Below are 55312 nucleotides of genomic sequence, written 5' to 3' on the forward strand. Positions count from 1 at the left end.
ACTGGTGAAGGTGCTGCCTTATGCAGCAATTACGAAAAATGAGCTCGGTCGAGAGCTGACTGATTTTGCCGCCTTGAAAGAGGCTGGGGCGATTGGGTTCACGGATGACGGTGTAGGCGTTCAGAGCGCTCAGATGATGAAGGATGCAATGAAAATCGCGGCTGGACTGGATATGCCGGTTATTGCTCACTGTGAGGACAATTCGCTGGTGGAAGGCTGCGCGGTCGCTGAGGGAACTTTTGCCGATAAGCACGGTTTGAAAGGAATCCCGAATGAATCGGAGGCCATTCATGTCGGACGTGATATTCTGCTCGCTGAAGCAACAGGGGTACACTACCATGTCTGCCATGTCAGTACAGAGCAATCTGTCCGCCTTATCCGGCAGGCCAAGGAGATTGGCATTAAGGTAACTGCTGAGGTATGTCCGCATCATCTGCTGCTCTCGGAAGAGGATATTCCGGGCATGGACGCCAATTGGAAAATGAACCCGCCGCTGCGCTCACGCCGTGATGTGGAAGCCTGTATCGCAGGTCTGCTAGACGGTACGCTGGATATCATCGTCACCGACCATGCACCGCACAGCGAAGAAGAAAAGGCTAAAGGCATGCAGCTTGCGCCTTTCGGCATCGTTGGCTTTGAGACAGCGTTCCCGCTGCTGTATACGGCATTTGTAGCTACAGGCAAATGGGACCTGTCGCTGCTGGTACAACGTATGACGGCTGATCCTGCCCGGGTATTCCGGTTGAATACAGGTAGCCTGACGGTAGGATTGCCGGCGGATTTGACACTGATTGATCTAACGGAAGAAAAAGAAGTGAATCCCGCTTCGTTTGCCAGCAAAGGACGTAATACTCCTTTTGCCGGTTGGAAGCTTAAAGGCTGGCCGGTTAAGACATGGGTGAACGGCAAAGCCGTATGGACTGAAGAATAACGGACGGACTGGTAGAGCGAAGCTGCCGGCTGTATGGGGTCAGGGTATAACATACGGCGGTATTTTCGCGCGCTTGCTCCGGAAATCCAGCAAGACATAAGAACCAGACTACAGAAACAAGAAGGAGTGGAAGGAAATGCAGGCGAGATTGCTGCTTCAGGACGGAACGCTGTTCACAGGTACCGCATTTGGTGCGGAAGGTGAAAAGACGGGCGAGGTTGTTTTTAACACAGGGATTACAGGTTATCAGGAGGTGCTGTCAGACCCTTCCTACTGCGGCCAGATCGTGACCATGACTTATCCGCTGATCGGAAACTACGGCATCACACGCGATGATTTTGAATCTGTGCGTCCATTCGTGCACGGCTTTGTCGTGCGCCGCCATGAGGAAGTTCCCAGCAACTGGCGCGCTGAATATAGCGTAGATGACTTGCTGAAGGAATATGGCATTCCCGGAATCAGTGAGATTGATACCCGGATGCTCACCCGCATTATCCGCCACTACGGCACCATGAAGGCGATTCTTACCACTTCCAACAAGCGTGTGGAAGAGCTGATGGAAATGATGGGTGACACCACTATTGAAGAACTGCGTAACCAGGTGGCCCGCACCTCTACCACTAAAACCTACAGCAGTCCCGGCAACAAGGAGCGGATCGTGCTTGTCGACTACGGTGCGAAGACAGGTATTCTGCGCGAGCTGAACAACCGCGGCTGTGATGTGGTTGTAGTACCACATGATGTGACTGCCGATGAGATCCGCAGATTGAATCCGGACGGAATTCAGCTGTCCAACGGCCCTGGGGACCCGAAAGACGTGCCTTACGCAGTCCAGACGATCTCTGAACTGCTCGGTGAATATCCAATCTTCGGCATCTGCCTGGGACATCAATTGTTCGCACTGGCTTGCGGCGCGGATACTGAGAAGCTTAAATTCGGCCACCGCGGCGGTAATCATCCGGTCAAAGAACTCGAAAGCGGACGGTGCTTCATCACTTCCCAGAATCATGGCTACACGGTAAATGAGGAATCTGTGCGGAATACAGATCTTGAAGTGACTCACATTAACAATAATGATAAGACCGTCGAGGGAGTCAGACATACCCGCTACCCCGCATTTTCGGTGCAATATCATCCGGAAGCGGCGCCGGGACCGCATGACAGCAGCTATTTGTTCGACCGTTTCCTCCAGATGATTGCCGATCACAAAGCTCAGACTCCGTCAAGCTCGCGCCAGGCGCAGCTTGCAGCCAATGCCAGAATCACGGCATCGAACATTACACCGCAGCTTGAAGCCGTGAAAGGAGCACTATAACATGCCAAAGAACGATAAGCTCAAAAAAATTCTCGTGATCGGCTCCGGCCCGATCGTCATCGGCCAGGCCGCTGAGTTCGACTATGCCGGAACTCAGGCCTGTCAGGCCCTCAAAGAAGAAGGCGTTGAGGTTGTACTGATCAACAGCAACCCGGCCACGATCATGACAGATACCAATATGGCTGACAAGGTCTATATCGAGCCGATTACCCTTGAATTCGTTACCGCAATTATCCGCCAGGAGCGTCCGGACGGACTGCTGCCTACGCTTGGCGGTCAGACCGGTCTGAATATGGCTGTGGAACTGGCACGCGCTGGCGTCCTGGAGAAGGAGAACGTGAAGCTGCTGGGTACACAGCTCGAATCCATCGAAAAGGCTGAAGACCGCGACTTGTTCCGTGAACTGATGCGCGAGTTGGAGCAGCCGGTACCGGAAAGCTCCATTATAACCAGTGTGGAAGAAGCTATGGACTTCGCAGCCGGTATCGGATACCCGCTGATCGTTCGTCCCGCTTATACACTGGGTGGAACTGGCGGCGGGATTTGTGACAACGAGGAAGAACTGCGTGAAACTGTAAAGGCTGGTATCCGTTACAGCCCGATCGGCCAATGTCTGGTGGAGAAGAGCATCGCCGGGATGAAGGAAGTAGAATATGAGGTCATGCGCGATGCGAACGACAACTGCATCGTGGTCTGCAACATGGAGAACTTTGATCCGGTTGGTGTGCATACAGGTGACAGTATCGTCGTAGCGCCAAGCCAGACCTTGTCCGACCGGGAATACCAGATGCTGCGCAGCGCTTCACTGAAGATTATCCGTGCCCTGAACATTGAAGGTGGCTGTAACGTTCAGTTTGCGCTGGATCCGCAGAGCTACCAGTATTATGTGATTGAAGTGAACCCGCGTGTCAGCCGTTCCTCTGCGCTGGCTTCGAAAGCGACCGGTTATCCGATTGCCAAGATGGCAGCCAAGATCGCCCTCGGCTACACGCTGGATGAAATTGTAAATCCGGTAACTGGCCAGACCTATGCCTGCTTTGAGCCGACACTTGACTATATTGTGAGCAAAATTCCACGCTGGCCGTTTGACAAGTTCATCTATGCCAACCGCAAACTGGGTACACAGATGAAGGCAACCGGCGAAGTAATGGCGATCGGCCGTACCTTTGAAGAGTCGATTCACAAAGCTATCCGTTCCCTTGAAATCGGTGTGCACCGTTTCCGCCTTCCGGGTGCAGAGCAACTGGAGGACAGCGTGCTTCGCACAAGACTCGCCAAACCAGATGATGAGCGACTGTTCCTGATCGCTGAGGCCTTCCGCCGCGGTTATGGCTTGCAGGAGATTCAGGATATCACGAGCGTAGACTGGTGGTTCCTCTCCAAGATCGAGGGTCTAGTGAACTTTGAAGATGAGATCCGCAGCGAAGAAACGCTGTCGCCGGAAACACTGTATCAAGCTAAGCGTAAAGGCTTCACTGACCGGGCGATTGCCGAGATCCGGGCGGAAGGTCGTTCAGGTCTTGAGCAGACCAAAGAATCCGAAGTCCGCGTGATGCGTATTCAGCAAGGACTGGTTCCGGTATTCAAAATGGTTGATACCTGCGCCGCTGAATTTGAAGCCTCAACGCCATATTACTACTCGACTTACGAAACAGAGAATGAGGTCATTCATTCCGACAAGCAAAAGGTCATTGTACTGGGTTCCGGTCCTATCCGGATAGGCCAGGGTATCGAATTCGATTACTCTACCGTACATGCAGTATGGGCGATTCAAAAAGCCGGCTATGAAGCAGTAATTATCAACAACAATCCAGAGACAGTGTCTACGGATTTCAATACCTCGGACCGGCTGTATTTTGAGCCGCTGTTCTTCGAGGATGTTATGAACGTTATCGCTCAGGAAAATCCAATCGGCGTCATTGTCCAGTTCGGTGGACAGACAGCTATCAACCTGGCCGCACCGCTGGCTGCTGCGGGTGTGAATATTCTGGGCACCAGCCTGGAGAGCATCGATGAAGCTGAGAACCGCAAGAAATTCGAAGCACTGCTGGCCCGTCTGGATATCGCTCAGCCGAAGGGCAAGACGGTCATCAACATTGATGAAGCTGTAGAAACCGCACAATCGCTCGGGTATCCGGTTCTGGTTCGTCCTTCCTACGTGCTGGGCGGCCGTGCGATGGAGATTGTCTACAATGATACAGAGCTGCTGAGCTACATGGTTGAAGCGGTGAAGGTCAATCCGGAGCATCCGGTGCTGATCGACCGCTATATGCTTGGTAAAGAGGTTGAAGTTGATGCCATCTGCGACGGTGAGACCGTAGTTATTCCGGGTATTATGGAGCATGTAGAGCGCGCAGGCGTTCACTCCGGTGACTCCATCGCCGTCTATCCGCCGCAGTACCTGGACGAAGGCCTGAAGCAGAAGATTGCTGAAATCACCATCAAAATTGCTAAAGAGCTGAAGACCATCGGGCTGGTCAACATCCAGTTCGTTATCTATCAAAATGAAGTGTATGTCATCGAGGTTAACCCGCGCTCCTCGCGTACGGTTCCATTCCTGAGCAAGGTGACTGGGATTCCTATGGCTCACCTCGCCACCAAAATCATCCTCGGCGGCAAGCTGAAAGAGGACGGTTATACAGAGGGTCTGTGGCCGGAGAGCGACTATGTTTCGGTAAAAGTGCCGGTGTTCTCTTTTGCCAAGCTGCGTAGAGTAGAGCCTACGCTCGGACCGGAAATGAAATCGACTGGTGAAGTTATGGGCCGCGACAAGCTCTACGCCAAAGCCCTCTATAAAGGGCTGATCGGAGCGGGCATGAAGATTCCAGCAACCGGAGCCATCATTGTTACGGTAGCGGACAAAGACAAGGCGGAAGCCGTTGAGCTGATGAAGGGCTTCCATGCCATGGGCTACAAAATCATTGCTACCGGCGGTACAGCTCTTGCGCTTGAACAAGCGGGCCTGAACGTGATGAACGTCAACAAGCTGGATGAAGGAGAGCCGACCATCCTCGATCTGATCCGCGGGGGTCAAGCCAACTTCGTCTTCAATACCCTGACCAAGGGCAAGACACCAGAGCGCGACGGCTTCCGTATCCGCCGTGAAGCTGTAGAGAACGGCGTTGTATGTATGACATCGCTGGATACAGTAACGGCGCTGCTGAGAATGCTCCAGACGATCAACTTCTCCTCGCAGTCGATGCCTGCTTTTGTTGGACAATAAGTTTGAAAATATATGAGGCAGCCTTTCGGGGTGATGTCAAAGGGACGGTTTGCGTTAGCGCAGACCGTTCCGCTGTGCCCGGAGATAAATCCCAGTAAAGTAGAGGCTGCTGCTGAGATGAATTGAAAATAGTGCATGGCAAGGAGCGTATTAACGATGACCAAGGGAGAGAATCAACAAGTGGAGCAGACGGCTACGCAGCACGGGCATGAGAATATCGGACAAATTGAGAAGCGTGAGGAAATGGCAGGCCGCCTCATGGTTGCCCTCGATTATCCGGATGTGGCCCAGGCCAAACTTTTGATTGAGAAGCTGGAAGGTATTCCATGTTATATGAAAGTGGGTATGCAGCTGTTTTATGCGGCTGGTCCAGACTTTATCAGAGAGCTGAAAACGCGTGGCTATTCCGTATTTCTGGATGTCAAAATGCATGACATCCCGAATACGGTTCGTGGTGGAGCAGAGAGCCTGACCATGCTGGGGGTAGATATGTTCAATGTGCATGCAGCCGGGGGGAAGGCAATGATGACCGCTGCGCTGGAAGGCGCTGCGAAAGCGGTAAGCCTGCATCCATCGCTGCATATTCCGCTTATTATCGCAGTAACACAGCTTACAAGCACCAGTCAGGAGATCATGAACACCGAGATTGGTATTTCCGGTTCAGTAACGGATACTGTCGTACGCTATGCCAAGCTAGCAGCCGAAGCAGGCTTGCACGGCGTTGTGGCTTCATCGCAGGAAGCAGCAGTTATCGCCGCCGCCTGCGGACCGGAGTTCCGCACAGTGACGCCGGGAATTCGTCCTGCAGGGGCCTCCCTGGACGACCAGTCTCGTGTGATGACACCCGGACAAGCAATCCTGCAGGGAAGCCACTTCCTGGTTGTCGGACGTCCGATTACGGCTTCGGCAGACCCGCGTCAGGCTGCACTTAACATTATTGAGGAGATGAGCCAAGTATGAGCCCATTATTGAATAAAAGTGAACAGATCGCCCGTTACCTGCTGAAGATCGGTGCGGTGGCGCTGCGTCCACAGGATCCTTTTACCTGGACCTCCGGTATTAAATCACCCATCTACTGTGATAATCGTCTGACATTGTCCTTTCCCGAAGTCCGGGGATACATCGCAGATGCCTTCGTGGAAACCATCGCGAGTTCATACCCGGATGCCGAAGTGATTGCAGGCACGGCTACCGCTGGTATTCCTCATGCTGCCTGGGTAGCAGACAAGCTTAACCTGCCAATGGCTTATATCCGTGACAAGGCCAAAGGCCACGGCAAACAGAATCAGATCGAAGGCCTGATCACGCCAGGCCAAAAGGTCATCGTGATCGAGGATCTGATCTCCACCGGAGGCAGCTCCATCAAGGCCGCTCAGGCTGTACAGGAAGCGGGAGGCATACCACTGGTCGTGCTGGCCATTTTCAGCTATGAGCTGGACCGTGCCACTGAAGCATTCACCGCAGCAGGCATACCGCTGCAGGCTCTGTCCAACTACACCACTCTAATTGATGTGGCTCTGGCCCAGGGCACCATCGCCGAGACCGATGTAGAACTGCTGCAATCATGGCGTAAAGATCCGGCGTCTTTTGGCGTGTAAGATCTGAATTCATAAAGAGCTTACATTCTAATCCCCACCTGACGGTGGGGATTTTTGGCATCATCCTATGAAGAAATCGTAGTGCATCTTTAAACTGCCTGTAACTTCCTGGATCGCACAAATCCTTATAATGCTAATTATAGGAAAGTTTTATTTCCGTAAGGGAGATAAGAATTCGACCAGGAGGGGATTTATTCATGAATAGTAAGGGAATCAGTACGGCAGCCAAACGCTGGCTGTCACTTGGCATCTGTGCGGCACTTGTGCTGCCGCTTACATCTGCAGGAGGGATTCGTGCCGCAGCCGAGGGTTCCAAGGGCTCTGAAGGGCAGCGGGTACTGCGTATCGGGAGCTTGTGGAGCGGGGAGGACGACAATTATTTCCGCCAGCAGTTTACCGATCTCTATGAGTTGCAGCATCCTGAGGTTAAGCTGGAGTTCGTCCCGGCCATTGATACCGAGAAGCTCCGCTTCAGTATCCCAGACTCTGTGGCGGGTCCGGATAACCTGGACAGTATGCGGGCGATTATGGGCGGTGCTAAGCCGGTGGATGTGGTTATTGTCGATAATACACTGCTAAAAAGACTGGCTGACCACAATTTGGTGGACCCACTGCAGCCTCTGATTGATCGTGACCATTACGATCTCAGTAATATAGCTCCCACCGTACTGGACGGAATACGGGAGCTGGGCAAAGGGCAACTGTATGCATTGACCCCTACCTTTTCTTCAAGTGCACTGTTTTATAACAAAAAGATATTCGATGCTGCCGGGGTAGCCTACCCAGAGAACGGGATGACTTGGGAGAAATTGTTCTCTGTCGCTGCCAAGGTTACGAAAGTGTCCAAACAGGACAAAGGCCGCATCTATGGATTAGCCTTGAACCGCTATGCGAATGATCCATTCTGGGATATGCTGAACTACCTTTCTCCGCTGCAGCTGGCGATGTACGATCATAATGGGGGGCAAATGACCGTAAACACTCCTTACTGGAGCAAGGTATGGACGGATTTCAACCTTCTGATCAAAAAACAGATCATTCCGGGCTTGCAGGAAATTAGTAACCCCGAATCTTCTCCTGTGGGTGGCGACTTGTTTCTGACAAGCAAAGCGGCTATGACAGTTGGCGAATACGGTTATATCAATGAGCTAACAGCAGCCAACAGGAACGCCTCACTCATTAAAAATTTCCAGCCTGTAGAGTGGGGCATCGTGTCCGTACCTACCTTTGCAGAAAAGCCCGGGGTAGCTATGGGAACCACGCTATACAGCTTGATGGCGGTCAATACATTGGCACAAAACAAAGAGGATGCCTGGGATCTGATCCAATTTGTCAACAGCAACGAGGTTGCCAAAATCAAAGCCCATAACCACTACGAGCTGACTTCACGAAAAGATTATAATGTACCTCCGGAAAAAGGTCTGGATCTTACTCCGTTCTGCATCCAGAAGCCACTGCCGGCGAGTGATCCGGCCATGGACAGTCTGCAGGCGCGCATTCCTGGAATTACCCAGATCAATGATGTCGGGCGGATCTTATTCACTGAGGTGTATCAAGGCAAACGAACCGTTACCAGTGCTCTTCAAGCCTGGGAGAAACAGGGCAATCTCATGCTGAAGGCTCTGCAGAAAGAGCCTGAGAAGTATTTTGATGTTGAGAATGGCTGGCCTGGGAAAAGCCCAACAACCAAATAAGACGCACCCAGAAAATTACACAGCCGCCGCCGGAAACCGGCGGCTTATTTTCTGGAAACAGGGCATGATATCTTTAGCAACAGAGCAATCATAATTTTGCGGAGAAGGAGAAGAAGGTATCATGAACTGGATATACTTCGCGAAGCTGTTCAGGACGAGATTTCAAGCCGGATGTCTGGCCAAGAGGCTGGAGCAGGACGGCTGGATATACGGCTATCATGACCCGCGTTTTGTGGAAATATACCGTTCACGCAAGGGCCGCTATGGTGTTCGTTTTCTGCCTTGAACCCATTGGTCAAAATCATGCTTGACTATTGACCCGGATATGATGTATATTATCTATTGTCGCTGTTTGAATATAATTACTGACGCGGGGTGGAGCAGCCCGGTAGCTCGTCGGGCTCATAACCCGAAGGCCGCAGGTTCAAATCCTGCCCCCGCAACCAATTTTATTTTCTCAGACAGCCATTGTATATACGGAATCCTAGATCCGGGCCCTTAGCTCAGTTGGTTAGAGCGGTCGGCTCATAACCGATNTATTTTCTCAGACAGCCATTGTATATACGGAATCCTAGATCCGGGCCCTTAGCTCAGTTGGTTAGAGCGGTCGGCTCATAACCGATTGGTCACAGGTTCGAGTCCTGTAGGGCCCACTTCTTAAAACCCCTTGCCTAGCAAGGGGTTTTTGCTATTTATAGGCTCGTAGAAGCGAATATGCTTGAGTGGGGAAGGGCCATATTTTTAAGCTTGCTAATGTATTTGATAACGGAGACTTTTATTCCACAGATTCAAGCTGCTTTTCTACAAATTTGCCAAAGTATCAATGTAGTAGGCCAGTGATAATTGTAAAAGGTAATGAATTGGTTGCTTTATTTTGTACTCATACCATTGAGTCGATAGTACAAACAATACTATGATCCGGCTCATACAATGTACTATCTTCCGGAAGAAATCTTTATATAAAGGAGAGAGTGAAATGCCAATTCAATTCCTTGATTCCAGAACTTCAACGGCCCTGGCGGGACCTACCGGTACAACTCCGGTTCCAGAAGGAACGCCAATCCTGCTTGGTGACATAGGTCTTCAGGTAGCCGCAGTAATCGGTACTCCTAATGAGGCTGACGTCCGCATAGAGCTGTGGGGCACCATAGGTCTAGTCGGTGTGGCTGCGAACCAAGTCACTATCACTGTGGAAAGAGGCGGAACAGGCGTTAGCGGTACGGGTACTGTAATCTATACCGCCATTGCAGATTTGATCACAGGGAACAATCTGATTTCTTTCACCGCAGCGGATTTCCATCCGACTGTCCCTGCTTCGGGCGAGCTGCGCTATACCATGTATGCAGTAGATACGGGCCCAGGGCCAGCAATAACAATCGCTGGACCTGTTACGTTTAATGGAATAGCTCAAGCTGGTGCATTCTAATTGCACTGTGTTAGTACCCTAACGAAAGTTTGTTAGGGTTTTTTCTTATCTATAATAGAATAGCTCTATTTCATATGTATTTAAGCTAGAAGGAATATACTAACAGCATATTCCCATAATTAAGATATTTGGACCCTGCCGGAATGCCGGCGGGGTCACTTTTTTGTGGATTGGCCAGCCTTGCGGCATAAGTGCCTAATCTTCCTGAGGCTCCTGCAGCAGAATGGAAAAAGTCTGAGTCTCATGGTTCACTTCAATGGCCTCGATACCAACAAAATCCGGGATTTCGGGATGCACCGCGTCCACGTTGTAATCCGGATGGTTCAATAATAAGTGGATTATTTCGATGGCTTCCATACCGTTCCCCCCTAAGGGTAATTTCGCTTAAATCTGATGGCTTGAGCTCATATTGCAGCAGATTCGTGTCTGCATATTATCTCCTATGCGTTTAGCGAATATGTCTGTGGATTAATTTTCGGTCCTCATTTCTCTCCATAACAGCCATTAGCTGCCCCTGGAACACACGCCGCTGAATTTGATCGATCCGCTGCAGAGCCAATTCGCTGGGAACCTGAAATGTGGCGGCAAGCTCCTGAATCGCTTCTTCGCGGAGCTCAGGCAGGGTCATCTTCGAGATTATGGAGTAAGGCATTGCTGCATACAGAATAAAGCGTTCCGATTCATCCTGTTCCGCTTGACTATATTGCTCAGGCATCAGCGTATGGCTCCCGGAATGACGGAGCAGGTGACAAAGCTCCTGCAGAAATTCCAGGCGCTGCAGTTCTTCAGAAAGCCGGTTATCGATGAACATACTGTACATACCGGCAGAGGCTTCAATCCCTTTGCTCCTCACGTCCAAATAATGAACCCAAATATTCAGGCGTTCGGCAATATACGCAATCGAAATTTGTGCCGGCTTACAGATATCCAGCCGTTCATATAAATCCTCCGTCCATTTCTCCAGAGCAGTCATTTGATAATATGAATGCATTTGATTCACCTCAGATACAAGATCGTATGTTCGTATTTATGGCCAAAAGAAAAGCCCAGAGGGCTTAATAATTACGCGAACCTGTGTTCTTATGTATCTAAGCATATAGCAATCAGATAGTAATATCAAGTGTTTTCAGCTTGGAAGGTTGGGCTTACATAATTAGATGAATCGGAATTTCTTTGCCTATTGGCCCATGCAGTACAATGGCCTGCAACATATTCTGTGCTGTAGTCATTATTTCAGAGGAGGAATTAATAATGGGAGCAGATTATGGTTGCGGTTGTGGAAATAATGTCGGTGGAGTAAATCAGGGACCCCCAGTAGTACCGGTTGTCAGTCCCTTTACTTCAACAGGTGCAATTCTGGTACTGTTCATTCTTCTGGTAATTATCACCAGAGCCTGGATGTTCTAGAATCTCCAGCCGTGATTGTTGCCCTGTCAGGCTAAAAGCCTGATAGGGCTATACGGGTTTCCACGATCAATGTGTGCGCTATCTGAACATGAATTCTACTCGCGTTCCGTCAGGCAGCTCCTCCAATTGATTGCCCACCCAGCTGCCAGCCCCGCGGTTATCTTTTGGCGTTATGTATTCGATGTCAGCTCCGCTGCCGCCCTCCTCGCACATGGCCATCGGCCATTCATCGCGGTCATAGCCTTTTTTGGTCGGAATCCCCTTCAGTGACTCTTTACGGTTCTCTTCAGCTTCCTGCCGGTCGATAGTGCAAATGGACGACTCTCCACTTCGGATAGCATCTTGAATGTGCTGAGCAGTCTCCGGATAACGGTCACTTGGAAAGTCCAGCTGGACAACATCAGTATCTTCTGTGGAGTTCTGACTGCCAGGCAGCGGACCATTCTCCTCATACCAGTATGCGGCGGCCAAAAGCACCAGGATGATGATGAGACTCGGGATGAATTTCTTGGACTTCACTGTGCTGCCCCCTATAAGTTTGTAAGCCTGCGCTTAACGCATACGCAGACTTAACCAGTATATCTTAAATATAGCCTCCTTTAGTATACTGAAAATAGTAAAAAGGGGGTACGGTTAATGGAATATGAGATTACTTCTGAGGATCAGAATTTGATTGCCTCCGCACAGGAGATCATCACGAAACGTTATGAGTGGGAACGTCATCATGTGGGAGCGGCTCTACAGACCAAGACGGGAGAAATCTTCACCGCCGTTCATGTGGAAGCCAGTTTATCCAGAGTAACGGTCTGCGCAGAAGCGATGGTGATAGGTAAGGCTATATCGGAGGGATACAAGGAGTTTGATCTGATAGTCGCGGTAAGACATCCCGATCCTGACAACCCTGAGCGGGAGATTAAAGTCGTCTCGCCCTGCGGCATGTGCAGAGAGCTGATCGCCGATTACGGCAAGGATTGCAAGGTAATTGTGCCTGTTGAGGGAAGAGTGATCAAGGTGAATGCAGCCGAACTGCTTCCGATGAGGTATTCCAGATAACCGGGGAAAGAAACATACATAATCGTATGAAAAACAGAGCAATGCGCGAACGGTTCAGATGTGGGACAGCCCCAGCCAGGTTTAAGCGTCCATCCGGGCCGGGGCGTTCTATCCTTCCTACGAGGCAGATCAGCGGTTAGATTTGTTCGCGGTAGCTGATATTGTTGGCGATTTTTTCATCGCGTACCGCTTTGCGGAGTACATCCTTAACGGTTTGGGGTTGGCGGATTCTGCGGAATAGCAGCTGCGGTGATGAAGCATCGTCCGAAAATATCGTAAGCATCCCGATGCCGAGAATACGCTGCATGATCGACTGGTCCACAGAGAAGTCATTCACTCGCAGCAGCTCGATTTCTTCAACGTCCTTGCCAATCAGTCCGGTTTTGACCATAATACGCTGGCTGGTGATCGTATATGTGGTTGTGTTCAGCCGCACAATGCCTTTGAGGCGGTCAGCAATACCGGCTGGTTTACCCTGCCACAGCTCGACTTCAGGCCCTGAGCCCGATCCGGGTGCTCTTCCAGCTGAATGTCGGCGTATCTGTGCAGCTGAGTCTCCCTCCGTACTTGCTCCACATTCTCCGCAAAATTTGGCGCCTTGCTCGTATTCTGCTCCACAGCTTGTGCAATAAGGCATGGTCAATCTTCCTTTCTGTCAGTCATAATGAAATCATTATAGTACAAACAAAGATTTCCAGACACTGCTTGTGATTCTTTTTATTAAATATTACTCACTGAATTAATGAATACGCTTCCTTTCTGTCAAATGTTCCATTCATTCTAATTTTACATAATTTTCAGTTGCACTTTACAAAACTCGCTATTATTCTGTTAATTGGAGGGATATAAATATGAGACAAGCCTTACTGGCAGCGTTATTAATGGTAGTGGTGATTCTAAGCGCCTGCAACAATAATACTTCGGCACCTGCTTCCCATGAAGAGGTACAGGAGAAGGTGCAAAGCTTTTATAATGAAATGTCAAAATTTGATGAACTGGGCAAATCCTCATTGGAGGAGTTCAACACAACCCTAACCTCGTTTTCAAGTGGAAAAGCATCGGACAAAGAAATGGAAAAGGCGATAGATCAATTTCAGGATACTGCTACTGATATAGCCGATGAAGTCAAAGATGTGAAGATTTCCAAAAGCCTGCCCGAAGATATTCAAAAGCTCCTGAAAGAATCGGTAATTGCGTTTCAGAGCGCGTACTCGATCAAAGAGAAGGCCGCAAAAGATGCCGCCTCCCCGAACGTTACAGCCGATGAGTTCAACGATATGAACCAGCAGGCGGACGTTGCGATGCTGTACGGAATCTCCAAGCTGAATGAAGCCAGAGCAGCCGCGGGGCTGATTGAGCCGGAAAGTGCGGCAGAGGGAACGTTGTCCGGTACAGACAGCGGCACTGATGCAGCAGGTAAGAAAGCTAATACAGACTCTACAGACACGAATGCAAAGTCCGGTTCTGGAACATCGGTAACTGACGTTAAGTAAAAAGGACACACTCAGGTATTACAGAGGCGCTGCACAGAAAAACTGTGGGCGCTTTTTTACTTGCTATTTACATTTTTTTCTGATTGCTTAAGAAGCAGATAAAGGCATATAATACAAACATACGTTCGGTTATAGTGGAACGCAATCGGTGAATGGAATCAAGAATAATTCTGGGAGGAGGGACATAATGGGAAAGAAGCTGGAAGGGAATGGCCTGGGGATGAGCAGCCGAATGATGCTACCGGATCATACAAGCCGGATTCGGAATGAAGAATTGGAAACTCTGCACCGCGGGAAGCCGTTTCTGGATAAACAGAAGCTGGAGGAGATTGAGTATACGCTGGCACTGTCACTACGGAGTCATGTCCGGGTAACGCTAGTGGTGTTTGATGCTTTTGAGAAGAAGCTGCTGAACGGATTTGTGACCTCCATCCACACCCACTCGCGCGAGATCAAGCTGCAGTGGGCGGAGGAATGGAAGTGGATTGATGTCGATAATATTGTGGAGGCGTATATCGTCTAAGTTGAGGGAGCCTTGTTTTTAGGTATGAAATGGGGCTCCTGTTCTCTCATAAGCGATCAGAGTTACCGGCTTGTTGCCATTGATCTGGGCAATTGCCGTTTCGGCCTGGCGGATGATCTGTAGTGCCTCGTCCCGTTTAGTCAACTCTGCAATTTTGTAGCTGTCACTGTGAATGTCCATTTTGTCATCCCACCTCTCGCTTATAGAATAGCCTGTTCGGATAGGAATCATCCCGAAAAAAATGTGCGGAAGGTGGTTACACGTACAACCCTATAGGATAGATACTCAGGCTCCGTGATGAATCGGGGTCTTCTTTTTTATAGATTTAAGGGAACAGCGTACAAGCAACAGCAGAATAAAGGGCATTTACTGTACCAGGAGGGGATTAGATGCTGACTTTAGATGAGGTGATTAATAAATCGGCAGCCCGGCTCGGCGGTCTTCATCCCGTATTGCTGGCGGCTGCAAATGTCTTGATTCAGCGATGTTATGCCAAAGGTATCCCTATTGTCATTACACAGGGCATGCGCACCATTGCCGAACAGAATGCGCTGTATGCGCAGGGAAGAACCCAAAAGGGGACTATTGTAACCAATGCCAGAGGAGGCAGCAGCTATCATAATTATGGCCTGGCCATGGACTTCGCGCTGCTGCTTCCGGGTGGGCAGAACGTATCTTGGGACATGAACCTGAATGGGGATGGAGACAAGCTGGCAGACTGGCAGGAGGTCGTACAGGAAGCGAAAAAGCTGGGATTCGAATGGGGCGGGGACTGGACTTCTTTTAAGGATTATTCCCATTTGCAGATGGCTTTTGGACTGACTGTTGCACAGCTTAAGAGAGGCCAGCGTCCGACCGCTCAGCAGGAGAAGGAAGCTTTAAGCCGGATTACCGGAGGTGAGGGTGAAGTGAATAAAGATGTGGAAATTACGGTCAATCTGAACGGAGTTAAGCTTATGGTTGGAGTGCTGGATAATGGGACCACCTATGTTCCTGTGCGGGTATTGGCTGAAGCGCTTGGCGCCAAGGTGACTTATGATCCTGCGAGCAAGACAGTGAATGTGGTAACTGTATAAAATTCTTTGCATAGATTACACGCCGCAGGGGAAAATTATCAGCGACAAACCACACAAGGGGGTATCACATTTTGAACAAGCTGATTACAAGTCTTGCCTGCGGCACTGTACTATCCATGAGCCTGCTGGGAGTAGGATATGCATCCAACGCTTCCGGTACAGCCGGTATGGGCGGAACGGCACCGATATATAACGGTTCATCTACGAATGACCGTATGGGTACCGGCACCCGGATGATGAACGAACAGGGTAACACCATGTTAAATAATACGACCGGCACCCTGCGTAACAATGATACGATCATGAGAGACAAGGTACGCACTGGAGATAACAGCACGGTCTCTCCCCTGTCTAACACCACGCAAACAGGCAGATACCGGGCTACAAGCACGACCACTAATGCAACAGACAACGACAACGGCTCCAATTGGGGCTGGCTAGGATTGGTAGGTCTGCTCGGTCTGGCTGGTATGAGAAACAGAAGCAGCGAACGCGAACGCCGCTAGTCCTGCAACGCAAGAGGTCCGTATCGGCTCCGGCTGAGCGGGCCTTTTTGATAAGTATACACTAAATAGAAATTATGATTGCGTATCCACAGAAACCATGATAATATATTTATTGTCGCGTTAACAACGCTGTTATCATGCCGGGGTGGCGGAACAGGCAGACGCACAGGACTTAAAAATTTGTGCGCATACCTACGCACTCGATTCGCATAGCATTGCGGTGTCGGTACGTATCCCCAACGGTAAACCTTACGCTAGTCCTACGAATCATATTAAACGGAAACCTGTACGCCTGCATTCGCTTTATTCGTTATTACTGACGGGTAGAACGAATGGAGGCGTTTATTTATATGGCAGCAGAACGGAGCCGGCGCGTTAACCTCGCGGCTGCCGGCCGCAATTCATCCGCAACAGAACTACCGCTAGAATCTACGGACTTTGAAGCCGCACAATCCGCGTTTCTTCGTTATTGCCGCATACGAAACCTGTCGGATACAACTCTAAGCTATTACCGCGATACAACGAAGGAATTGCGCACTCAATTATCCGCGCAAAACGTAGAGCGACCGATTGACGTTACGCGGGATCACATCCTTACCGCGCTGGACACGAAACGGAGCTCGAAGATAAAGCGGGGACGTGCGGATACACCCTCGGACGCAACGATTAATAAGTTAATCCGAGGCTGGCGCGCGTTCTTTAATTGGTTGCATACTGAAGGCTACGTCGATAGTAATCCGTTTAAAGGCGTAGGCACCGTTAAATCGGAAAAGCGTATAATCGAAACATTCAGCAACGCGCAAATAAAGGCGCTGCTCGATGCGCCTAATCGCGTAACATTTACGGGCTATCGAGATTATGTGATTATGCTGACGCTCTTGGACACGGGCATTCGCATCAGTGAACTTGAAGGTTTGGAAGTTACCTCCATTGACTGGCGTGATCGTATGTTGAAGGTTTACGGGAAGGGTCGTAAGGAGCGCTTAGTACCGTTTAGTCGTACGTTAGATAAACACCTGCGTGAGTATACGGAAATGCGTGGTTATCTAACAACTCCGCGACTGTTTGTGAACATCGATAATAATCCGTTCCAAGTGCGGGGTATCCAGCAGGCGATCCAACTTTACGGACAGGCTGCGCGGATTAAAGGGGTGAGAGTGTCGCCACATACATTCCGCCATACGTTTGCGAAGATGTATATTATGAACGGAGGCGATTCGTTCAGTCTGCAGAAAATCTTAGGCCATACCTCATTGGAGATCGTTAGAATGTACGTAAATCTGTTCAGTACGGACGTATCAACACAGCACGCGAAGTTCTCGCCATTGGAACGAATGTAAAGAAATGCGAACGCGCTCGGTCCTAAGCGGATCGGGCGCTATTTTTCGCAATACGGTAGCCGTAATACATTAGTGATTAATCGATAGTACATAATATTGCAAATATAACTCAACCTGCCAAAATACGCTATACTGGAGAGTGGCCTAATACATGCATAGAAAGGTTGTCCCGAATGGTCAATAGCTCGGATATTGAAAAATACAGACTGGTAAGGAGTGTTAAGGCGGCAGATAAGCAACTCGATTATTTGTTTGAAATATTCATCAATGCTAAGATTTCCGAAGGTAGATCCCCTCGAACAGTGGAATCCTACGGGGAGTATTATCGGTATTTCTGCGGTTATCTAGACAAATGCGGTATAGAGAAGGTATTCTCGTCAGTAACTCCAGAGTTACTACGCTCTTATATGGGGTGGATGCTTTACGGCCAATTAAAATGGAGCGGTCATCCTCATAAAAGTCAGGAAAACATGACTTTAGGATTAAGCCCGGTTACTGTCAATACAAAGATGAAAGCGATCAAAGCAATGTTTCGTTTTCTTCATGAGGAAGGCGTTATACCGCGTAATCCGGCTGCGCGTGTGGGGAAAGTGAAAGAGCCTGAGAATAAAATTCGAATACTCACAGTAGAAGAACTTCAGCAGTTGCTTGAATCCATAGATTTAACAGAATATCCGGATTTCAGAGATTTTGTAGCAATAAATGTTCTGATTGATAGTTTTGCGAGAGTTGGCGAAATACTGTCACTTAAAGGAGAAAGTATCGACTTCAAACTCGGCATGCTCCACTTTGACGCAGACATAGTAAAGACTCGCAAAGGACGGTCAGTTCCAGTATCGAATAGTACCTTACGGCTCCTAAAAATACTTATTAATATGAACGGTGAGTTTGAATCGGAATACATATTCTTAACAAAACAAGGCCGAAGATTACGCGACGATCGGCTAAGAGACCGTATCAAGAAACATGCGAGGAAAGCCGGCATCGACGCGAACGTATTCTTACACCTATTTCGCCACACGTCAGCCACGATATTCATGGAGAATGGCGGTTCGATGCGTCATCTCGCCGCTATCTTAGGGCATACGGACCCACGCTCGACCATGCGATATACAACACCGTCAGACCGTTCGTTAAAGGAGCAGCACGACGCCTTCTCGCCGATGAATGACGTCTTGAATCCGCATTAACGCAAACAAGCGGAAAGCCCACGTAGGGCCGACCGGCTTTTTCTTCGTTAATGCGTCTCATACATTGGCGGCTGTATGCGCTGGGCCTTCCGTTTGATGACGTTAATGACGAGTTTATTGCGGAGTGCTTACGGGTGGGCGCGCCATTGTCCGGAGGTACGCGGGAGAAGGCGGCGTATGAGGACCGCCGGCATTACCGAGTTCGGCGCGTCACCTACGCATAAAAAGGCGTTCTATGGCGTGAGTAAGGCGCTTATAACCGGCGAGGACAGCGACTTCGTTTACGTGGAGCCGCGTATTAGAGCCCGCGTGAAAATGCGAAACTGGACTCGCGCGGGGATGCTACGGAGTCCGGTGTTTACGGAGTTTATCGTTTAGCCCCAAATAAACTTAGTAATCGGAGCGCTAATAACTGAGATGAGTATATCTTTAAATGCTTCCTGTATGTTTGGAGTTACTTTAGTAAATGCACGTTTTATCCTTAGAGCAGCGACTTGAGAACTTGGCGAGTCTTTGACTAAATCAAGAAAATCAGTTGAAAGTCTCTCTCTTTCAATTGGGGATAATTCGTCGACTAGGTCAGCCAAATCGCCTGCAGCGTTCAGCTTCCTAGCAATCCAAGGGTAAGAATGACCGCAATGGTGGCAAAATCTCGGCAAGGTATACTTAGATGCGTAGGAGAAGGAGGCTCTTGACTTTCCTTGAATTGGAGTGTTGCATTCCGAACAACTAATCACAGTGCTCTCTCCACAGGCTGTACAAAATTTCTTAGATAGGTGGGGGCTGTCCTGAAAGTGATCATTAATCACATGACCATTTAGACAAACCTGGGCAATGTCAAAGTGCTCACTACCGCCAATGTTTTGAATGTCCATTGTAATTCCTCCCTGAGATTGTATCATACAAGATTAGATTTCTACTTTAGTCCCGTATAGTCTGCGTAACTAGCGTTAGGAAAGGCGCGCTTCCGCAATTCAAACGTTTTAGCGAGCTTGCGTTCGCCGTTCTTATGTAGGTGGAAGTTAGCGTATCCGTACTCGTCGCCGTTTCGATGGCGCGCTTTACCGGTCTTTACCGAGATTATGCGTCCCGACCGTGTGATTTCGTATATTCCTTCGTAACCTTCGATGTCCTCCCGTTCCTCTTTCATAAGAACCTTCTTTAAATACGTATAATTCGCGTATAAGCGCCAGCAATCCGCACGAACTCCGGAGTACACTTCTCGATCTCACCGCCGTAATCCGCAATCTTACCGCCTAACACGCGTATTTGAACGTGCAGGCCGCACGCATATAGTACTCGCCGCGCACCTTAACGGACACCTCCGTAATATCTTCGATTACTCCGCTGCCGGCGAGCTCATCTCCGATAAAGACAACAATCGGCAGGCGCTCCATCTGCGCGGTGTACAAGTGAACGTTAGCGGTTAGCGGCTTCATAAAACGGTTCATTCTGCGTCGTCCTTTCGTGGGGTCTTCCGTAGTATTTCGACAAAAATAGCGCCAGTTCCTTCCATGGACGGCGCTTTTCTCTTAAAGTAGGCTGCCAAGAAAAACGTAAGGATCAAGCGTAATTCTAGTAAGTTCATCTCAGCTACTTATTTCGTAATGCCGATTGACACGAACAGCCAAAAGAATCGTATAATTAGGAAACATATTCTATTTATGGGGGTGTTTAATCATGAAGAAAATAAAGTTATTAGGAGCGCTACTTCTTCTAACTGTGGTGTTAGTTGCTTGTGGAAACTCCAAAGATAAACAATTCAGTGATCTTGTTACTCAGGCAGAAAAGCACGAATCAGCAAATGATTACCAGTCGGCCGTCAACGTCTACACGAAAGCGCTGGACATAAAGGAAGATGCGGACGCTCGAACCGCGTTGAATAGGCTAACAGCAGATATAGATCAAATAAGAGAAGTCAAGCAGACAATTAACGATCTTAAGGAACAGGCCGGTACATACAAAAATGTTATGACCTCCGCAGACCTACTAGATATGTGTGACGAAATGACGGAGTTGGTTAATCGCATTGACAACTTTGATACAAGTGGAAGTAGCCCCGCTGCAGATTATATCCAAGGTATAAAAAATTCCAATGTGTACTTTGATTTTACTTCGAGCATTGAGTCTGCGCGGATCTACCGCTTAGTAGAGGGCCAAGACGGTCATGACATATTCTCGGATGCCAAAGGTATCAGCGATAGTCTAGACGCACTGTTAGCGTCGGTTCCCGTCCCAGCCGGGTTTAGCGCGATTAAATAAGATAACGTTTTAGAAGTGCCAGTCTTAGCGGAATCAATCCGTTAGGCTGGCGCTTTCTTTTTATCCTCGACGGACTCAGGGCGTTTACGTCCCTAACATACCGTTACCGCGCCGCGATTGATTGCGGAATTGAACTCGTGCCGGTCATGCGTCATCTCGCGCTAACGGACGAAGAAAAAGAAGGTCATGCGTACTTTCTCAATACGCTAGGCCGCGATATATCAAAGAAGGAGAAGCAAGAAGCCGCCGTAAACTTGCGACGGGCAGGCAAGAGTTACCGGTTGATTGGCGAATGGTTGGGCGTTAGTCATAAAACAATAATGAATTGGGTTCCGAAAGAGGAAGGAATTTCAACTGGTGAAATATACCCAGTTGAAAACGTAGAGTCAGCGGATGGTAAGTTTCGCCCGGCAACCGCGTCAACCGCGCCTGCGATAGCTGAACGGACTGAACGAGTACAAGTTGCCCGCGAATCGGGACTTACGCTGCAGGAGATCGCTCAACAAGAAGGTGTGTCTATTGGAACGGTTCATGCGGATTTGAAACGTGAGATTGTACGCGAAGAATCGGAGTCAGCAGAAGAAGAAACGCACATAAGCGCAAAACCTGCGATCGACATGCGCATCTTTGAACTAATCGAGTATGCGGCGCGGACGGCTGCGGAGGTTAAGGAATACGGGGATTTGCCACTCGGGCCAGACCGTTCGTTGCTGCGATTTTTTCACGAGAGTCTGCGTCCGTTTGTCGGGATGCTCAACCGGCAAATTATTGCTGGTTGGAAACGTTAAATAGAGTGAAAATGTTCAAACGCTGAAAAATCAGCACCTGAACAAATTCCACGTGTGGAAAATTTCCCAGTTGGAAACGTAATCCGCGTAAGGTTAGCGCGGGAATTCCAGTTGATTCAAATGAAGCAGTTGGAAACGTAGAGTTAGCGCAATATTGTTCAACTGATCAAAAATTAACAGTTGCACTCACTACGTCAGACCGCGCTGGCGCCCTACGTATATCGACCGCTCCGCCTGCGTACGCCCTTGATATAGCCGCGCTAGATCCTTCCGAGGGTAGGCGTAAGGGTCCGGGCTATAGGCGCTAATTCAACGGTAAATCAACGTAAAAAAGACCGCTACCTATTCGGCGCGGTCCGTATTCGTATCTTCTACAAACTCGACAACTTCCTCGATCTTACATTCCAAGTCCTCGCAGATTCGCGCAATCACACTGAGCGCAACAAACTCCCCATTAGACATCTTTGCGATCGTTGCAGGGGACAGCCCGAGCGTATTGCGGAGGTATGTCTTTGACTTGTCTCTTCTAATGAGTGTAATCTCCATTGGCTTATAGCTTGGCCGGAGTTTCATATGTATTCCTCCTAGAGATCTGTACGCTAATTCTATATAAAGTGAACGATAAATTCAATAACGCAAACTTTTTGTACATAAGCAGTTGACATACTGTATGTGATAACATACTATAGGTTCATGAACACGAACGTTATGTACGTATAAATTAACAGGAGGTTTCAAAAATGCCGAATTTAATTTCGATCGCATCCGCTACTATAGAAGTTCCCTCGTACCCATCCCGCACAACCGGCCGTAGCGCCATAAAGAAACGCCGTGCCGCCCTTAAAGGTGCATTGTGGCCTTTCGCCAAAGCTTCCGTAATCCTTCTCGGTTTGTTCGTAAAAGAGGTGTTTTTATGAGCGGCCGTATCACCGTAGTATCCGAACACAACGATCCACTCGATCCCATCAACGGCCATGTCCGCTATGAGTACGCCGGAGTCCTGGTCGATCCAAATTACGCGTTCTACATTGATACGGAGTACCCGACGGTCGTACTCGAACGCGTGAGACTCGCCGGCAACGGTGAATACCATTCGACAGGCGGTCCCGGTGCGGTAGGCTTCGATCTTCCGGTAGACGACGTAACGTTCTTCGATCGCATCGCGGAAATGTCCGCTATTGAACTTCTGGTCGCGCTTGTCCGGCGCAGTAAGGAGGGCGCATAGTGAAACAAATCGCCATCATTGACCATTTCGGCGGACTCGACTTCCGCATTATCCCCGGCTACCTCGCTGACCGCTGCCACGCAGTCTATACGCAGGACGGCCGCCTGTTCCTTGTCCGTGTCGAGCGTGTGTATCAGACCGGACAGGACGCGTTATACATCGAGGACCGCAGTACTGCGGTGATTACGTTGTCAAACCGTGGTACGTACCACGATTTCGACGAGATCATCGCGCGGCTGCAGGGTATGACCGCCTGGGATTGGTTGACGCAGGAGGCGCTAACCTTTCACGGCCAGCAATACGATTTCCACATGATCTAGCCGCCTGACGAGTAGCGCTGCGGGGCGCACGAAACCGGGAACGCCCGGTCGCGGTTTACCGCAATCATACAGATTAATAGGGAGGTTTCACCGTATGAACGAAATTGGATATTGCATCTGCGCCCGCAGCGGCAACTACATCGCCACTTGGATTAACCCCGCGTTACCCTCAAACACGCCAGCACGTCGGCAACAAATCGTAGTCCTTTACCGTGCCTTTCTTCGCACATTACCCGCAACCGATCGCCGTGTCACCGGCGGTACACAGTACGTAAGCAACGAACAGCTCGAAGAACTTGGTTTCCTTGTCCCGCCAGTTGAAACGGAGGTAACTTCGTATGAATACGCCGTCTCAGCCTAAGTATCCGCGCATTAATGTCCGTTGGTTCCCCGAAGCCGGCAGCGGCATGGAGCCGGAGGATAACCGGGGCATCCTCGTAGCCGATAACGCTGCACTCTACCGTTCAGAAGACGGCCGCACCGCGCTGGGCCTCGTAGAGCCTGCGGATAAAGCCGACTCGTACCGAATCAAAGGCGCTGACCTCGTTTTGTTGTCGCGCGAATCACTGCCGAAGCTGGCCGACCGTCTCAGCGGTATGACCGCGCTTCAATACTTGATTTCGCTGGTGCCGCGTTTTGACTGCCCGGAGGAGTTACACGTATGAAGTATTCTCGAAGATTAGTGCGTAAGGACCGCCGCAGACTCTACATCCGCGAGGTCAACGATACATGGGCGGAAATTCGCTTACGTCCGCAAGGTGTACGGCTTGGATAACGGACGGCATCGTTCGATTTAACTTCGATGATGGCGCGCCAACGCCGGAGAAGACGATTAACGTCATTTTAAATGAGGGTATTACCGGACCGTCTTCGCGCAAACGATAGACGGCCGTAAAGTGTAGTTTCAACCAACACTTTGACAACTCGAATTGTCATCCGCGCCTGGTAACGCCAATTGCCGGGATCGCTACGCAGATAACTGAATGATTCGTGCACCCATGTCCGCGCCTACCGGTTGCAGCCGGACGGATCGCCACGCGGATAATCTCGCTGTCCAATTTTGGGCAGTCAACTCGGGACGACGTCGTCCCTTACCCCGTACCGTGCGTAATCACTGACCCCGCAAGTGGGGCGAGTAACCACGGATCGCCCTGCGGGTTATGACCTTCTCAGCGCCGCTAAGCGCTTCAACGTAGTGCGTCAACACTACGCGTAACAACCGTATGCAGCGCCAAATGTGTGCGGGATTCACCGGACGGCCTCTCCTAATCGGGCGAGGGGCTGTCCGTTTTACTTTATACAGGTATATACGCAACTTACGAACATACGTTTCAATTTATTTATAAAAAGAAAAAGTTTACAAAAAGCGCACCATTGGGTTATTTTTATATACCGAAGGACGCTTCCGTAAATGGTGGCGTTTTTTTCATGCGGCAATGTCCCAACTTCTTATAATTTTGTCCCTTATATAAGTATAGGGTGCGGGAGGTCGAAGTCATTACGGATATTTTAATGTAATGGTGCGGGAAGCCTCGGAGACTACGTTTATATAAGTAGGCGGAATATTTCGAGGGGATTGTGCGGATTGATTGAGTACGTCGGCTTTATTTATATGGCGGGTGTATGTTCCGCGATCGGCATACGTCATATCAAACGTAAGATTAATTTCCACACATAGTGCGCACAGTGTTATCGGCCGGGTTCAATATATGTATAGGAGAGTGTGTCGTCCGGCTGATGGGCGGTAGATAATACTGTAATGGTGCGGTAGGCTGCGCAGCTTGTAAGTATAGGAGTAGGCGGATATTTATTTTCGCTAAAAGTGTGCAGATCGTCATTGGACGTTGGCTTTATTTATACGGAGACTGTGCGAAAGGCTACGCTAATCGTGTATAAAGCAGTGTGCGAAACAGTCGGACGCGGCAACAAGATAGTGTAAGGTGCGGCGCCGACGAAAAAGTTACCGCAGCAGTGCGCAAAATGACTTCGAGCATTGTTGAAGTAGATAGACGGCGGTTATCCGCTTAACTATAAAAATCCTAACGATAAGGGAGGACGCTACTATGAACGATAATCGCTGCGTTGTCGGACGTTTCGGATCGGCGACGTTCACACTCGGACAAACAGCGCTGGCACTCGGCTGGGATGAGCGTACTATGCGCGAGTTCCTTTACAGACGCAAGGTGCTGCGCAAGTTCGGACTGCCATTGCAGCGCTATATTCCGAAATACTTCGTTATCCACGAGTTCGAAGTGACGGAGACTCCGGAGCCGCCGTTCATTATGCGCTACACCGGTGTAACTGCGGAGGGTATGGCGCTGATTCGTAGGGTTCGAGAAGGGGCAGACGTTAGTGTCCGAGGGGATGACGGCGATATCCAGGTAATGGTCGATCAGCCAATACCGACACGGCTGCCTTACGCCGCTTAGTCGTTTATATAAATCCATTATCACTAGGGAGGGTACGTATGGAACAGTTAACGAAGGTGTTTACGTATGAATCTGCGGAAGTGAGAACGGTAATGGTCGAGGGTGAGCCGTGGTTCGTTGCGAAGGATATAGCGGAGGTGCTTGAGTTTTCGGAGACCTCCGCTATGACGAGGTACTTGGACGATGACGAAAAAACCAACCTGTCAATTAAGCAGGGCGGTAGTAACTTAACCACGAACATAACAGCAATTAGTGAGGCGGGCCTATACTCCGCAATTCTGCGTAGCCGCAAACCGGAAGCTCGTGCATTTAAACGTTGGATCACGCACGAAGTTACCCCGTCAATTCGCAGGACCGGAATGTACGCGACCGACTCGTTACTCGATGATCCGGACTTATTACTCAAGACGGTTACGCGGCTTGCGGAAGAACGGCGCGGTCGGCTGGAGGCTGAGGCCCAGGTCGCTGCCCAGGCGCCAAAGGTTGAAGCGTTCGATACGTTCATCGACGCAGACGGGACGATGACGATCGATCAAGTCGCGAAATTGCTCGGCATGAAACCGAAAGTGCTACGTGACACACTGAGATCCCGCAAGTTGATCCGCCAAGACGGACTCCCCTATCAGCGGTTTACGCCTCGCTATTTCGAAGTCATCCCGTATGTGTCGCCTGGTGGGACTGCGCGGCCATATTCTCGTGTGACGACCGAGGGCGTTGCGTACATTGAGCGACTGCTTGCGGGCAAGTATGAACCGGAAGCCTCTCATACGGGTAACGTAATCGCATTTGAACCACGCCGACCTTCCTCGATAACGCTAAATTTAAACCTGAATGCGTAGACATACCAAAAGAGGCGCTCTCTTAGTTGAAGGCGTCTCTTTTACAAACAAACGGAGGTGGATTACGGATGGACTTTCGCCAAGCAGTAGCCGCATACCAAACGGACGGGGACCGTGCTATTATCCAGCAAATACTCGCGTACATGCGCGATCGAGCGGAGAGTCGAGCTGTTTATCCGGGGGATGATGCCTCGGTCTACGTGGCGATTCGCGCAAATAATATCACAGCTCCCGAGCGGTCAGCGCTTGAGTACGAGCCAGCGGCCCTACCCGATTACCGAGAATCTATATATGCAGCGCTGGGTATCGATATTTTTGCGGGTACCAATCTCTCTGAGCTGCGTACGTATGCCGCCGAAGTCCGCAGGTTCTTGGGTGCAAATGAATACGAAGCACTGGCCTACGCTATTGAACGGCACCTAGCATATAAAAACCACGAGTACTACGTCGTTATCCCTGCGCTAGAACACGCACTGACCCGCGCGGATACGTCGCACAGTGAGCGGGAAGTCGTTCGGTATGTAAACCGCGCGTTTCAAACGGAGTATATCCGACTGCTTACTATACTGAACGGTACGGTCCGCTTAGGACGACGTGATGAGCACGGTCGCTACCATAACGTATATGTCACTCCGGACAAGCCGGACGCCTGGCGCATAGTATTGGGCCGTGCTGTTGCTCCGGAGGTTTTGCCTGACCTACTCCTGAAACTGACCGCCAAGCAGCGCGATTATGTGGAACGTGCGTATAGCGTGGCCGCTGCGGATATTGAAACCGGGAACCTCAGCCAGTACAAAATGAGTGAGGACGGAGCGTACCGACTAAAAATGCGGTATATGGCCGGGAGATTAGGCGTAGAGGAAAGTAATCTAGGAAAATGTTTTGCAAATATACGAGGACGTGTCGCTAATTTTATTCCGACTATTGCATATTAAGGTAATTGTAAAGCTGAGGGGCCTGGTTGGCCTACTAAAACAAAAGGGGAAATGACAAATGCATGCAGTAGCTTATAATGTCCCAGGTAACAGCTCAAACGAGAATCTATCCGGAAATCTTGGCGATGTTTGGAACGGTGGTTATTTCTGGCGAGACCTCTTTAAGAGCGGCGTAGATAATCGGCTACTCCTAGTTCATGTCGTAGATCGCCTGACGACGGTTGCGTTGCAGATGGCAGAGAGACGTACGGCACTTAACGACTTGGCCGGCTATTACGCACATATAACGGGTGATGAGATTCCGCAGGATCAGCGGCAACGATTAAACGCATGGGTATCGGCCGGCTACGACCTGCAGGATTCGTCAATCAAGTCTGAATTGGAGATGCGCCTACAGCGTGATCGTGAGCGCCCAATTGAAGATCGTCAGGATATTCCGATCGGTAACAATCCTTGTGCAATCAACGGACGACGCAAAGGATCAATGCTTATCGCTGGTGGTGCGGACTATGAGTGAGCACTACGTTGTCACTTCTCAGCGCGTAGCCGGGCATCTTATGACGCTCGGCTTCGTCCTGAAAGGGATCGGAAGCAACCGCAAATTTCCCGAACGGAACGTGTTTTTCTTCAATAATACCGAGCATTTACAACGCGCTATTACTGTTTTCAATGAAAGCAGAGCCGCAGTTGGAACAAAAACAAACGAATAGGAGTGATAAACTAATGTCATTTGAGACTAAAGACCCTTCAAAGGCCGCGCTATCCCTGTTATCGAAACTAGATGCCTACACACACCCTGTAAGTTACGCTCTTTGCTCTAATCCGAATGCGGAGATGGGGCAAGATGACATAGAATTTATGACTAAGAAGGACGTTGCAAAGCAGGTGGGACGAAGCGTCGGACATATAAGAACGCTTCTTAACGAACTGTGTAAGTCGGGCTTGATCGCTTATGTATACCTGGGTCAGTTTACACGGATATTTGTTAACCCAATTGAACATCCGGTTAGCAAGAGAGAGCCGAGTAAATTTACGGCATCTATGTTTTTAGCGAACCTAGCAGCCGCTAAGAAGGAGGCCGGCGTATGAGTGATTCCGCTAAGCCGCTGCCCAATGATAAGCGTACGCTACTAGACGGGGCGGCCGGTTATGAAACGTACAATCGCGAGCTTATTCGTAAAGTGTTCCCACGCATCATAACCGAAGCATACGACGAGGTTTTTGCGGGTTCCAAGCGTAAGCCGGAGATACGCGATATTGTTGCGCTATACTTTCTATTACAATCGTACATTGACGGGAACCATACGCGCGCAGACGGTACACATAATGACCGTTTCGGCGCGTGTTTCCTTTCGTATGAAGCGATTATGGCTGCGCTGCGTATCGACAGGCCCCGCGTGAAGCTATTGGCGGATATCCTCGATACTAACGGGATTATACGGACTACGAGTCACTACGAAGGAACACGGCGCTTTAAGTGGTACTTTCCGTCATACTGCCCGCGTATTACAGACGACGGGTACATTGTTGACGAGGATGGCGTAGTCATCAAGCCAGACTTGTCTGTATATAAACCGAGACGCCGCGCGAAAGAAGACGCCGCTTAGAGGGCATAAATTGCCTTAGTGTGCGCAGGGCGTACGACCGATAGTAGGCGCAGGGCGCATTACGGTTAGTACGTCCTATGCACACGGTAAAGATAGAAAGTAGTAAGAGAGAAAGATGTAAAAGAGAAACAAAACATTACCGCATCGGATTAATTCGCTACGCTCATGAATCCTCGCGGGACAATAGGATTAATAGATTATTCGCGCATAAAGATAGTTTCGAAGGAACGGTAGTGACTGAGATAGATTTTGCAAAGGACTGAACTCTTACCTATTCATGATGATTAATCAAAGTAGAATCTCATGTAGGCAAAGACAAGGAATAGCGCAGATCTAAATAAACGCAGTTTACTTCGCAGGTATAGCGCTATATACCGAATCTATTAAGCGCTAGTATCACGTTAAGTATCGATATACGCAACGCATATTTAAGCGCTGTTCTTACGCTTTGCCCGAGCGTATGAGTAGCGCTATTTATTTGCGCTTTCTACCGTTAAATATACGTTGATATGGGCGTTCTATACGCAGGGTAATACAAACTCTAATAAGCGTCAGTCAGGCGCTAATAATACGGGAGGAATTACGGTGGCATTGAAACGGTTAGAAGCGCACCATCTTATCGCACTGAACTATCTTGCGCTACCAAGGCGCGGAGGATTAACGATGGAACAGATTGGAGAGGCCGCAAGTGTATCGCGCCAGTCCGTGTACGATTGGTTAAAAGATCCGCTATTTGAACGCGAGCTTAAGAAGCAGATTACGCGGAACACTCTCGATCGGATGCCGGAAGTAGTGGACGCAATGGCTGACGCAGCAATACGGGACGGTAACGCTGCAGCCGCTAAGCTATTGCTAACGATGAACGAGATGTTAACGGAGAGAGTGGACGTTACGAAGACGGATGTAACCGGACTGGACCGCGAAGAACTCGACCGTAAGATTGCGGAGTATAGAGCGCGCAGAGACGTAGGGAGTGCCGATGTGTAAAGCGTAAGGGATACGTAGTGTTTGCGCGCATTAGATGAAGGAACGCGAATGGGTGCGGCTTGACTGCGGTTTACGCTAGGCATAAACATCGGCTGCGATGCTCTGGCGCGTACCCTCCGAGAATTTTCGGAATGGCGAAAAGGGTACGCATTATCTACGTAACCTCCGATCGTTACAGCTTAAACCCTTCGAGGGACTCGTCGATCTCGTCCTGGCGTATGCCTATGTAACGCTTCGTTATTGATGGCGCGGAGTGGTTGAATATCTCCTGCAGCGCGGCTACGTCCTTATTGCGCTTGTAGTGATGATAACCGAATGTCTTGCGCATTGTGTGCGTACCGATATCCGTTCGATCGATCATCTCGCCTGCCTTTACGAGCGCTCTATACGCCTGCGTTGGCGTGATATGGCCGTTGCCTTTACGGGAAGGGAACAACCAGTCTTCCGGGCTCATGCCGCGTATATACGCAGTGATTTCCGGCTGTATCGCCTTGAGATTAACGTTGCGGACCTTACTGCTCTTTTGCTCAACGATTCGTACGTGCGTCTTGTCTTTGACGTCCGCGACCTTGAGCGTGACTATATCCGATACGCGAAGGCCCGTATTTATTCCGAGGGTAAACATAAATAGATTGCGTTCGCCACACCAGCGACGGAGTGATTGCTTCATGTCTTCGATTTCCTCACGGCTTCGTAACGGCTGGACATCGTATATAGCTTTCTTTTCGTTCACTTTGGCACGTCCTTTACATACGAAATAGTACGTTGAATGTACGATTACGTTATCATGAGCCAATCATAACACGCAACCCTAGTAAAATCAACGTTTTGAATGTACGAAAAGATACAAAATCATACATTCGGAAAATTATGAGGGCGGCCCACCCCCGGCACCCCTCGAAGGGCCTACGTTTCGTGGCGTGTCGGTCCGCGAATCAAAATTAACTTTGAACTTTACGTTATTTCCGCCGGTATCGTAGTCTCGCTGGCATACGCTTGTTTTTACCGTAGAATCACCGTTAAATTAGCCCGCGTAAGCCTTGGAGGGTATAAACGGAAGGTTACACTGTACAAACGCTAATTCCACGACAATTCTACGGGCTGACATGGCGCTGCGTTTTTGCGCCAATTATATCGAAGGAGGTGGCGCGGATATCGCTTGGATAAATGACCGCTGGATTAAACGAGATGAACGCGCCGAGATGATCTCGGGACTCGACGCACTTATCGGGGCGATGACCGCGAGCCTTGATACGTTGACGTACGAAGAAGAATCGGAGCTTGCGCAATATTTAGATGAGATCGATCGATTAGCGCGGATTCATCGGGCGGAGGGAGACCTGCTGTATTTTGCTTTCGAATACTTCTCGGAGACGCGCAATCCGGGTAACGCGGGTAATTGGGACGGATTCGATATCGTGAGCCTTGATGAAGCACCCGCATTTCACCGTGAAATCTGCGAGGAAATGGACAACGTTTCGATGCGGACCATTAACGCTAAGGTAGTGCGGGCGGCGCCGCGATCTCACGCTAAATCATCGTATTTATCAAAGGCTAAGCCCTTGCGTGAGATAGCGTACCGTCATCGTAAGTACATCATTAATATTTCGGAGACACCTACTGTATCAACCGGTAACCTTGAATGGATCGCGGGGCAGCTCAAAAGTAACGAAAAGCTCCGGCGCGATTTTGGGCCGTTGCTTTCGCCGAAACAGCAAGCAAATCCAAAAGACAACTCCACGGAGTTTATCGCATGGGAACCGCAGCCTAACGGAGTACCTCATTTACTTACGAAGATGGAGGCCGCAAGTAGTAACCAAACGTTGCGTGGCCGAAATTGGGAAGGCGTACGGCCAGATCTCATTATCTGCGATGATTTGGAGGACGTAAGGACGAACGCCGCAACGCCTGAACAGAGGTTGAAACTGCGGGACTGGTTCTCTCAGACAGTTGTACCGCTAGGAGATCCGGAAGGTAAAAAGACCGCGATTATCTATATGGGAACTGTCGTACATGTTGAATCCTTGCTCCGAACTGTAATGAAGCGCCCTGACTTCAACGCGAAGCTATATAAAGCACTAATCGAGGAGCCTGAGCGGGCCGATCTATGGGACAATTGCCGCACAATTTATCTAAATACAGACGACGAGGATTCGGTAGCAAAGGCACGAGCTTATTACGAAGCGAATCGCGAAGAAATGGATCGCGGAGCCGTCGTGCTCTGGCCTACGGTTCAGCCGTTATGGACACTGATGACGTGGAAATGGGCAAACGGATCGAAGGCATTCAACACCGAGTATCAAAACACGCCGATTGACGAAGAGTCTGCGATTTTCAATCCGGAAGTATTTCACTATTACGATGAATCCGACTTATTTGACGAATCGGGGCGTCCTAGAGCGCTTGAATTATACGCGTTTTGGGATATCGCACAAGGAAAGAACAGCCGGTCGGACTATAACGCTATCGTTACGATAGGAAAAGACAGATTAACCGGCGTGATGTATGTACTGGACGCCTGGGCGCGCAAATGTCCGGCACATATTGCGTTAGATCAGTCTGTTACGGCAATCGTAGAATACGGGCATAAGGTCTTTGCGATTGAAACAGTCGGCGCGCAGCACGATATGTATCGTCAATTACAGGAACGGCTATCAAAAGAACGCATCGGGACCACTCGACTAAAGCCCGTCATATCCCGCACTAAAAAGGAAGTTCGCATAGAGTCATTGGAACCACTCATTGAGAGTGGTTTTTTACGTTTTAACCGTTCGCACCGCCTCTTGTTTGAGCAAATGGAGCAATTTCCTTCCGGGACACATGACGATTTGCCGGATGCACTGGCTGGCGCTGTAGAGGTCGCAGGTGGAACGGGGCGGCGCGGACGGACGTGGCAGAGAAAACCAAAAGGACTTTAAAAGGAGGTTAGGACTTGTTCGAGGTAGGGCATATTTATCCACCAAAAGAACACGAAGACCGAATATCCCGGTACAGAGAGAATGCAGAACTAATAAGCTGCAGCAAAGACATGATTAGGCGAATTGCTCAGTTACTCGAAACAGAAGAACATCGGTTTATTTATACGAACTATGCCGGGTTAATCTGCAAAAAGTCAGCAGACCTACTATTCGGTGAGTCTCCGATATATAGCGCTGGTGAGGACAGTTCTAAAGAGCAAAAAGCCCTTGAGCGTATTGTTAAGGACAACGCGCTAGGTACTGTCAATTACGAAATGGCCTACGGTAACGCCTATCGGGGCGACTCGTTCTATAAAGTGAAGTGGGCGCAGGAATATCGCGGGGCCTTACCCGAGACACTCGATCCTTACCGCGCCGTAATCGAAGCGCAAAACGCAGCGTATGTGTTTCCGGAAACTATCCCAGGTAACGATAAGAAAATCGCAGCTTATCATATCGCGGTTCCGGTAAAAGTTACCGAAGGGAACTCTGTAAAATGGGAACTTTTCGTAGAGACGCATAAGCCGAGCGAGATCATTACGGCTAAATATGCAATGTCTGCGCAGTCGACTAAAGATGGCGAAGTTATTTCGTGGAATATTACCGAGGAACTTGAAGCGCCGGGCGATCCAATCGAGACAGGCGTACCCCTTCCGCTAGTAGTTCACGTTCCTAACTTTGCGCTTGATACGTCTTGGCAAGGCGTCGACGACATTACTGAGAATAGGGCGCTTCTTCGCGAGATTAATCACCGTCTTACGCAGATATCTAGCATCCTGGATAAGCACGCCGATCCAATTCTCGCGGTCCCAACTGGCGTATTAGAAGACGGTCCCGACGGCGTGCCTCAGCAAAAAGCGGCTTACGCTAAAGTGTTTGAGATCGTAGGAAAAGACGACGTTATACCGCAGTACGTTACTTGGGACGGACAACTTGAGTCCGCTTTTAAAGAGCTAGACAAGCTCATTGACGCGCTGCTAACCGTCGCTGAACTTCCTCCGGTGGCTCTCGGTAAAGAGAACGCTGGAACTAGCGGTGCGACGGGGCTCGCGGTCAAATATCGGATGGGACCACTGCTTTCGAAGACGACGCGTAAACGCCAGTATTTCGATAAAGCGTTAATCGAGGTGCTTTTCATCGCGCAATTATTAGAACACGCACAGTCCCGTGAGGATCTCGGATATACTCCGACGAAGCCACACATTATTTTCAAAGACGGACTGCCTACGGACGCCCGCGAGATGGCAGAAATAGCGCAAATACGTACGGGTGGAAAAGCGACATTGGCAGTATCTGATGCGATTAAGCGGTTGGACGGAGTGAACGATGAACAGGCCGCACAAGCAATCGCGCGGATTGACGACGATGAATCGCGAACGGCTGGAACGGTCGACTCCTCAGTATTTAATGAGACCGGCGAGAGTGCTGCGTAATGGTTATACCGGACCCGCAATACGATTACGACGTCGGTCTACTCGTTCACGCATTCAAAACCGCAATACTCGATATAACTGGCGAACTCTCCCGTCTTGACTTAACCGGCCTATCCCGCGCTAATTCAAAGTTCGCACTCGCGGAAGTTTCAAAGATACTCAGCGGACTCAACGCGGAGTCTGCGGCGTGGGTAGAAAAATACGTACCAAAAGCGGCGACCGACGGAGTAATCCGCGCGATCGTCGATTTGGGCGTTGTGAACACCATGGCCGAGGCGGAGAACATTGCGAAGTTTAACCGCATCAATCGCGAGATGGTCGCGGCAGCCGTAGCAGATACACAAGCGGACGTATTGGCGGTTACGCAGAATATCGAGCGCAAGGTACGGAGCGCAGTCCGCCAGGCAACCGCAGATTCTTTGCGGAGGAATATGGCGAAAGGGGTTAACGGCAACCGTACGATTAGCCGCGATATTCTCAGCGGAATGAAGAGGACGCTGGGCGACTCCGTTAATACCGGAATAATTGATTCGGCCGGAAGGCGCTGGGACCCAAAAGTTTATACCGACATGTTGGCGCGAACAAAGTTATCGCAAGTACATCGCGAAGCTACGACAAATGAGGCGATTGGACGAGGGGCTTATTATGCGGTAGTGTCGCGCCACGGTGCCTCGGATGCCTGCCGCAATTGGGAGGGCCGGATAGTGAGGCTGATTCCGGAAGCGCCCGGCGACTTTCCGTTTGTAGGCGAAATCCCGAGGCGCGAACTGTTTCACCCGTCATGCCGGCACGTTTTATCGCCAATACGTGATCCGAAGTTATTGGAGCAATAAGGCTCCGCGTCCAGACGTGAATTGACGCGATAAACTTTACGGTTAGCCATTCGATAGCCGACGGGCTCAAAACGGACGGAGGAATACGATGGAAACCGAATTTACACGTAGCAAAGTCTCACGATATCCGTTGAATCTGCAGCTATTTGCGGAGGGCGATCCCGATCCGGACCCAACGCCGGACCCAACAGACAAGACGTTCACACAGGCGGATCTAGACCGCATTGTTGCCGACCGTCTCGCGCGTGACCGAAAAGGACGCGAAGATTACGACGATATCAAGGCAAAACTCGCTGAGGTGGAAGGTAAGCAGGCTACAATTGCAGCGGAGAAAGAGGCTGCCGAAAAACGCGCTCAGGAAGCCGAAGAAGTGCGCTCGAAAGTGTTTGAGGAGGCTAACGCGCGGTTGGTAAAGGCGGAGTTTAAGGCGCTGGCACACTCCGGAGAGCTGAAAATCCGGGCGGATGCAGTTGACGATGCGTTCAGGCTCGCGGACATGTCCGCAGTTACAGTTGATGATGCTGGCAATGTAGTCGGAATAGAAGACGTAATTAAAGTGCTAATCGAGTCTAAGCCATATCTGGCAGACACGGCCGGCGGTAGAAGCCGTCAAATTGGCGGGGATACAAACGGGGGGAGCCGTAAGCCTGGAACTGACGGGCTTAGCACTCGCGAGAAGCTTTCCGCAGGATACGCTGCAGGTAAATAAGATAGCAGAGGGCCCTAAATGGGTTCTTTTTTATTACAAAAAACTAGGGGGATTTATAAAATGGCATTGACACTATTGGAATCCGCAAAACTTTCACAAAACACGCTTCAACAAGGGGTAATTGAGACTTTCGTGCAAAATGCACCAGTGCTGCAGCTTATGCCGTTTATGGACATTCAGGGCAACGCCTACACGTACAATCGCGAGGCTACGCTGCCTGGAGTTGCATTTCGCGGCGTTAACGAAGCCTACACCGAGTCCACTGGCACGGTTAACCCGGTCACTGAGAGCCTGGTAATCCTGGGCGGGGACGCTGACGTTGATAGATTTATTCAGCAAACGCGCTCTAATATCAATGATCAACGCGCAATTCAAACGGCATTGAAAACAAAAGCGGCGGCCTTCAAGTTCCAAGACACTTTCTTCAACGGTGACACTGCTGTTGATTCTAAATCATTCGACGGCTTGAAGAAACGCCTTACCGGTAGTCAGTTAATTACGGCAGCCACCAACGGTTTGGATCTAAGCGATGCAGCAAACGCGGCCCTATTCCTCGAAGCTCTGGACGCTTTGATTTATCAGACTCGCGGTAGAGCAGACGCGCTGTTCATGGATTCTAAGACAATGATTAAGGTCAACTCAATTGCGCGTAAGCTTGGCTACTTCACTCAAAGCGAGGATGCTTTCGGTAAACCGGTCGTTACTTATAACGGCGTTCCAATGTTCGACGCAGGCGATAACGCTGCTGGAAATAAGGTAATCGGCCACGCTGAAACAGCCGGAACAGCAACCAACACAACTTCAATCTACGCCGTTAAATTTGGTGCAGACGAGTTCGTATCCGGTCTGACTAACGGTGGCGTGATGGTTGAAGACCTCGGCCTTCTGCAAGAAAAGCCGGCTTACCGTACGCGTATCGAGTTTTACACGGGCCTGGCGCTGTTCGACGGTAAATCTGCAGCTCGCCTATCCGGTATCATTGCCTAATTAAACGGGAGGTGCGCAGATGTACGTAATAAAAACGCCTAACCCTAACTATGACGGGACGACAATCGGCGTCAAGTTTAGCAACGGGATGGCCGTGGTTGAAGACGAGGATCTGCGCAAGATTCTCGTTAATGATTACGGCTATATTTCGGAAGAAGACGAAAGTAAACCGGAGGAGCCGCAAGTCAGCGCCATAAAATCGTCAAGGCCGCGTAAGACTGCCGCAAAGCCCTCCGGTAAATAAACGGAGGTGTGCGCATGTCAACATCAGTAACCGCAGCAGAGACTTATATTAGCGCGAACGTAATCGATATTGAAGGATGGGCGGACTCAGACGTAGCCAAAAAACAACGATTGTTAAACGTGGCTGAGCGTACTTTGATTCGCTATTATTCTAAGTACTCGGTTCCAGACGACGCGGTGTATGAATTTGCTGCGGCTCTGGCTACGGTCTACAGCGACGTAATGGTGCAAGGTCAGCGCGGAATACAGGCGACATCACTCAGCGGAGTTACCTCGATGACCTTCCGTGATGGTTCACGCGAGTTAATTGTACTGATACCGCAAGCCTGCCGGGATCTTATCGGAGACGCGAACGGTGTCAAGATACCAACGCGTAGAGTCGGGAGGTTGATTCCGTAATGGCGCTGATACCGCTCAAACAGACCGTTCAAATTACGCCGGCGGGCGGCTTTGATCCGGATTATAACACGCCGATACCTGGCGTCCCTTACGCGTTGAAATGTAGGTTCCAGGAGGGCGTTAAGCTCGTGCGCAATCAATACGGAGCCGAAGTCGTGAGCGTCGGCACGTTTATATTCGATAAGCTGGCGGATATCTCACTCAGCGATACATTTACGTACACAAACGAATTAGCAGCGGAGACAACGTACACGCCAATCGCAATAAGCGTAAAACGGGCGCTCAACGGGAAGCCGCTGCTAACGGAGGTGGACGTATAATGGTAGGGGCGATAGCACTCACATTAGCGGATATCAACGCAGCAGTGCGTCTGGCAATGCCGGGCATTACCGTAGTCGGCAACGATTTTATAACGGGCAATCCGGATGATTGCGCCTATGTGCGGATAACAGGCGGCGGCGCTCCTCGCGAGTGGTCGTCCGTTGCTTATCCGGCGTTCCAAGTCGTAATACGTTCGAAAGCGCCGGCGACCGCTGAGGCGAAGGGGAATGCGTTAATCGCGGCGCTGCACGGTAAGACCGAGTTTATGCTCGGGAGTACGCGCGTGGTGAAATGCCTGGCGGATCAATCTGCGCCGTGGTATCTCGGTCCGGACGAGAGTGGCCGCGCACTATACTCCGTAAATTTTACGTTAACAACGTCACTATAAACGCAGGGCTGTCCGTAATCGGGCGGCTCTTTTTTTGTTACGCACATTAAAGGGGGAAATAACGAATGGCTCAAGACTTTAGCAAGATCGAAATCGGACCGGCAATCGTTGAGTACGGGGATGGCGCGGGCATGGTCACGTTTGAGACCACAATCGGCGGCGTTGTGCTCAACACGGAGACAACTTACCGCGAGCAGAAAACGGACCAAACCGGTGAGACAGTCGTCGGAAAGCGGATTACTGGCCGTAATGTGAGCGTGACGGTCCCGTTTGGCGAGTACGAGATTGATACGATTCCGAAGATTATGGCGGGCGCTGAGGTAGTTACCGGGACCGGCGGGTCTAAGGTTCTCATTAAAACCGGAGTCGGCGCTAACTTGATCGATACCGCTAAGAAGGCCGTAATCAAGCCGCTCGCGCACAAGACCGATCCGGGCTTTTGGATTACGCTACCACTGGCGTACAGCGAAACGGACCTGTCCTACTCGTTTAATAACGAAAATGAACGGATCACTAACGTAACGCTCCGGTCCACTCCGGATACTGACGGGGTAGTCCTTATTTTGGGGGACGTTCTTATTACTCCGTAGTACCTTACCTTAACCAAAAGGGGCGCGTAACTGCGCCTCTATTTTATTTATAGGGAGCGAAAATAATGCAGCTATTTAAGCGTTCAGATAAAGCGGCCGAAACGGAAGCAACCGCGCAGGAAATTCCCGTAATTGATCCGTCCGTAGTCACACTCGGCGGCCATGCGGTTAAGGTGCGCAAGGTAACGATTAAGCAATGGCGCGAACTGTTTACGGTCGTCGGCACGTTGCCACAAATGTTAATCAGCGTAATGACTGCGCCAGAAGAAAGCCGGATATCGTACCTGCTCGCGGTCGTTGAGCACGCATTAAGTGACGTTGTCAACGTGGTAAGCGTGTTGACCGATCTTGAGGCGGAATGGATCGATGAGAACGTAGCGCCTGACGAATTGATGGCGTATTTCACCGCCGTTGCGCGCGTGAACGATTTCGGCGGTCTCCTAAAAAACGTGCAAGGCGCTCTAAAGCTGACGCAAACGCTGGACAAAGCGGCGGACGCAGCGATGAGCGCGGAATAACGATTGAACACTTTTTTATCGACGCAGCCGTACGCCTCGGCAAGACGCAGGTTGCGTTCGAGGACGGTTACTACGTGATGGACTTACTCGACGTTCTCGAAGCGGAGACACGGCGCAAGGCCGGCGAAACATTGGATGCACTCAACGTTAACGTCATGTCGCAATCGACTAACGTTGATGATTTCCGGAGTTATGCGGACGGCTTACGTAATGCCGCCGGATTTAAACAGAATAGTGCGCCGAAGTACGATGAGGCCGGATTTATACTAATGCGCGAGCAGTTGCGAAGGGAAGCGAGATGATCGGATATGAGTTTTAGCGCAGATACATCGGAGTTATTTCGTTTTCTGGCGCAGCAAGAGTCGCGGGTAGTTGCCGCAGCAATGTCCGGACTGCACGACGCTACCGACCGCCTGCTTGTGGACTCGCGGAATGAAGCGCCACTTAAGACCGGAACATTGCGGATGACGGCCGGCAAGAAAGTCGTTAACGAGAACGGTCAAATATACGGCGAGGTATTTTACTCCGCAACCGAAGAAAGCCCGAGCGGCGTCCGCTTTAACTACGCGCTTCGCGTTCACGAAATGGGCGAGTACCGCAATCCAACAACGCCCGGCACGCGTCCGAAGTTCCTATCGCGGCCGCTGCGTACGAATGAGCGGCTATATCAACGTTTTATAAATGACGCGATAAGGAGGGCGCTATCATGACGACAGGAGGCGCAGCAAGCGTCGGAGAAATACGCGCACGGATCACGCTGGAGATGACGGAGTTTCGCCGCCAGCTTGAGGAAGCTCGCCGCAGAATACGCGAACTCGAAGGCGATACGCGGCGCGGCGCTGACGGATTCCGCGATATGGGTGGAGCGATCGCGGGGCTCGCGGCTGGCGCAGGATTATCGAAGCTGGTTAACGAAATGCAGCGCGCGGTTAACGAAGCGACGAAGTTACACTCGGCATTCGCGGGGCTTGCGGCGGTTGCGAAAGGATTCGGAGTACAAACGAAAGACGCGAACGCAGCCGTACAGGACCTCGCATCACGCGGATTTCTAACGCTGACCGAAGCGGCACAGGCGTATAAAACAGCGCTATCGACCGGACTCAGTCTCGACGAGTCCACGAAGCTGATTAATTCGCTTGCTGATTCGGCGGCATACGGACGTCAGAGTTTTTACACGATGGGCGGCGCGATACAGGCGTCACTCGACGGGATCAAGAACGGTAACTCCGTACTTTCCGACGCAGTAGGTGTGACGAAGAATCTCAGTACCATGCAGAAGGAATACGCGGCATCCATCGGGACGACCGTCGGCAAATTGACGGATGCGGAAAAGATCCAAGCTGCCTATAATGGCTTCATTTCTGAGGGCAGCCTGTTTGTTGGAAACGCAGATGAGGCCATGCAAGGATTCACCGGTACGCAGGCGCGATTTACGCAGGCAACGAACGAGGCATCCGTTGCATTCGGCCAGGCATTTACGCCGCTGTTCCAAACGGTCCTCGAAACGTTGACACCTACGATCATTGCATTAGCAGATTTCGTTACTGAGAACAAAGCGATGGTATCCGCAGTCGCTGCAACTGCGGTCGGCGTCCTGGGCCTTGTTACGGTACTCGCCACGGTTCCGCCTGCGCTGAAACTTATCGCTGCGGGATTTAAGGCGGTAGAACTATCGGCCGGACCGGTTGGCTGGCTTATCCTTGCGGTCGGGGCGTTGGCGGGAGGCATCGGTTATCTGACGACAGCACACTCGGAAGCTACGGCTGCAACTAAAGCACTCGCGCAGGCTCAAACGGATCTTAACGCAGTTCTAAACAAAGCGCCGATCGACCGCACCGTTGCGGACGTAGAGGAGTTAAAGTCGAAAACGGAGGAGCTGACGCCAGTCCTCGAAGAACGCGCACGCCTGCAGGAGCGATTAAACGAGCTGAATGCCGCGCAGGACAACGGTACATGGATGCCAGAAATGTTCGCGGAGACTATGGACATTAACGAGGCAATTGGCGAACTCGACGAAAAGCTCGAAAAGCTCGGTTATACCGGCGTTGAGCAAGCGACGGAAAAGCTCGGTGAAATGAACGCGTTCGTTAAAGCCGGCACAATCGCGATTACCGACCAGGAGAAAGCGGAGGCGCAGGCGCTCGCTACGAAAAAGCAAACGCTTAAGGAGATGAGCGCATATGCTGCGGAATTTAAAAAGCTGAACGCTGCGCAAGAACTGGACGCATCGCAGAAAGGTCGTCTCGTTGATATCACGGATAAACTTATAGAACAGTATCCGGAACTCAATGCGCAGCAGGGAGAAGACGGCCGTATCCGCGCAGATAACATTGATACAATTATTTCGCAGATCGACACGGATAAGAGGTTTACAGACCAAGCGGCTGCGAATGTAACTACAAGAATCCGCAACTTTGCGAAGGAGAACGAGGCACAAGCGAAGGCAGTCCAGGCGCAGATAGATAACCTCACGCGGCTGAGTAATGCATTAGCGGTAGTATCCGGGGCCAACGCAAGCACATTCGCGGATGACATGGCAGCGCGAGTTGAGGCTAATCAGCGCAGTTCCTCCGGTAAAGTCGGGGATATCGTTACGAACGGAGTTATCGCGCAGATGGCAACCTCCGGAGCTAAATCGGAAGTCGATGCGCGGATAGCGGAGGAACTGAAAAAACAACAGAAATACGCAGACGCATCACGTGAGCTGGAGAAACTCGCGGCCGAGGTAGAAAGCGGGACACAGACATTCAACAAGGACGTTATTGCGCCTGACCCTGAAAAAGGTCCGAAGGCGAAGAAGGAGAAAGCAGGCAAGTCACCGGCGGAACTTGCGGCAGAGATGCGCAAGAAGCTGTACGATCAGGAACTCGCGACGGTACAGTATCAATCCGAGTTTTACAATCTGACCGCCGATAAGCAGATCGAGAAGTACGAAGCGCTCAAGAAGAAGCACGCGCAGTTTTTGAAGGAGTCCGTAGACGATGCGCGCACCTTATCGCTGCAGCTTAAAAACCTATCGGAAGACAGCGTAAAATCTCGCTATGACTTCTCGGCTACATGGATTGAAGCGGAATCTAAGCGCATGGAAGACAGCGGTAAAACGGAGCTCTCCATCGCGGAAATGAAACTCGCAAGCTGGACGCGGCTGCGCGACCGATACGCTAAGGATTCGGAACAGTATAAGGCAGCGGACGAACAGCGCCGCCAAGCGCGTAAGGATGTAGCGAGCGCAACCGAAGCCGCAGCCCGCGATCAATATGATGCGTCCGCTAAATGGATTGACGCGGAAGAACGCCGTATGTCTCGCGCCGGCAAGTCCGAAGCGGATATTACGCAGATGAAGATTGCCGCCTGGACTCGCGTACGTGACCGCTATTCGAAGGACAGCGAGTATTACGCGAAGGCCGACGAACAGCTCTACCAACTTCGCGAGGACCTGACGAAGCAGACGGTAGCACTCGCGGACGATCTCGTTAAGGCGCAGAAGGATGCGATTAACGATGCGAAGAAAGCGGATCTCGACGCGATCGAGGAACGTAAGCAGGCGGCGCTCGACGAGTATGATGCGCGTATCGACGCTATACAAAAGCTGCGCGACGCGAACAAAGAGCTTAACGCAGACGCCGATTACGAGACGCAGCTAACGGAAAAACGGGCGCGTGCAGCGGAGTTACAGTCCGCAGTCGGTCCGGCCGGCATCGAGGAGCGTAACGCGGTACTCAAGGAAATCGAGCGGATGCAGCTCGAGCATGACCGCGAGCTTACGGATCGGTCGTTAGAAACGCAGCAGGACGCGCTTAAGGACGAAAAGGACGCGCAGTCCGCCGCGTTTGACAAGGAAAAATCCGCAGCCGAAGCGCAGTATGATGCGCTATTAAACGCATTCGACGCTTACTCCGGTAATATCAAAACGGTTGAAGACGGAATCGCAGCGTACAGAGTCAGCGCAAGCGGAGCGGCGAACAGCGCGATCCTCACGGAACTCGACGCGTTCGTAGCGCAGTATAACGCGAAGATGGCGGATATAAGCGCACCGAAAGCAACACCGAAGACTAACGGAGCGGGTAGCGCATTAGTCGGACCAGCCGCGCCAATCGCAGCGCTCTCCGGCGGAATACCGCTTAGTTCGCAGCAGCAGGCGACGTTATGGGGAGCGCTGGCAACTCCGCGCGTTGCGTCAACGTCTCCGGCGGCACCTACGTATATTACGCAGCAGATCGATATGAGCGTAAACGACGTAGAGTTGAGCGGGAAGGCGGATATATCGACACTGTATGACGAACGAACACGCGCAGCCGCACGCCTGGCCGCGATGGGGGTGAAGACGCTATGAGTACGTACGATGTTGCGGTAAATGGCGTATGGCTATCAGCGCACGGGGCGGCGTTACATGAACGGCGGCTCCCGGTCCTTCCGGAGACTGACGATAACACGGTTAAGCTCGCGAATACGGACGGCGTAGTCGATTTCGGCGCTTCCTACGGACCGCGTACGATAGGACTGACGTTCGAAATAACCGCAAGCGCTGCGGAATACCACCGGACGCTGGCGTATCTGGCGCGGACGTTCAATAGTAAACGCGGAGAGATTACGCTAGAGTTTGCGGACATGCCCGGCAAGTATTACTTAGCGACTTATGCCGGGACGCTCACACTTGGTGCGACTGGCTCGCGGCTAATCGACGTCAACCTGCGGATGAATGATCCGTGGCCGACCGGCCCCGAAGTCATTACGGAGTTTACGATAACAGCGTCGCCTCAAGCGGTCACGATCGAGTCGGAAGCAGATGTAAGGGCTCAACCGGTTATAACGATGACAAATACGGGAGCTAACATAGTCCACGGGTTTACGATAACGAACGAATACGAGTACCAATAAAATAAACGAAGATAGCGCGTAGAGGGTTTCGCTTAACAGCGGAGCCCTTTTTGCGTTGTCCTCAAAAGGAGAACGGAAAAATGGCGATGCAAATTTCGAATTTTCTCAGCGCGGCTCTACTTAATGCGGTCTTACGCAACACGGCGTATGCAAGTCCGGCCACGGTCTATATCGCGCTATACACATCGGACCCGACAGCGGCGGATACCGGGACGGAAGTAAGCGGAGGCTCGTACGCGCGCCAGGCGGTAACCTTCGGAGCACCAACGTTAGTCAGCGGACAGCAGACCGTCGCAAACAGCGCGGAAGTCGTATTTCCCGTTGCTACTGCGGATTGGGGACTCGTAACGCATATCGGAATTCGCAGCGCGGCGACCGGCGGAAATCTCTTGTGGACGAAGGCGCTTGATAATCCGCGTACACTACTTGTCGGCGACCGCCCGAGATTCGCGGTAGCTAGTACGTCGGTTAAATTTACGCAATAATAGCGGAGGAGGACGAATAGATGGCGCAACAGACGATGTATCCTGCGGTCGCAAACAGCCCGGCAACGGAGATAGCGACCGCGTTAACGAATAGCGCAACAACAATTTCCGTACTCGATGCGTCGAAGCTACCGGCCGGCCCAAACCTCGCAACGATCGGCGTAGATGAGAGCGCAGAAACGGTCCTGTATACGGCGAAGTCTGGGAATACCTTAACGGGCGTAACGCGCGGATTTAACGGGACGACAGCGAAAGCGTGGGCGGTAGGTAACGCAGTAGCACGGTGTTTTACGGCGTACGATGTGGATGCAATGCGCGGGAATATTGAGGACCTTAATTCGCAGCTTACGAGCACGGTATCGACAGTAAACACGAAGGCAACAAAGCCTACGTACTCTGTCGGGTTTAGCGGCTGGTACAAGGATACCACAAGCGGGCTCGTAGACGAATGGGGGTATTTTGACTGGAATTCTCCCGCCGGGGGTGTGCTGGACCAGACAATAGTTCTACCTTTGGCATTAACTTCAATATTGTCGATACAGGTGACCGTGGATGATAGCGCGTCCGGTAATTGGGGTAATACAAGGTTGATTACCGCAACGTCTTCCAGCGGTGCCTCTATTCGACTACTAGCAGTGTCAACAGCGGCGGAAGCCGGCGTCCGGGTTAGATGGCTAGTGAAAGGGGTATGAGTATGCGATATATCTACAGTACTGGTGATGACTTTGGGTTCAAAGATACCAGTGTTCACGAGATTTCTGAGGGAGATGTGCAGATATCCGAGACTATGTATAGCACGTTTTTCGAAATGCAAGCAGCGGGGAAACAATTTAAGTTAAAAAACATAGAGGCGGAGTCTTTTAGGGACATGTTTGAAGAATTTATTCCGGAGGAAATTACTGCCCCGAAGACTGATACGCAACGAATCGCAGAGCTTGAACAATTAGTTGCAGATATTGCCGCGCTGCAGTTGGGGGTGTAGCGGATGGACGACCGTAAATTAAGGTTATATCAGTTTCTGCTTAAGCTAGGGCGAGTAGAGTGGGACAATATCCCGGAACCTTACCGGAGTCAGCTTACAGAGGCGGTAATATCTGATGGCGTTTAAGAGTGCATTCAATCGCGCACCATTCAATCGCCCGTACGCGATCCAGGCGTTCTTCAACGTTACAATCGAATCCACAACGCAAGCAGCCGCAAGTCTCATCGCAGACTTTGCGGTTTTTGTTTTATACGAATCGGCTACGGAATTAAACGGAGCCCCGACGCGCGACATCCCGGCATCCGCCACATTCGCGAGCGCTACGGAGTTACTTACGTCTGTGATCCGTGAACGCCTACACGCGGCGGACATCGCCTCGGCTACGGAAGTTACCGTATCGGTCCGTTACACACATGCGGACAGGGTTACGTATACAGGCGACTTTGCGCCAGGCGACCGCCTCGTTATCGACACACGCAAGCAGACGATAACGCTAAACGGTGTTAACGTAATCCACCTACTTGACGGATACTTTTTCGATCTAGTATTCGGTCCAAACGCGATCACTTACGTGGATACGGAGACTAGTCGCAATATCCTTACGCGTATTACGCATCGTGACCGCTATCTGTACTAACCCGGAGGTGAACGAATTTGACCGACGCACTACAATCGTACGACCGTTTTCGTAAGCGCATCGGTATCCTACGTGACGCCTACGATATTACACGTGTCCGCCGTACCAACGCGGATTATACGCTGACCTTTAACGTACCGATGTCCAGCGCAGACTTTACGGATAAGTTGCCGCTAAAAGGCCACGTAATGGATGAGCGCGGCCAGTACTACGTTATAAATTCCCGCCAGCGCAACCGCGACGACCGTAAGCTGACCGCGCTGATATCGTGCAGCCACGTCATGTTCAAACTCGCGGATTATAAGTTTCCGTACGCCTCGTATATCGCGGAGGGCTACGGTAAGCATATCACGGAGTTAACTGCGCTAATCGTAGCGGCTACGGGCGGTATATTCTCCATTTCCGTAGACGACACGTTTGACCTCGCGGACGTTAAAGCGTTCGGCGGCGGTAACTGTCTTGAAGCGCTGAACGCGGTCATCGATATCTACGGGGCGGAGGTCGATCCGGATAACTTTACGCTGCATCTGCGCAAGAAGATCGGCAACGCCGCGTCAGATTACCGCATCGCACTTACGCGGAACTTAATAACCGCAGCCTTCACGGACAGCGCGTCGTCATTGTGTACGCGCTTATTCGCGGAGATGAAAGACTCGCGCACATGGATCGGCCAGCCCGCGTCGATACTCACGGCCGATGAACAGGCGCGGTTACTCGCTGTTAATCCGAGCGCGATATCTGGCGGACTGCTAACCGTCAACTACCTCATATCTCCGTATGCTGCTGCGTGGGCTAGCGATACTGTTCCGTTTTACGACGATTTGCTCACGGAGCAGGACGCCACCGATCCCGTTAAGCTGCTGGCAGCCGCGAGACTGCGGTTAGCCGAACGTGAGGTCCCGGCGTTTGAGGTCAGCGTTTCGGCTGCGGATTTATTCAAGATTGATACGCAGGAAGCGCGCCCGAGTCTCGGCGATACCGTTACGCTCGTCGACCCGGCGCTCGGCCTGACGAATATTACCGCGCGAATAACGGAAATGACGGAGTATCCGTATGCGCCCGATAAGCACACGCAGCTAACCGTTGCCAACGTTATACGGCGCGACTATACGCAGATCATAGCGGACTTGGAGGCGGGGCGGCGTGCGATCGAGAACGTATTCAGTGGCGGACGTATCCGTGCGGAAGCGTTCGAGGCATTCGCAGCGGCTGCGGTAAAAGAGATTAACGATTCGAAAACGCAGGTCAAGTACGATACGCGAGGAATCGTGCTGCAGTCGACGGCTAACGCGAATAACCTCGTATTGATGACATCCGACGGAATTATCGTTTCGACTGACGGAGGCGCTACCGCAAGGACCGCGATTACAGCCGCCGGGATTGCTGCGGAGCTCATCGTAGGACAGCAGATAATCGGCGTCGGCTTAACGATAGGCAGCGGAAATAACATCACGAAGATTACTACGAACGGAATCAGCGTCGGCCATGCGGATTTTAACAGCGCTCCGTTCCGCGTGGATATGGCGGGAAATACCGTCCTCAATAAGCTGACCGCAAATAGTGCGCAGATTAGCACGTCGAATCTAAACGCGTCTACGTGGCAGAACGGATATTTCTCCGGGAACATTACCGCGCTAGGTGAAATAACGGGCGGAACGATAACCGGCGCGCTTCTCCGCACAGCGGCAGGCGGTCAGCGCATCGAAATGGATACGAATAGCTTCCGAGCGGTAGACGCAGCCGGACGTATTCGCGTGTCGATATCGCAGACCGGTAGGTACGGAATTGCAGGAACGGAGTACTTTGACGGGGCAGGTACGTATAAGGGCGGAATATACGGACTCGATGAGGGATTCTATATTGACTCGAATAATTACATGAACCTTTACGCTCCAGTAATTGCGTTTAACGGTAACATCCGCTTTCAGAACGCGACCGTCGAGGGTATAGCTATGAGTGCGATTACTGGACTTTCCCCGACAATCAGTGATATTCAGAGTAGTATCTCAGCGAAGGCTAACCGCAATGTCTCAACCGGTGCCGCAGGTCCGTATAACTGCGGAATTCCAATCGGAACCGTACTAAAGGATGCTAACGGAGTCGCGTATACCTGGTCAGGAGTTCCTGCTCATACACACGTACAAAACTAGCATATACGTATCCTTCCTATTATTGGTATAATCGCGATATATCTACAATAACGGAGGGCTCATATGAAAAAGTCTATTATTGCGCTATTAGCGGCGTGTGTACTTATTACAGGGACATCAGCGTTTGCGGCTACGTCTTCACTCGTCGGGAAGAAAGTTGCGAAGGAAGTCGTTATCGAAAAGGACGGAGTTAAGTCCGCTAAGAAAGCAATTATCATAGAGGGAGTAACCTATGCTCCAGTCCGTGATATTGCGGAGGGCACTGGATACTCCGTCTCGTATAAGGGGGATGTGATTGTGCTGGAAAGTTCGCAAATCGTATCGGAAGAACCGACAACGATAAGCAAAGACCAAGTCAATGCGCAAATCTCAACACTAAATGAAAAAATAAGTTGGTATAAATACAATATCGAGAGCAGAGAGATAAACGAGCTTAAACCTGACTTGGAGCGGCTTGAAGCGCAGAAAGCTAAAGGCGGAACAGATGATCGCGATAAGCAGGTTATTCAAACTCTCGAAAAGAAGATCAAAGACAGTGAGGACTACATTGCCGCGCAGCAAGCGCTAATTACTGCAGCAGAAGCGCAGATCACTGAGTTACAGTCGCAGCTCGGCGAATAATAAACGAATAATATAACGAAGAGTCTCGCCATCATCGGCGGGGCTCTTTTTACGTAGAGGAGACGTTAACCTATGAAAGTACGCGCACTACTCGAATGTACGATAGATACCGCCAATCCCGCCGCTGAGCTCATCGCAACGATCAGCGCAGTCCTCGGATCAATTCCGCCAGAACAACACGAAGCGGTCTTACGCAAACTAGACGAAGAGGTCGGCGTTGCCCTTGCGTCATTAACACCGGAAACGGGGGAATCCGCATAATGGACGTATTATGGGCGGAAGTCGCCAAGAACGGAATATTTGCGCTGGCCGCTGCGGTTGTTGCCTATGCGCTATGGAAGCAGATGCAGCGAATATCCGACGAGGCCAAACAGCGCGAGGAACGGATTAGCGCGGAGTCAAAGGTCGAGCGCGACCGGATGCATACGGAGGCGCTCGCGCGGGAGGACCGTTTAATGAATCTAGCGGAAGGTTTAACGCAGCGTTTCGAATCGCTGGCCGGTCAGTACGAAAGCCTGGCGCTCGATGTGCGTGATATTAAAACGGTAGTACACGGAAAGGATGCGGCATAATTGACGTTAACAATCGAACAAGTACGCGCGAAGTCCGCTGCGAAGCTCGCCGGGCTTCTTCCGTGTGTCAAAGCGGCGGCAGAGGCGCTCATCGACCGTTCATACGCGGCCGGCATTCCGATCGTGATTACGCAGGGTTTACGGACATTCGCGGAGCAAAATGCGCTATATGAGCAGGGGCGCACGAAGCCTGGTAACGTAGTCACGAATGCGCGCGGCGGCCACTCGAATCACAACTTCGGCGTAGCGATTGATTTCGCGCTGCTTACGAATGACGGGCGCACGGTATCATGGGATACGAAGTTAGACGGAGATCGCGACGGCCTAGCGGATTGGAACGAAGTGGTCGCGCTGGCGAAGGCGCTCGGCTTTGCGTGGGGCGGCGACTTCAAATCGATATATGACGCGCCACATTTCGAGATGACATTCGGACTATCTACCGCAGATTTTCGCGCGGGGAAATGTCCGACACAGGCGCAGACAGACGCAGTCTTAACGTTGATTAATCCGAAACAGGAGGCGGTAGACGTGATCGTAAATAAAGCGAGCGTAATCATTGACGGATGCAAGGCGAATGACGGCGTACTTATCGACGGAGCCGTATACGTTCCATTGCGCGAGGTATCCGATAAGCTTGGCGCGGCCATCACGTGGGATAACGAAAGTAAGACCGCAAGCATCAAAACTAAAACGAATAGGGGAGCGTAATATAATGAAAAAGCGTTTATTGAATCCGGTATTTATCGCAGCGGTCGCAGGGCTCGCGTATCAACTACTCGTTAAGTACGGTGTGGCCCCGGAAGCCGGCGTATACCAGGCGGCCGTTGATATCGTAAGCTATGCGATTATCGGCGTCGGTATTTACAAAACGTTCCCGGCGGACGAGAAGTAACGTAGTGAGGAGGCGCAGTCTTTACGGAGTAACATCCGTGAGGGCTGCGCTTATTTTGCGTTATACCTCAGCGTTCTCAAACGCCAATAATCTCCGCATGAAGCCGGCTGCCTCCTCCGCAATTTCTGCGTCCTCAAGCGCCATATCTCCGAAGTAGCCCCGGCACTGATAGCGAACTAACAGCGTACCATTTACGCGTTGCTGTTCCGTTATTTTTACGCCGCGACGATGGGCCTGCGCCCTAACCGCCTTCGCTTCGTTCGATAACCGTTCTCGGGCCGCGTTAAGCCAGTCAACGTAGGGGTCCGGTGTCCGTAGCGTGAGGAATACGCGTGAATCCCGTTCAAATGCCGCTTGCACCAGCGGCAGGATTACGTAGGGTTTTATTAGGCTGCGGTCATCTTCTGTGATTTCTGCGGGTACTGCGTTCATTGAGAGGCCTCCGTTCTAATACGAATATATGTTCGTATTATAGCGCAGGAAACACGTTCATACAAGCGTATTTATTTGCGCATTGACATGGCGGCTGGCCGCGTGGTATGATCAGATTCGTTCGGTAAACGAATAAAGCGCGCTTGCTAACGTGTAGCATTCCGTTTGTCGGTTCGTATCCCATGCGTAGGGACGAATAAAACGCGTAGGGAAAACGTAAGAAAACGCGTTAACAACGCTGTTATCATGCCGGGGTGGCGGAACAGGCAGACGCACAGGACTTAAAATCCTGCGGTACGTGAGTACCGTACGGGTTCGACCCCCGTCCTCGGCAGTAGTAGAATAAGGGTTCCAGCTCATACGAGCTGGAACCCTTATTTGTTTTTAATCGGTTTGCTACTATTTTGCTAATACTGCCCCTTTTTCTGTAGATACAGGGTCTCCGGTATGCTCGAAATGATGCCTGTACAAATTTCGTGAGGTAATCTTCTTGTTTAATAACAGTCTAGCGAAGGTCTGAAATCCCGTGTATGAGAGGATTACCGGCATTTCGGACGAGAGCGGGAAGAGCATTGTCGGCGGATGCGACTGGATCTTTTTTTCGTGAGATTTTATAACAAATCGTGCATCGCTCTCATATGAACTTCTATTTATAATTGTTAGTATAACGGTATAGCAAGATAATACAGATTCAATTGGAGGGTTAAAGATGTTGAAATGGAAGCGTTCTCTTTCAGTATTGGCCATGACAGCCGTGCTTGGGACGATGGCAGCATGCGGTGGTGGCGGGACCAATAATAATGCGGAAAAGACTGCAGAGCCTGCTGGCACTAATTCTGCCGCAACGGCTGCACCAAGCAATGAACCGGTCAAGCTGCGGATTATGTGGTGGGGATCACAGCCGCGTCACGAGGCAACCCTGGCTGCACTGGATTTGTACACGAAGAATAATCCTAATGTTACCTTTGAGCCGGAGTATTCCGGTATGGATGGCTACTTGGACAAATTATCGACTCAGGCTGCAGCTAACAATGCACCAGATATCATTCAGCTGGATCCGGGCTGGATGCCGGACTGGATGTCCCGTAATCAATTAGCTGAGCTGGCACCTGAGGTTGATGTAAGTAAATTCGATGAGAAATTGCTGGCCGGTGGCCAGCTTGACGGCAAGCAATATGCTGTTCCTCTGGGTTCGGTAGCCTTTGGTATGGTGTATGACAAAGCCGCTATGGATAAGCTCGGGATTGCGAATCCGGCTAATGGATGGACATGGGATGACTTCTTCGCCTTGGCCAAGGAATCCAAATCCAAGCTCCCTGGAGGACAATATTTTACCCTGGACTATGCAGGCAACTATTTTATGTATTCAGCCTACCAATATGCCAGAGGTAAAGGTCAAGTTATCACTGATGATGGCCACTTCAATGTGGATCAGGCTACCTTCTTAGAATGGACCAAGAAATTTGAAGAGCTACGCAAGGATGGACTGGTTCCTCCAGCAGACGTAAATGCATCCGATAAGGAAAATGATCCGCAAATGGACTTGATGGCAGCGGGCAAAGTGTTATTCCGGTACAGCTTCTCTAATAACTTGGGGACTTGGGACAGTATAAAACCAGGTGCTTATGCCCTTGTCACTATGCCGCGTGCAGAACAAGCGGGCGGATGGCTCAAACCGTCCATGTACCTGTCCGTCTCCAAAACCTCCAAGCATGCAGAAGAGGCTAAAAAATTCATCAATTGGTTTGTGAATGATCAGGAAGCGGGAAATACTCTGAAAACCTTCCGCGGTCTGCCGGCCAATAAGGAAATTTCCGCTGCTCTCGAAGCAAGTATGAGTGATCTGGATAAGGTTGGATTAGGACTCCTCCGCGCTACTGAAAAGGATGGTCAGACCTGGTCGGCCGGAGCAGGGGGCTGGACGAACTTTGTTGACAAAGACTGGGTTCTTGTCCGGGATCAGCTTAGCTTTGGAAAGGTCACACCGGAGAAAGCCTTTGATCAGTTGAAAGAAGCAGCGCAATCTTACGAAAAATAAATCAGGAATCAAAGCCCGGAACAACCTTGTTCCGGGTCTTAATTTATATTGGTCATGGAAGGATGATATCAATGAGTAATTCTGTGTGGCATCACCCGGAGGGCGGATATCTGGCCTGGCTGCAGTACCGCCGAGTCACTACGGGGGCAAAAGCAGATCAATATGCGGTATATGATCATATTGTGGCTGTGGAGCAGGATGATGTTATTATCCGATCCGCAGTGAACGAGCTGACTCAAGGCTTAGAGGCAATCACAGGGAGGAATGTCTCCATCTCAAGGGAAATAGGGACAACTCCTTGTGTGATGCTAGGAACCTTCGGGAATGGATCGGAGATAGATAGAGTATTCAGTGGAGAAGTGAGGGGGACTATCCAAGCGGAGGGCTACGCGATACACACGGATAGCCTTACCGGTAATATAGCTATCGGAGCAGTCACCTCCGCAGGTATATTATACGGTGTATTTCACCTCCTTCGGATCATGGGGATGGGGGGCTCTGTCCAGCATTTAAATATCGTGGAGAACCCTATCAATCAGCTGCGCATGATCAATCAGTGGGACAATATGGATGGTAGTGTGGAGCGGGGATATGCCGGCAAATCCATATTTTATGAAGATAACCGGGTAACCAGTAATCGTCAGCGTATCCAGGATTATGCCCGCCTGCTGGCCTCCAGCGGAATCAACGCCATCGCGATTAACAATGTAAATGTTCATCAGGTGGAGAGCCGTCTGTTAACGGAATTCCTGCCAGATGTGGCGGAGCTGGCCGCTATCTTCCGCGCGTATGCCATCAAGCTGTTCCTGAGTATCAATTATGCCAGCACCCTTGAGATCGGCGGTCTGTCATCGGCAGATCCGCTGGACTCTAGTGTGCGTGAATGGTGGAATGCTACGGCGTCCGAAGTATATGCAGCCATTCCTGACTTCGGAGGTTTTCTGGTTAAGGCCGATTCGGAGAACCGGCCGGGGCCATTCACCTATGGAAGAGATCATGCCGATGGCGCCAATATGCTGGCTGAAGCGTTGAAGCCGCATGGCGGTATCGTCATCTGGCGCTGCTTCGTATATAACTGCAAGCAGGACTGGCGGGACCGTACAACGGACCGGGCAAGGGCAGCCTATGATCATTTTCAGCCGCTGGATGGACGTTTCATGGACAATGTCATTCTTCAGGTGAAGAATGGGCCGATTGACTTTCAGGTTAGAGAGCCTGTATCTCCTCTGCTGGGAGCCATGCCGCATACGAATCAAGTGATCGAGTTCCAGATCGCTCAGGAATATACCGGTCAGCAGCGGCATGTGTGCTATCTGGTGCCCCAGTGGAAAGAGATTTTGAACTTTGATACACATCTTCAAGGGGAAGGGACTACGATCAAACGCATTGTGGGCGGAAAGGTTCACGGCAATGCCTACAGCGGTTTTGCCGCCGTCTCCAATATCGGAAATGACATCAATTGGACGGGCCATTTGCTGGCACAGGCTAATCTGTTCGGTTATGGCCGTCTGGCCTGGAATCCGGAGATGTCTGCCGAAAAAATTGCTATAGAATGGATTACGCTCACCTTTGGCACCAATGAGCTGCTGGTTCAGACCCTACTAGACATCCTTATGAACTCCTGGGAAATCTATGAATCATATACAGCCCCGCTGGGTGTCGGGTTTATGGTCAATCCTGACCATCACTACGGCCCGAATGTGGATGGATATGAATATTCGATGTGGGGCACTTATCACTTCGCAGACTGCTATGGTATTGGGGTTGACCGCACCTCTGCAACCGGAACCGGCTATACCTCTCAATATGCCTCTATCAACATGGAACTGTATGAATCGCTTGAGCGATGTCCTGATGAACTGCTGCTGTTCTTTCACCATGTCCCCTACACTCATGTGCTACATTCTGGCAAAACGGTGATTCAGCATATTTATGATACACATTTTGAAGGTGCTGAACGGGCAGACGGGCTTGCGGCTGCATGGAAACTGATGAAGGAGCATGTGGATGAACAGGCGTATAGGCAGGTAGCAGACCGCCTGGCGGAGCAGGCTGATCATGCCAAAGAGTGGAGGGATAG

At 50.8% G+C, this 55312-nt stretch carries 69 protein-coding genes, 3 tRNA genes and 1 pseudogene (2 of these 73 cut by a window edge); 62 read left to right on the forward strand and 11 right to left on the reverse strand.

All coding sequences use genetic code 11. From position 1 onward, the window contains the following. The 10 genes from pyrC to ACAN54_RS23740 form a co-directional block, all read left to right on the forward strand. On the forward strand, positions 1-931 hold the 3' portion of the coding sequence (pyrC, locus tag ACAN54_RS23695) for a dihydroorotase (protein WP_379161616.1). The gene continues 350 nt to the left of window position 1, outside the view; only the last 931 of its 1281 coding nucleotides appear in the window; the start codon falls outside the window, past its left edge; the stop codon is at positions 929-931. Between the two features lie 136 nt (positions 932-1067). Beyond that, a complete protein-coding gene (gene carA / locus ACAN54_RS23700) occupies positions 1068-2246 on the forward strand; it encodes a glutamine-hydrolyzing carbamoyl-phosphate synthase small subunit (RefSeq protein WP_379161279.1) in 1179 nt (392 codons plus the stop codon). Position 2247: 1 nt separating this feature from the next. Then, positions 2248-5469 (forward strand): carbamoyl-phosphate synthase large subunit, encoded by a 3222-nt coding sequence (gene carB / locus ACAN54_RS23705; protein WP_379161282.1) that lies wholly within the window; start codon positions 2248-2250, stop codon positions 5467-5469. Positions 5470-5712: 243 nt separating this feature from the next. Next, positions 5713-6429 carry an orotidine-5'-phosphate decarboxylase gene (pyrF, locus tag ACAN54_RS23710; RefSeq protein WP_379161618.1) on the forward strand — a complete coding sequence of 239 codons (717 nt, stop codon included), beginning with the start codon at positions 5713-5715 and terminating at the stop codon, positions 6427-6429. After that, positions 6426-7067, forward strand: a complete 642-nt coding sequence (gene pyrE / locus ACAN54_RS23715; RefSeq protein WP_379161284.1) for an orotate phosphoribosyltransferase — start codon at positions 6426-6428, stop codon at positions 7065-7067. Before pyrF ends, pyrE begins: the two co-directional genes overlap by 4 nt. Positions 7068-7264: 197 nt before the next feature. Continuing rightward, positions 7265-8761 carry an ABC transporter substrate-binding protein gene (locus tag ACAN54_RS23720; RefSeq protein ID WP_379161286.1) on the forward strand — a complete coding sequence of 499 codons (1497 nt, stop codon included), beginning with the start codon at positions 7265-7267 and terminating at the stop codon, positions 8759-8761. Between the two features lie 121 nt (positions 8762-8882). Then, on the forward strand, positions 8883-9047 hold the full coding sequence (locus tag ACAN54_RS23725) for a hypothetical protein (protein ID WP_019909365.1): 165 nt from the start codon (positions 8883-8885) through the stop codon (positions 9045-9047). Positions 9048-9130: 83 nt separating this feature from the next. After that, positions 9131-9207 (forward strand) — tRNA-Met (locus ACAN54_RS23730). A gap of 133 nt (positions 9208-9340) precedes the next feature. Beyond that, positions 9341-9414: transfer RNA gene (locus ACAN54_RS23735), tRNA-Ile, on the forward strand. 323 nt (positions 9415-9737) lie between these two features. After that, positions 9738-10187: a hypothetical protein gene (locus ACAN54_RS23740; protein ID WP_379161288.1), complete on the forward strand. Its 450-nt coding sequence runs from the start codon at positions 9738-9740 to the stop codon at positions 10185-10187. A 195-nt stretch (positions 10188-10382) separates the two neighbouring features. Here ACAN54_RS23740 and ACAN54_RS23745 read toward each other — a convergent pair whose 3' ends face one another. Together ACAN54_RS23745 and ACAN54_RS23750 are read right to left on the reverse strand one after the other, a co-directional pair. Continuing rightward, positions 10383-10544, reverse strand: a complete 162-nt coding sequence (locus ACAN54_RS23745; protein WP_379161290.1) for a hypothetical protein — start codon at positions 10542-10544, stop codon at positions 10383-10385. 91 nt (positions 10545-10635) lie between these two features. Continuing rightward, positions 10636-11160, reverse strand: a complete 525-nt coding sequence (locus ACAN54_RS23750) for an ImmA/IrrE family metallo-endopeptidase (RefSeq protein ID WP_379161292.1) — start codon at positions 11158-11160, stop codon at positions 10636-10638. Between the two features lie 278 nt (positions 11161-11438). Here ACAN54_RS23750 and ACAN54_RS23755 point away from each other — a divergent pair, with 278 nt between their 5' ends. Beyond that, entirely contained in the window at positions 11439-11594 is a 156-nt protein-coding gene (locus ACAN54_RS23755; RefSeq protein ID WP_379161294.1) for a YjcZ family sporulation protein, read from the forward strand. A gap of 78 nt (positions 11595-11672) precedes the next feature. On the opposite strand, the gene ACAN54_RS23760 is transcribed toward ACAN54_RS23755, so the two are convergent. Next, positions 11673-12113, reverse strand: a complete 441-nt coding sequence (locus ACAN54_RS23760) for a NucA/NucB deoxyribonuclease domain-containing protein (RefSeq protein WP_379161296.1) — start codon at positions 12111-12113, stop codon at positions 11673-11675. Positions 12114-12230: 117 nt separating this feature from the next. On the opposite strand from ACAN54_RS23760, the gene ACAN54_RS23765 reads away from it, so the two are divergent. After that, positions 12231-12647, forward strand: a complete 417-nt coding sequence (locus ACAN54_RS23765) for a cytidine deaminase (protein WP_379161298.1) — start codon at positions 12231-12233, stop codon at positions 12645-12647. Between the two features lie 136 nt (positions 12648-12783). On the opposite strand, the gene ACAN54_RS23770 is transcribed toward ACAN54_RS23765, so the two are convergent. Beyond that, positions 12784-13284 carry a PH domain-containing protein gene (locus ACAN54_RS23770; RefSeq protein WP_379161300.1) on the reverse strand — a complete coding sequence of 167 codons (501 nt, stop codon included), beginning with the start codon at positions 13282-13284 and terminating at the stop codon, positions 12784-12786. Positions 13285-13498: 214 nt separating this feature from the next. On the opposite strand from ACAN54_RS23770, the gene ACAN54_RS23775 reads away from it, so the two are divergent. Both ACAN54_RS23775 and ACAN54_RS23780 read left to right on the forward strand, forming a co-directional pair. Then, entirely contained in the window at positions 13499-14140 is a 642-nt protein-coding gene (locus tag ACAN54_RS23775) for a hypothetical protein (protein WP_379161302.1), read from the forward strand. A gap of 187 nt (positions 14141-14327) precedes the next feature. Beyond that, positions 14328-14663 carry a YolD-like family protein gene (locus ACAN54_RS23780; RefSeq protein WP_379161304.1) on the forward strand — a complete coding sequence of 112 codons (336 nt, stop codon included), beginning with the start codon at positions 14328-14330 and terminating at the stop codon, positions 14661-14663. Between the two features lie 18 nt (positions 14664-14681). Here ACAN54_RS23780 and ACAN54_RS23785 read toward each other — a convergent pair whose 3' ends face one another. Further along, positions 14682-14843 carry a hypothetical protein gene (locus ACAN54_RS23785; protein WP_379161305.1) on the reverse strand — a complete coding sequence of 54 codons (162 nt, stop codon included), beginning with the start codon at positions 14841-14843 and terminating at the stop codon, positions 14682-14684. Between the two features lie 209 nt (positions 14844-15052). On the opposite strand from ACAN54_RS23785, the gene ACAN54_RS23790 reads away from it, so the two are divergent. From ACAN54_RS23790 to ACAN54_RS29920, 6 genes and pseudogenes are all read left to right on the forward strand, one after another. Continuing rightward, positions 15053-15739 carry a M15 family metallopeptidase gene (locus ACAN54_RS23790; RefSeq protein WP_379161307.1) on the forward strand — a complete coding sequence of 229 codons (687 nt, stop codon included), beginning with the start codon at positions 15053-15055 and terminating at the stop codon, positions 15737-15739. Between the two features lie 71 nt (positions 15740-15810). Further along, complete coding sequence (locus ACAN54_RS23795; protein WP_379161309.1) at positions 15811-16245, forward strand: WGxxGxxG family protein; 435 nt, start codon at positions 15811-15813, stop codon at positions 16243-16245. 350 nt (positions 16246-16595) lie between these two features. Then, on the forward strand, positions 16596-17585 hold the full coding sequence (locus ACAN54_RS23800) for a tyrosine-type recombinase/integrase (RefSeq protein ID WP_379161311.1): 990 nt from the start codon (positions 16596-16598) through the stop codon (positions 17583-17585). A 173-nt stretch (positions 17586-17758) separates the two neighbouring features. Continuing rightward, positions 17759-18775, forward strand: a complete 1017-nt coding sequence (locus ACAN54_RS23805; RefSeq protein ID WP_379161313.1) for a tyrosine-type recombinase/integrase — start codon at positions 17759-17761, stop codon at positions 18773-18775. A 50-nt stretch (positions 18776-18825) separates the two neighbouring features. Continuing rightward, positions 18826-18999: a hypothetical protein gene (locus ACAN54_RS23810; protein WP_379161315.1), complete on the forward strand. Its 174-nt coding sequence runs from the start codon at positions 18826-18828 to the stop codon at positions 18997-18999. Further along, a pseudogene (locus ACAN54_RS29920) lies at positions 18953-19153 on the forward strand (ATP-dependent DNA ligase); the annotation flags it as partial. The gene ACAN54_RS23810 and the pseudogene ACAN54_RS29920, both read left to right, overlap by 47 nt. On the opposite strand, the gene ACAN54_RS23815 reads toward ACAN54_RS29920, so the two are convergent. The 3 genes from ACAN54_RS23815 to ACAN54_RS23825 all read right to left on the reverse strand — a co-directional run bounded on the left by ACAN54_RS23815 (position 19150) and on the right by ACAN54_RS23825 (position 20226). Further along, positions 19150-19650: a DUF2321 domain-containing protein gene (locus ACAN54_RS23815; RefSeq protein ID WP_379161317.1), complete on the reverse strand. Its 501-nt coding sequence runs from the start codon at positions 19648-19650 to the stop codon at positions 19150-19152. The pseudogene ACAN54_RS29920 and the gene ACAN54_RS23815 overlap by 4 nt on opposite strands. Before the next feature lie 41 nt (positions 19651-19691). Next, positions 19692-19925: an NUMOD4 domain-containing protein gene (locus ACAN54_RS23820; RefSeq protein ID WP_379161319.1), complete on the reverse strand. Its 234-nt coding sequence runs from the start codon at positions 19923-19925 to the stop codon at positions 19692-19694. Positions 19926-20031: 106 nt separating this feature from the next. Continuing rightward, positions 20032-20226 (reverse strand): hypothetical protein, encoded by a 195-nt coding sequence (locus ACAN54_RS23825; RefSeq protein WP_379161321.1) that lies wholly within the window; start codon positions 20224-20226, stop codon positions 20032-20034. Between the two features lie 229 nt (positions 20227-20455). On the opposite strand from ACAN54_RS23825, the gene ACAN54_RS23830 reads away from it, so the two are divergent. Further along, positions 20456-21037, forward strand: a complete 582-nt coding sequence (locus ACAN54_RS23830; RefSeq protein ID WP_379161323.1) for a hypothetical protein — start codon at positions 20456-20458, stop codon at positions 21035-21037. A 146-nt stretch (positions 21038-21183) separates the two neighbouring features. Then, a complete protein-coding gene (locus ACAN54_RS23835) occupies positions 21184-21825 on the forward strand; it encodes a hypothetical protein (protein ID WP_379161325.1) in 642 nt (213 codons plus the stop codon). 342 nt (positions 21826-22167) lie between these two features. On the opposite strand, the gene ACAN54_RS23840 is transcribed toward ACAN54_RS23835, so the two are convergent. Then, the gene (locus ACAN54_RS23840; RefSeq protein ID WP_379161327.1) at positions 22168-22398 is read right to left on the reverse strand and encodes a helix-turn-helix domain-containing protein; all 231 of its coding nucleotides are present in this window, start codon (positions 22396-22398) and stop codon (positions 22168-22170) included. A 167-nt stretch (positions 22399-22565) separates the two neighbouring features. Here ACAN54_RS23840 and ACAN54_RS23845 point away from each other — a divergent pair, with 167 nt between their 5' ends. The 12 genes from ACAN54_RS23845 to ACAN54_RS23900 all read left to right on the forward strand — a co-directional run bounded on the left by ACAN54_RS23845 (position 22566) and on the right by ACAN54_RS23900 (position 30167). After that, positions 22566-22742, forward strand: a complete 177-nt coding sequence (locus tag ACAN54_RS23845) for a hypothetical protein (protein WP_379161329.1) — start codon at positions 22566-22568, stop codon at positions 22740-22742. Next, positions 22739-23050, forward strand: a complete 312-nt coding sequence (locus ACAN54_RS23850) for a hypothetical protein (RefSeq protein ID WP_379161331.1) — start codon at positions 22739-22741, stop codon at positions 23048-23050. Before ACAN54_RS23845 ends, ACAN54_RS23850 begins: the two co-directional genes overlap by 4 nt. Further along, entirely contained in the window at positions 23050-23370 is a 321-nt protein-coding gene (locus ACAN54_RS23855; RefSeq protein ID WP_379161333.1) for a hypothetical protein, read from the forward strand. The genes ACAN54_RS23850 and ACAN54_RS23855 overlap by 1 nt, the downstream gene beginning before the upstream one ends. A 94-nt stretch (positions 23371-23464) precedes the next feature. After that, positions 23465-23731 carry a hypothetical protein gene (locus ACAN54_RS23860; RefSeq protein ID WP_379161335.1) on the forward strand — a complete coding sequence of 89 codons (267 nt, stop codon included), beginning with the start codon at positions 23465-23467 and terminating at the stop codon, positions 23729-23731. Then, positions 23709-24035, forward strand: a complete 327-nt coding sequence (locus ACAN54_RS23865) for a hypothetical protein (RefSeq protein WP_379161337.1) — start codon at positions 23709-23711, stop codon at positions 24033-24035. The genes ACAN54_RS23860 and ACAN54_RS23865 overlap by 23 nt, the downstream gene beginning before the upstream one ends. Before the next feature lie 1398 nt (positions 24036-25433). Further along, a complete protein-coding gene (locus ACAN54_RS23870; RefSeq protein WP_379161339.1) occupies positions 25434-25799 on the forward strand; it encodes a hypothetical protein in 366 nt (121 codons plus the stop codon). A 38-nt stretch (positions 25800-25837) separates the two neighbouring features. Continuing rightward, positions 25838-26638 (forward strand): phage antirepressor, encoded by an 801-nt coding sequence (locus tag ACAN54_RS23875; protein WP_379161341.1) that lies wholly within the window; start codon positions 25838-25840, stop codon positions 26636-26638. Between the two features lie 68 nt (positions 26639-26706). Continuing rightward, positions 26707-27573, forward strand: coding sequence for a hypothetical protein (locus tag ACAN54_RS23880; protein ID WP_379161343.1), 867 nt, complete (start codon positions 26707-26709; stop codon positions 27571-27573). A 58-nt stretch (positions 27574-27631) separates the two neighbouring features. Then, positions 27632-28090, forward strand: a complete 459-nt coding sequence (locus ACAN54_RS23885) for a hypothetical protein (protein WP_379161345.1) — start codon at positions 27632-27634, stop codon at positions 28088-28090. After that, positions 28083-28283, forward strand: coding sequence for a DUF5659 domain-containing protein (locus tag ACAN54_RS23890; protein WP_379161346.1), 201 nt, complete (start codon positions 28083-28085; stop codon positions 28281-28283). The genes ACAN54_RS23885 and ACAN54_RS23890 overlap by 8 nt, the downstream gene beginning before the upstream one ends. Positions 28284-28658: 375 nt before the next feature. Then, entirely contained in the window at positions 28659-29180 is a 522-nt protein-coding gene (locus ACAN54_RS23895) for a hypothetical protein (RefSeq protein ID WP_379161348.1), read from the forward strand. A 585-nt stretch (positions 29181-29765) separates the two neighbouring features. Next, positions 29766-30167: a hypothetical protein gene (locus ACAN54_RS23900; RefSeq protein WP_379161350.1), complete on the forward strand. Its 402-nt coding sequence runs from the start codon at positions 29766-29768 to the stop codon at positions 30165-30167. Between the two features lie 172 nt (positions 30168-30339). Here ACAN54_RS23900 and ACAN54_RS23905 read toward each other — a convergent pair whose 3' ends face one another. After that, on the reverse strand, positions 30340-30837 hold the full coding sequence (locus ACAN54_RS23905; RefSeq protein WP_379161620.1) for a tyrosine-type recombinase/integrase: 498 nt from the start codon (positions 30835-30837) through the stop codon (positions 30340-30342). A gap of 436 nt (positions 30838-31273) precedes the next feature. Here ACAN54_RS23905 and terL point away from each other — a divergent pair, with 436 nt between their 5' ends. The 25 genes from terL to ACAN54_RS24030 all read left to right on the forward strand — a co-directional run bounded on the left by terL (position 31274) and on the right by ACAN54_RS24030 (position 50762). Then, positions 31274-33085 (forward strand): phage terminase large subunit, encoded by a 1812-nt coding sequence (gene terL, locus ACAN54_RS23910; protein ID WP_379161352.1) that lies wholly within the window; start codon positions 31274-31276, stop codon positions 33083-33085. 14 nt (positions 33086-33099) lie between these two features. Further along, complete coding sequence (locus tag ACAN54_RS23915) at positions 33100-34557, forward strand: phage portal protein (protein ID WP_379161354.1); 1458 nt, start codon at positions 33100-33102, stop codon at positions 34555-34557. Further along, on the forward strand, positions 34557-35390 hold the full coding sequence (locus ACAN54_RS23920; RefSeq protein ID WP_379161356.1) for a phage minor capsid protein: 834 nt from the start codon (positions 34557-34559) through the stop codon (positions 35388-35390). Before ACAN54_RS23915 ends, ACAN54_RS23920 begins: the two co-directional genes overlap by 1 nt. Positions 35391-35478: 88 nt before the next feature. Continuing rightward, the gene (locus ACAN54_RS23925; protein ID WP_379161358.1) at positions 35479-36099 is read left to right on the forward strand and encodes a phage scaffolding protein; all 621 of its coding nucleotides are present in this window, start codon (positions 35479-35481) and stop codon (positions 36097-36099) included. Positions 36100-36159: 60 nt separating this feature from the next. Then, positions 36160-37086, forward strand: coding sequence for a major capsid protein (locus ACAN54_RS23930; protein ID WP_379161360.1), 927 nt, complete (start codon positions 36160-36162; stop codon positions 37084-37086). Positions 37087-37105: 19 nt separating this feature from the next. Continuing rightward, on the forward strand, positions 37106-37330 hold the full coding sequence (locus tag ACAN54_RS23935; RefSeq protein WP_379161362.1) for a hypothetical protein: 225 nt from the start codon (positions 37106-37108) through the stop codon (positions 37328-37330). A gap of 14 nt (positions 37331-37344) precedes the next feature. Then, a complete protein-coding gene (locus ACAN54_RS23940) occupies positions 37345-37728 on the forward strand; it encodes a hypothetical protein (protein WP_379161364.1) in 384 nt (127 codons plus the stop codon). Between the two features lie 128 nt (positions 37729-37856). After that, positions 37857-38048, forward strand: a complete 192-nt coding sequence (locus ACAN54_RS23945) for a hypothetical protein (RefSeq protein WP_379161366.1) — start codon at positions 37857-37859, stop codon at positions 38046-38048. Then, positions 38048-38437 (forward strand): minor capsid protein, encoded by a 390-nt coding sequence (locus tag ACAN54_RS23950; RefSeq protein WP_379161368.1) that lies wholly within the window; start codon positions 38048-38050, stop codon positions 38435-38437. The genes ACAN54_RS23945 and ACAN54_RS23950 overlap by 1 nt, the downstream gene beginning before the upstream one ends. A 65-nt stretch (positions 38438-38502) precedes the next feature. Next, complete coding sequence (locus ACAN54_RS23955; RefSeq protein WP_379161370.1) at positions 38503-39027, forward strand: hypothetical protein; 525 nt, start codon at positions 38503-38505, stop codon at positions 39025-39027. Positions 39028-39092: 65 nt separating this feature from the next. Further along, positions 39093-39545: a hypothetical protein gene (locus ACAN54_RS23960; RefSeq protein WP_379161372.1), complete on the forward strand. Its 453-nt coding sequence runs from the start codon at positions 39093-39095 to the stop codon at positions 39543-39545. A gap of 77 nt (positions 39546-39622) precedes the next feature. Continuing rightward, positions 39623-39847 (forward strand): hypothetical protein, encoded by a 225-nt coding sequence (locus ACAN54_RS23965; protein WP_379161374.1) that lies wholly within the window; start codon positions 39623-39625, stop codon positions 39845-39847. A 6-nt stretch (positions 39848-39853) separates the two neighbouring features. Next, entirely contained in the window at positions 39854-40255 is a 402-nt protein-coding gene (locus tag ACAN54_RS23970; protein ID WP_379161376.1) for a hypothetical protein, read from the forward strand. Further along, positions 40252-43878, forward strand: coding sequence for a hypothetical protein (locus ACAN54_RS23975; RefSeq protein WP_379161378.1), 3627 nt, complete (start codon positions 40252-40254; stop codon positions 43876-43878). The genes ACAN54_RS23970 and ACAN54_RS23975 overlap by 4 nt, the downstream gene beginning before the upstream one ends. After that, on the forward strand, positions 43875-44423 hold the full coding sequence (locus ACAN54_RS23980) for a phage tail domain-containing protein (protein WP_379161380.1): 549 nt from the start codon (positions 43875-43877) through the stop codon (positions 44421-44423). Before ACAN54_RS23975 ends, ACAN54_RS23980 begins: the two co-directional genes overlap by 4 nt. Positions 44424-44509: 86 nt before the next feature. After that, the gene (locus tag ACAN54_RS23985; RefSeq protein ID WP_489685747.1) at positions 44510-44908 is read left to right on the forward strand and encodes a phage tail fiber protein; all 399 of its coding nucleotides are present in this window, start codon (positions 44510-44512) and stop codon (positions 44906-44908) included. A gap of 302 nt (positions 44909-45210) precedes the next feature. Then, the gene (locus ACAN54_RS23990; protein ID WP_379161384.1) at positions 45211-45600 is read left to right on the forward strand and encodes a hypothetical protein; all 390 of its coding nucleotides are present in this window, start codon (positions 45211-45213) and stop codon (positions 45598-45600) included. A gap of 2 nt (positions 45601-45602) precedes the next feature. After that, entirely contained in the window at positions 45603-45890 is a 288-nt protein-coding gene (locus ACAN54_RS23995; protein WP_379161386.1) for a hypothetical protein, read from the forward strand. Between the two features lie 340 nt (positions 45891-46230). Further along, positions 46231-46527: a phage distal tail protein gene (locus ACAN54_RS24000; protein WP_379161388.1), complete on the forward strand. Its 297-nt coding sequence runs from the start codon at positions 46231-46233 to the stop codon at positions 46525-46527. A gap of 17 nt (positions 46528-46544) precedes the next feature. Then, positions 46545-48677 (forward strand): phage tail protein, encoded by a 2133-nt coding sequence (locus ACAN54_RS24005; protein WP_379161390.1) that lies wholly within the window; start codon positions 46545-46547, stop codon positions 48675-48677. 63 nt (positions 48678-48740) lie between these two features. After that, the gene (locus ACAN54_RS24010) at positions 48741-49298 is read left to right on the forward strand and encodes a hypothetical protein (RefSeq protein ID WP_379161392.1); all 558 of its coding nucleotides are present in this window, start codon (positions 48741-48743) and stop codon (positions 49296-49298) included. A gap of 72 nt (positions 49299-49370) precedes the next feature. Continuing rightward, positions 49371-49559: a hypothetical protein gene (locus ACAN54_RS24015; protein WP_379161394.1), complete on the forward strand. Its 189-nt coding sequence runs from the start codon at positions 49371-49373 to the stop codon at positions 49557-49559. Continuing rightward, positions 49559-49870, forward strand: coding sequence for an SPFH domain-containing protein (locus tag ACAN54_RS24020; RefSeq protein WP_379161396.1), 312 nt, complete (start codon positions 49559-49561; stop codon positions 49868-49870). Before ACAN54_RS24015 ends, ACAN54_RS24020 begins: the two co-directional genes overlap by 1 nt. Continuing rightward, on the forward strand, positions 49871-50578 hold the full coding sequence (locus ACAN54_RS24025; protein WP_379161398.1) for a M15 family metallopeptidase: 708 nt from the start codon (positions 49871-49873) through the stop codon (positions 50576-50578). 4 nt (positions 50579-50582) lie between these two features. Next, a complete protein-coding gene (locus ACAN54_RS24030; protein ID WP_379161400.1) occupies positions 50583-50762 on the forward strand; it encodes a hypothetical protein in 180 nt (59 codons plus the stop codon). 60 nt (positions 50763-50822) lie between these two features. Here the strand turns inward: ACAN54_RS24030 and ACAN54_RS24035 are convergent, their stop codons facing one another. Then, positions 50823-51194: a YhjD family protein gene (locus ACAN54_RS24035; protein WP_379161402.1), complete on the reverse strand. Its 372-nt coding sequence runs from the start codon at positions 51192-51194 to the stop codon at positions 50823-50825. A gap of 248 nt (positions 51195-51442) precedes the next feature. Between ACAN54_RS24035 and ACAN54_RS24040 the strand changes: the two genes are divergently transcribed. From ACAN54_RS24040 to ACAN54_RS24050, 3 genes are all read left to right on the forward strand, one after another. After that, positions 51443-51528 (forward strand) — tRNA-Leu (locus ACAN54_RS24040). A gap of 375 nt (positions 51529-51903) precedes the next feature. Continuing rightward, on the forward strand, positions 51904-53232 hold the full coding sequence (locus ACAN54_RS24045) for an ABC transporter substrate-binding protein (protein WP_379161404.1): 1329 nt from the start codon (positions 51904-51906) through the stop codon (positions 53230-53232). A 71-nt stretch (positions 53233-53303) separates the two neighbouring features. Then, positions 53304-55312, forward strand: the 5' portion of a protein-coding gene (locus ACAN54_RS24050; protein ID WP_379161407.1) for an alpha-glucuronidase family glycosyl hydrolase. It continues 64 nt past the right edge of the window; the window shows 2009 of its 2073 coding nt (coding positions 1-2009); the start codon lies at positions 53304-53306; its stop codon lies beyond the right edge, outside the window.

Source organism: Paenibacillus diazotrophicus, from assembly GCF_042610465.1.

Bases quoted from the DNA above. Each gene is read 5' to 3' on its own strand.
- ACAN54_RS23775 (WP_379161302.1), top strand. From the start codon at position 13,499: ATGAGACAAGCCTTACTGGCAGCGTTATTAATGGTAGTGGTGATTCTA.
- ACAN54_RS23850 (WP_379161331.1), top strand. From the start codon at position 22,739: ATGAGCGGCCGTATCACCGTAGTATCCGAACACAACGATCCACTCGAT.
- pyrE (WP_379161284.1), top strand. From the start codon at position 6,426: ATGAGCCCATTATTGAATAAAAGTGAACAGATCGCCCGTTACCTGCTG.
- terL (WP_379161352.1), top strand. From the start codon at position 31,274: ATGGCGCTGCGTTTTTGCGCCAATTATATCGAAGGAGGTGGCGCGGAT.
- pyrF (WP_379161618.1), top strand. From the start codon at position 5,713: ATGGCAGGCCGCCTCATGGTTGCCCTCGATTATCCGGATGTGGCCCAG.
- ACAN54_RS23935 (WP_379161362.1), top strand. From the start codon at position 37,106: ATGTACGTAATAAAAACGCCTAACCCTAACTATGACGGGACGACAATC.
- ACAN54_RS23970 (WP_379161376.1), top strand. From the start codon at position 39,854: ATGAGTTTTAGCGCAGATACATCGGAGTTATTTCGTTTTCTGGCGCAG.
- ACAN54_RS23745 (WP_379161290.1), bottom strand. From the start codon at position 10,544: ATGGAAGCCATCGAAATAATCCACTTATTATTGAACCATCCGGATTAC.
- ACAN54_RS23985 (WP_489685747.1), top strand. From the start codon at position 44,510: ATGCAAATTTCGAATTTTCTCAGCGCGGCTCTACTTAATGCGGTCTTA.
- ACAN54_RS23825 (WP_379161321.1), bottom strand. From the start codon at position 20,226: ATGAACCGTTTTATGAAGCCGCTAACCGCTAACGTTCACTTGTACACC.
- ACAN54_RS23895 (WP_379161348.1), top strand. From the start codon at position 28,659: ATGAGTGATTCCGCTAAGCCGCTGCCCAATGATAAGCGTACGCTACTA.
- ACAN54_RS23960 (WP_379161372.1), top strand. From the start codon at position 39,093: ATGCAGCTATTTAAGCGTTCAGATAAAGCGGCCGAAACGGAAGCAACC.
- ACAN54_RS23830 (WP_379161323.1), top strand. From the start codon at position 20,456: ATGAAGAAAATAAAGTTATTAGGAGCGCTACTTCTTCTAACTGTGGTG.
- ACAN54_RS23885 (WP_379161345.1), top strand. From the start codon at position 27,632: ATGCATGCAGTAGCTTATAATGTCCCAGGTAACAGCTCAAACGAGAAT.
- ACAN54_RS23905 (WP_379161620.1), bottom strand. From the start codon at position 30,837: ATGAAGCAATCACTCCGTCGCTGGTGTGGCGAACGCAATCTATTTATG.
- ACAN54_RS23815 (WP_379161317.1), bottom strand. From the start codon at position 19,650: ATGGACATTCAAAACATTGGCGGTAGTGAGCACTTTGACATTGCCCAG.
- ACAN54_RS23980 (WP_379161380.1), top strand. From the start codon at position 43,875: ATGAGTACGTACGATGTTGCGGTAAATGGCGTATGGCTATCAGCGCAC.
- ACAN54_RS23875 (WP_379161341.1), top strand. From the start codon at position 25,838: ATGGAACAGTTAACGAAGGTGTTTACGTATGAATCTGCGGAAGTGAGA.
- ACAN54_RS24015 (WP_379161394.1), top strand. From the start codon at position 49,371: ATGAAAGTACGCGCACTACTCGAATGTACGATAGATACCGCCAATCCC.
- ACAN54_RS24010 (WP_379161392.1), top strand. From the start codon at position 48,741: ATGAAAAAGTCTATTATTGCGCTATTAGCGGCGTGTGTACTTATTACA.
- ACAN54_RS23725 (WP_019909365.1), top strand. From the start codon at position 8,883: ATGAACTGGATATACTTCGCGAAGCTGTTCAGGACGAGATTTCAAGCC.
- ACAN54_RS23720 (WP_379161286.1), top strand. From the start codon at position 7,265: ATGAATAGTAAGGGAATCAGTACGGCAGCCAAACGCTGGCTGTCACTT.
- carA (WP_379161279.1), top strand. From the start codon at position 1,068: ATGCAGGCGAGATTGCTGCTTCAGGACGGAACGCTGTTCACAGGTACC.
- ACAN54_RS23755 (WP_379161294.1), top strand. From the start codon at position 11,439: ATGGGAGCAGATTATGGTTGCGGTTGTGGAAATAATGTCGGTGGAGTA.
- ACAN54_RS23805 (WP_379161313.1), top strand. From the start codon at position 17,759: ATGGTCAATAGCTCGGATATTGAAAAATACAGACTGGTAAGGAGTGTT.
- ACAN54_RS23820 (WP_379161319.1), bottom strand. From the start codon at position 19,925: ATGAAAGAGGAACGGGAGGACATCGAAGGTTACGAAGGAATATACGAA.
- ACAN54_RS23845 (WP_379161329.1), top strand. From the start codon at position 22,566: ATGCCGAATTTAATTTCGATCGCATCCGCTACTATAGAAGTTCCCTCG.
- carB (WP_379161282.1), top strand. From the start codon at position 2,248: ATGCCAAAGAACGATAAGCTCAAAAAAATTCTCGTGATCGGCTCCGGC.
- ACAN54_RS23870 (WP_379161339.1), top strand. From the start codon at position 25,434: ATGAACGATAATCGCTGCGTTGTCGGACGTTTCGGATCGGCGACGTTC.
- ACAN54_RS23835 (WP_379161325.1), top strand. From the start codon at position 21,184: ATGCGTCATCTCGCGCTAACGGACGAAGAAAAAGAAGGTCATGCGTAC.
- ACAN54_RS23785 (WP_379161305.1), bottom strand. From the start codon at position 14,843: ATGGACATTCACAGTGACAGCTACAAAATTGCAGAGTTGACTAAACGG.
- ACAN54_RS23810 (WP_379161315.1), top strand. From the start codon at position 18,826: ATGCGTCTCATACATTGGCGGCTGTATGCGCTGGGCCTTCCGTTTGAT.
- ACAN54_RS24030 (WP_379161400.1), top strand. From the start codon at position 50,583: ATGAAAAAGCGTTTATTGAATCCGGTATTTATCGCAGCGGTCGCAGGG.
- ACAN54_RS23955 (WP_379161370.1), top strand. From the start codon at position 38,503: ATGGCTCAAGACTTTAGCAAGATCGAAATCGGACCGGCAATCGTTGAG.
- ACAN54_RS23880 (WP_379161343.1), top strand. From the start codon at position 26,707: ATGGACTTTCGCCAAGCAGTAGCCGCATACCAAACGGACGGGGACCGT.
- ACAN54_RS23765 (WP_379161298.1), top strand. From the start codon at position 12,231: ATGGAATATGAGATTACTTCTGAGGATCAGAATTTGATTGCCTCCGCA.
- ACAN54_RS23770 (WP_379161300.1), bottom strand. From the start codon at position 13,284: ATGCCTTATTGCACAAGCTGTGGAGCAGAATACGAGCAAGGCGCCAAA.
- ACAN54_RS24045 (WP_379161404.1), top strand. From the start codon at position 51,904: ATGTTGAAATGGAAGCGTTCTCTTTCAGTATTGGCCATGACAGCCGTG.
- ACAN54_RS23920 (WP_379161356.1), top strand. From the start codon at position 34,557: ATGGTTATACCGGACCCGCAATACGATTACGACGTCGGTCTACTCGTT.
- ACAN54_RS24020 (WP_379161396.1), top strand. From the start codon at position 49,559: ATGGACGTATTATGGGCGGAAGTCGCCAAGAACGGAATATTTGCGCTG.
- ACAN54_RS23780 (WP_379161304.1), top strand. From the start codon at position 14,328: ATGGGAAAGAAGCTGGAAGGGAATGGCCTGGGGATGAGCAGCCGAATG.
- ACAN54_RS23925 (WP_379161358.1), top strand. From the start codon at position 35,479: ATGGAAACCGAATTTACACGTAGCAAAGTCTCACGATATCCGTTGAAT.
- ACAN54_RS24035 (WP_379161402.1), bottom strand. From the start codon at position 51,194: ATGAACGCAGTACCCGCAGAAATCACAGAAGATGACCGCAGCCTAATA.
- ACAN54_RS23840 (WP_379161327.1), bottom strand. From the start codon at position 22,398: ATGAAACTCCGGCCAAGCTATAAGCCAATGGAGATTACACTCATTAGA.
- ACAN54_RS23940 (WP_379161364.1), top strand. From the start codon at position 37,345: ATGTCAACATCAGTAACCGCAGCAGAGACTTATATTAGCGCGAACGTA.
- ACAN54_RS23975 (WP_379161378.1), top strand. From the start codon at position 40,252: ATGACGACAGGAGGCGCAGCAAGCGTCGGAGAAATACGCGCACGGATC.
- ACAN54_RS23930 (WP_379161360.1), top strand. From the start codon at position 36,160: ATGGCATTGACACTATTGGAATCCGCAAAACTTTCACAAAACACGCTT.
- ACAN54_RS23860 (WP_379161335.1), top strand. From the start codon at position 23,465: ATGAACGAAATTGGATATTGCATCTGCGCCCGCAGCGGCAACTACATC.
- ACAN54_RS23865 (WP_379161337.1), top strand. From the start codon at position 23,709: ATGAATACGCCGTCTCAGCCTAAGTATCCGCGCATTAATGTCCGTTGG.
- ACAN54_RS23800 (WP_379161311.1), top strand. From the start codon at position 16,596: ATGGCAGCAGAACGGAGCCGGCGCGTTAACCTCGCGGCTGCCGGCCGC.
- ACAN54_RS23740 (WP_379161288.1), top strand. From the start codon at position 9,738: ATGCCAATTCAATTCCTTGATTCCAGAACTTCAACGGCCCTGGCGGGA.
- ACAN54_RS23890 (WP_379161346.1), top strand. From the start codon at position 28,083: ATGAGTGAGCACTACGTTGTCACTTCTCAGCGCGTAGCCGGGCATCTT.
- ACAN54_RS23965 (WP_379161374.1), top strand. From the start codon at position 39,623: ATGGACTTACTCGACGTTCTCGAAGCGGAGACACGGCGCAAGGCCGGC.
- ACAN54_RS23950 (WP_379161368.1), top strand. From the start codon at position 38,048: ATGGTAGGGGCGATAGCACTCACATTAGCGGATATCAACGCAGCAGTG.
- ACAN54_RS23790 (WP_379161307.1), top strand. From the start codon at position 15,053: ATGCTGACTTTAGATGAGGTGATTAATAAATCGGCAGCCCGGCTCGGC.
- ACAN54_RS23995 (WP_379161386.1), top strand. From the start codon at position 45,603: ATGCGATATATCTACAGTACTGGTGATGACTTTGGGTTCAAAGATACC.
- ACAN54_RS23750 (WP_379161292.1), bottom strand. From the start codon at position 11,160: ATGACTGCTCTGGAGAAATGGACGGAGGATTTATATGAACGGCTGGAT.